This window comes from Salinivibrio sp. IB574 (assembly GCF_001996205.1).
GTDB lineage: Bacteria > Pseudomonadota > Gammaproteobacteria > Enterobacterales > Vibrionaceae > Salinivibrio > Salinivibrio proteolyticus.
The window spans coordinates 1-57,375 of the sequence record NZ_MUFN01000015.1; the positions used below are offsets into that span (position 1 = coordinate 1).

Annotated in this window: 57 protein-coding genes and 3 pseudogenes (1 of these 60 only partly in view); 28 read left to right on the plus strand and 32 right to left on the minus strand. The window is 50.4% G+C overall.

The genetic code is table 11. The annotated features are described in order from the left end of the window. Positions 1-44: 44 nt before the first annotated feature. Positions 45-131 (minus strand): annotated as a pseudogene (locus BZJ17_RS17050) (hydroxyacylglutathione hydrolase); the annotation flags it as partial. A gap of 32 nt (positions 132-163) precedes the next feature. Here BZJ17_RS17050 and BZJ17_RS08850 point away from each other — a divergent pair. Then, positions 164-889 (plus strand): methyltransferase domain-containing protein, encoded by a 726-nt coding sequence (locus tag BZJ17_RS08850; RefSeq protein ID WP_069587467.1) that lies wholly within the window; start codon positions 164-166, stop codon positions 887-889. An 8-nt stretch (positions 890-897) separates the two neighbouring features. Here the strand turns inward: BZJ17_RS08850 and rnhA are convergent, their stop codons facing one another. Then, positions 898-1,362 carry a ribonuclease HI gene (gene rnhA / locus BZJ17_RS08855; protein WP_069587466.1) on the minus strand — a complete coding sequence of 155 codons (465 nt, stop codon included), beginning with the start codon at positions 1,360-1,362 and terminating at the stop codon, positions 898-900. Between the two features lie 39 nt (positions 1,363-1,401). Between rnhA and dnaQ the strand changes: the two genes are divergently transcribed. Both dnaQ and BZJ17_RS08865 read left to right on the plus strand, forming a co-directional pair. Further along, the gene (gene dnaQ / locus BZJ17_RS08860) at positions 1,402-2,136 is read left to right on the plus strand and encodes a DNA polymerase III subunit epsilon (protein ID WP_077640481.1); all 735 of its coding nucleotides are present in this window, start codon (positions 1,402-1,404) and stop codon (positions 2,134-2,136) included. A gap of 8 nt (positions 2,137-2,144) precedes the next feature. Continuing rightward, complete coding sequence (locus tag BZJ17_RS08865) at positions 2,145-3,449, plus strand: TIGR03503 family protein (protein WP_077640482.1); 1,305 nt, start codon at positions 2,145-2,147, stop codon at positions 3,447-3,449. A gap of 74 nt (positions 3,450-3,523) precedes the next feature. On the opposite strand, the gene fadE is transcribed toward BZJ17_RS08865, so the two are convergent. Then, entirely contained in the window at positions 3,524-5,968 is a 2,445-nt protein-coding gene (gene fadE, locus BZJ17_RS08870) for an acyl-CoA dehydrogenase FadE (protein ID WP_077640483.1), read from the minus strand. 315 nt (positions 5,969-6,283) lie between these two features. On the opposite strand from fadE, the gene lpcA reads away from it, so the two are divergent. Both lpcA and BZJ17_RS08880 read left to right on the plus strand, forming a co-directional pair. Further along, positions 6,284-6,862, plus strand: coding sequence for a D-sedoheptulose 7-phosphate isomerase (gene lpcA / locus BZJ17_RS08875; RefSeq protein ID WP_069587462.1), 579 nt, complete (start codon positions 6,284-6,286; stop codon positions 6,860-6,862). Between the two features lie 21 nt (positions 6,863-6,883). Then, the gene (locus BZJ17_RS08880) at positions 6,884-7,678 is read left to right on the plus strand and encodes a class II glutamine amidotransferase (protein ID WP_069587461.1); all 795 of its coding nucleotides are present in this window, start codon (positions 6,884-6,886) and stop codon (positions 7,676-7,678) included. A gap of 63 nt (positions 7,679-7,741) precedes the next feature. Here BZJ17_RS08880 and purN read toward each other — a convergent pair whose 3' ends face one another. Together purN and purM are read right to left on the minus strand one after the other, a co-directional pair. Beyond that, a complete protein-coding gene (gene purN / locus BZJ17_RS08885) occupies positions 7,742-8,395 on the minus strand; it encodes a phosphoribosylglycinamide formyltransferase (protein WP_069587460.1) in 654 nt (217 codons plus the stop codon). Then, positions 8,395-9,435, minus strand: coding sequence for a phosphoribosylformylglycinamidine cyclo-ligase (purM, locus tag BZJ17_RS08890; protein ID WP_077640484.1), 1,041 nt, complete (start codon positions 9,433-9,435; stop codon positions 8,395-8,397). Before purM ends, purN begins: the two co-directional genes overlap by 1 nt. 184 nt (positions 9,436-9,619) lie before the next feature. Here purM and upp point away from each other — a divergent pair, with 184 nt between their 5' ends. Continuing rightward, positions 9,620-10,246, plus strand: coding sequence for a uracil phosphoribosyltransferase (gene upp, locus BZJ17_RS08895; protein ID WP_077640485.1), 627 nt, complete (start codon positions 9,620-9,622; stop codon positions 10,244-10,246). 86 nt (positions 10,247-10,332) lie between these two features. Here upp and dxs read toward each other — a convergent pair whose 3' ends face one another. From dxs to xseB, 3 genes are read right to left on the minus strand one after another with little or no spacing between them, the layout of a single operon-like run. After that, positions 10,333-12,213, minus strand: a complete 1,881-nt coding sequence (gene dxs / locus BZJ17_RS08900) for a 1-deoxy-D-xylulose-5-phosphate synthase (RefSeq protein WP_077640486.1) — start codon at positions 12,211-12,213, stop codon at positions 10,333-10,335. A 27-nt stretch (positions 12,214-12,240) separates the two neighbouring features. Continuing rightward, positions 12,241-13,140, minus strand: a complete 900-nt coding sequence (gene ispA, locus BZJ17_RS08905; RefSeq protein WP_077640487.1) for a (2E,6E)-farnesyl diphosphate synthase — start codon at positions 13,138-13,140, stop codon at positions 12,241-12,243. Beyond that, a complete protein-coding gene (gene xseB / locus BZJ17_RS08910) occupies positions 13,133-13,378 on the minus strand; it encodes an exodeoxyribonuclease VII small subunit (RefSeq protein WP_069587455.1) in 246 nt (81 codons plus the stop codon). Before xseB ends, ispA begins: the two co-directional genes overlap by 8 nt. A 222-nt stretch (positions 13,379-13,600) precedes the next feature. On the opposite strand from xseB, the pseudogene pomA reads away from it, so the two are divergent. The 3 genes and pseudogenes from pomA to thiI all read left to right on the plus strand — a co-directional run. Then, positions 13,601-14,185: pseudogene (pomA, locus tag BZJ17_RS08915) on the plus strand (flagellar motor protein PomA); the annotation flags it as partial. A 1-nt stretch (position 14,186) separates the two neighbouring features. Beyond that, entirely contained in the window at positions 14,187-15,122 is a 936-nt protein-coding gene (locus BZJ17_RS08920; RefSeq protein WP_077640489.1) for a flagellar motor protein MotB, read from the plus strand. Positions 15,123-15,269: 147 nt separating this feature from the next. Beyond that, the gene (thiI, locus tag BZJ17_RS08925; protein ID WP_069587452.1) at positions 15,270-16,718 is read left to right on the plus strand and encodes a tRNA uracil 4-sulfurtransferase ThiI; all 1,449 of its coding nucleotides are present in this window, start codon (positions 15,270-15,272) and stop codon (positions 16,716-16,718) included. 54 nt (positions 16,719-16,772) lie between these two features. Here the strand turns inward: thiI and BZJ17_RS08930 are convergent, their stop codons facing one another. From BZJ17_RS08930 to BZJ17_RS08960, 7 genes are all read right to left on the minus strand, one after another. Beyond that, a complete protein-coding gene (locus tag BZJ17_RS08930) occupies positions 16,773-17,375 on the minus strand; it encodes a DJ-1 family glyoxalase III (RefSeq protein WP_077479424.1) in 603 nt (200 codons plus the stop codon). Between the two features lie 2 nt (positions 17,376-17,377). Further along, positions 17,378-18,265, minus strand: coding sequence for a 2-dehydropantoate 2-reductase (locus BZJ17_RS08935; protein ID WP_077640490.1), 888 nt, complete (start codon positions 18,263-18,265; stop codon positions 17,378-17,380). Between the two features lie 109 nt (positions 18,266-18,374). Further along, on the minus strand, positions 18,375-19,190 hold the full coding sequence (locus BZJ17_RS08940; RefSeq protein ID WP_077640491.1) for an outer membrane protein OmpK: 816 nt from the start codon (positions 19,188-19,190) through the stop codon (positions 18,375-18,377). Positions 19,191-19,405: 215 nt separating this feature from the next. Further along, positions 19,406-20,797 carry an MFS transporter gene (locus BZJ17_RS08945; protein ID WP_077640492.1) on the minus strand — a complete coding sequence of 464 codons (1,392 nt, stop codon included), beginning with the start codon at positions 20,795-20,797 and terminating at the stop codon, positions 19,406-19,408. Positions 20,798-20,818: 21 nt separating this feature from the next. Beyond that, entirely contained in the window at positions 20,819-21,379 is a 561-nt protein-coding gene (locus BZJ17_RS08950) for a peptidylprolyl isomerase (protein ID WP_077640493.1), read from the minus strand. A gap of 2 nt (positions 21,380-21,381) precedes the next feature. Next, entirely contained in the window at positions 21,382-21,951 is a 570-nt protein-coding gene (locus BZJ17_RS08955; protein WP_069587446.1) for a YajG family lipoprotein, read from the minus strand. A 19-nt stretch (positions 21,952-21,970) separates the two neighbouring features. Then, positions 21,971-23,098, minus strand: coding sequence for a methyltransferase (locus BZJ17_RS08960; RefSeq protein WP_241836784.1), 1,128 nt, complete (start codon positions 23,096-23,098; stop codon positions 21,971-21,973). A 193-nt stretch (positions 23,099-23,291) separates the two neighbouring features. Between BZJ17_RS08960 and bolA the strand changes: the two genes are divergently transcribed. The 10 genes from bolA (at position 23,292) to dinB (ending at position 32,357) form a co-directional block, all read left to right on the plus strand. Further along, a complete protein-coding gene (gene bolA / locus BZJ17_RS08965) occupies positions 23,292-23,600 on the plus strand; it encodes a transcriptional regulator BolA (protein WP_077455570.1) in 309 nt (102 codons plus the stop codon). 410 nt (positions 23,601-24,010) lie between these two features. Beyond that, entirely contained in the window at positions 24,011-25,351 is a 1,341-nt protein-coding gene (locus tag BZJ17_RS08970) for a Na(+)-translocating NADH-quinone reductase subunit A (RefSeq protein WP_069587443.1), read from the plus strand. A 3-nt stretch (positions 25,352-25,354) separates the two neighbouring features. Then, positions 25,355-26,596, plus strand: coding sequence for an NADH:ubiquinone reductase (Na(+)-transporting) subunit B (locus tag BZJ17_RS08975; RefSeq protein ID WP_077640495.1), 1,242 nt, complete (start codon positions 25,355-25,357; stop codon positions 26,594-26,596). After that, entirely contained in the window at positions 26,586-27,389 is an 804-nt protein-coding gene (locus BZJ17_RS08980) for a Na(+)-translocating NADH-quinone reductase subunit C (protein ID WP_077640496.1), read from the plus strand. The genes BZJ17_RS08975 and BZJ17_RS08980 overlap by 11 nt, the downstream gene beginning before the upstream one ends. After that, positions 27,382-28,014 (plus strand): NADH:ubiquinone reductase (Na(+)-transporting) subunit D, encoded by a 633-nt coding sequence (locus BZJ17_RS08985; protein WP_069587440.1) that lies wholly within the window; start codon positions 27,382-27,384, stop codon positions 28,012-28,014. Before BZJ17_RS08980 ends, BZJ17_RS08985 begins: the two co-directional genes overlap by 8 nt. 6 nt (positions 28,015-28,020) lie before the next feature. Next, entirely contained in the window at positions 28,021-28,617 is a 597-nt protein-coding gene (nqrE, locus tag BZJ17_RS08990; RefSeq protein WP_069587439.1) for an NADH:ubiquinone reductase (Na(+)-transporting) subunit E, read from the plus strand. Positions 28,618-28,648: 31 nt separating this feature from the next. Beyond that, positions 28,649-29,872 carry an NADH:ubiquinone reductase (Na(+)-transporting) subunit F gene (gene nqrF, locus BZJ17_RS08995; RefSeq protein ID WP_069587438.1) on the plus strand — a complete coding sequence of 408 codons (1,224 nt, stop codon included), beginning with the start codon at positions 28,649-28,651 and terminating at the stop codon, positions 29,870-29,872. 84 nt (positions 29,873-29,956) lie between these two features. Beyond that, positions 29,957-30,973 (plus strand): FAD:protein FMN transferase, encoded by a 1,017-nt coding sequence (locus BZJ17_RS09000; RefSeq protein ID WP_069587437.1) that lies wholly within the window; start codon positions 29,957-29,959, stop codon positions 30,971-30,973. A 30-nt stretch (positions 30,974-31,003) separates the two neighbouring features. Further along, on the plus strand, positions 31,004-31,225 hold the full coding sequence (gene nqrM, locus BZJ17_RS09005) for a (Na+)-NQR maturation NqrM (RefSeq protein ID WP_069587436.1): 222 nt from the start codon (positions 31,004-31,006) through the stop codon (positions 31,223-31,225). A gap of 82 nt (positions 31,226-31,307) precedes the next feature. After that, positions 31,308-32,357, plus strand: a complete 1,050-nt coding sequence (gene dinB / locus BZJ17_RS09010; RefSeq protein ID WP_077455575.1) for a DNA polymerase IV — start codon at positions 31,308-31,310, stop codon at positions 32,355-32,357. On the opposite strand, the gene BZJ17_RS09015 is transcribed toward dinB, so the two are convergent. Beyond that, positions 32,354-33,817, minus strand: coding sequence for an aminoacyl-histidine dipeptidase (locus BZJ17_RS09015; RefSeq protein ID WP_108743801.1), 1,464 nt, complete (start codon positions 33,815-33,817; stop codon positions 32,354-32,356). The genes dinB and BZJ17_RS09015 overlap by 4 nt on opposite strands. Before the next feature lie 752 nt (positions 33,818-34,569). On the opposite strand from BZJ17_RS09015, the gene BZJ17_RS09020 reads away from it, so the two are divergent. The 6 genes from BZJ17_RS09020 to BZJ17_RS09045 all read left to right on the plus strand — a co-directional run bounded on the left by BZJ17_RS09020 (position 34,570) and on the right by BZJ17_RS09045 (position 40,814). After that, positions 34,570-35,862 carry an NCS2 family permease gene (locus BZJ17_RS09020; protein WP_069587433.1) on the plus strand — a complete coding sequence of 431 codons (1,293 nt, stop codon included), beginning with the start codon at positions 34,570-34,572 and terminating at the stop codon, positions 35,860-35,862. Between the two features lie 56 nt (positions 35,863-35,918). Beyond that, a complete protein-coding gene (gene gpt / locus BZJ17_RS09025) occupies positions 35,919-36,374 on the plus strand; it encodes a xanthine phosphoribosyltransferase (RefSeq protein ID WP_069587432.1) in 456 nt (151 codons plus the stop codon). 157 nt (positions 36,375-36,531) lie between these two features. Beyond that, positions 36,532-37,785, plus strand: a complete 1,254-nt coding sequence (gene frsA, locus BZJ17_RS09030) for an esterase FrsA (RefSeq protein ID WP_077640549.1) — start codon at positions 36,532-36,534, stop codon at positions 37,783-37,785. A gap of 114 nt (positions 37,786-37,899) precedes the next feature. Then, entirely contained in the window at positions 37,900-38,301 is a 402-nt protein-coding gene (crl, locus tag BZJ17_RS09035; RefSeq protein WP_069587431.1) for a sigma factor-binding protein Crl, read from the plus strand. 85 nt (positions 38,302-38,386) lie between these two features. Next, positions 38,387-39,541 carry a glutamate 5-kinase gene (gene proB / locus BZJ17_RS09040; RefSeq protein WP_077640498.1) on the plus strand — a complete coding sequence of 385 codons (1,155 nt, stop codon included), beginning with the start codon at positions 38,387-38,389 and terminating at the stop codon, positions 39,539-39,541. A gap of 19 nt (positions 39,542-39,560) precedes the next feature. Continuing rightward, on the plus strand, positions 39,561-40,814 hold the full coding sequence (locus BZJ17_RS09045) for a glutamate-5-semialdehyde dehydrogenase (protein WP_077640499.1): 1,254 nt from the start codon (positions 39,561-39,563) through the stop codon (positions 40,812-40,814). 83 nt (positions 40,815-40,897) lie between these two features. On the opposite strand, the gene lipA is transcribed toward BZJ17_RS09045, so the two are convergent. The 12 genes and pseudogenes from lipA to leuS all read right to left on the minus strand — a co-directional run bounded on the left by lipA (position 40,898) and on the right by leuS (position 53,232). Next, on the minus strand, positions 40,898-41,863 hold the full coding sequence (gene lipA / locus BZJ17_RS09050) for a lipoyl synthase (protein ID WP_069587428.1): 966 nt from the start codon (positions 41,861-41,863) through the stop codon (positions 40,898-40,900). Beyond that, the gene (gene lipB, locus BZJ17_RS09055) at positions 41,860-42,510 is read right to left on the minus strand and encodes a lipoyl(octanoyl) transferase LipB (protein ID WP_069587427.1); all 651 of its coding nucleotides are present in this window, start codon (positions 42,508-42,510) and stop codon (positions 41,860-41,862) included. Before lipB ends, lipA begins: the two co-directional genes overlap by 4 nt. Before the next feature lie 84 nt (positions 42,511-42,594). Beyond that, a complete protein-coding gene (gene ybeD, locus BZJ17_RS09060; protein ID WP_069587426.1) occupies positions 42,595-42,864 on the minus strand; it encodes a DUF493 family protein YbeD in 270 nt (89 codons plus the stop codon). A 142-nt stretch (positions 42,865-43,006) separates the two neighbouring features. After that, on the minus strand, positions 43,007-44,179 hold the full coding sequence (locus BZJ17_RS09065) for a serine hydrolase (protein WP_077640550.1): 1,173 nt from the start codon (positions 44,177-44,179) through the stop codon (positions 43,007-43,009). Positions 44,180-44,270: 91 nt separating this feature from the next. Further along, positions 44,271-45,089, minus strand: coding sequence for a septal ring lytic transglycosylase RlpA family protein (locus BZJ17_RS09070; RefSeq protein ID WP_077640500.1), 819 nt, complete (start codon positions 45,087-45,089; stop codon positions 44,271-44,273). Positions 45,090-45,094: 5 nt separating this feature from the next. Then, positions 45,095-46,213: a rod shape-determining protein RodA gene (rodA, locus tag BZJ17_RS09075; RefSeq protein WP_069587424.1), complete on the minus strand. Its 1,119-nt coding sequence runs from the start codon at positions 46,211-46,213 to the stop codon at positions 45,095-45,097. Next, entirely contained in the window at positions 46,210-48,096 is a 1,887-nt protein-coding gene (mrdA, locus tag BZJ17_RS09080; protein WP_077640501.1) for a penicillin-binding protein 2, read from the minus strand. Before mrdA ends, rodA begins: the two co-directional genes overlap by 4 nt. 6 nt (positions 48,097-48,102) lie before the next feature. Beyond that, a complete protein-coding gene (rlmH, locus tag BZJ17_RS09085) occupies positions 48,103-48,573 on the minus strand; it encodes a 23S rRNA (pseudouridine(1915)-N(3))-methyltransferase RlmH (RefSeq protein WP_069587422.1) in 471 nt (156 codons plus the stop codon). Positions 48,574-48,576: 3 nt separating this feature from the next. Continuing rightward, positions 48,577-48,894: a ribosome silencing factor gene (gene rsfS / locus BZJ17_RS09090; RefSeq protein WP_069587421.1), complete on the minus strand. Its 318-nt coding sequence runs from the start codon at positions 48,892-48,894 to the stop codon at positions 48,577-48,579. Between the two features lie 70 nt (positions 48,895-48,964). Beyond that, positions 48,965-49,987, minus strand: a complete 1,023-nt coding sequence (gene holA / locus BZJ17_RS09095; protein ID WP_077455611.1) for a DNA polymerase III subunit delta — start codon at positions 49,985-49,987, stop codon at positions 48,965-48,967. Beyond that, the gene (lptE, locus tag BZJ17_RS09100) at positions 49,987-50,610 is read right to left on the minus strand and encodes an LPS assembly lipoprotein LptE (protein WP_069587420.1); all 624 of its coding nucleotides are present in this window, start codon (positions 50,608-50,610) and stop codon (positions 49,987-49,989) included. Before lptE ends, holA begins: the two co-directional genes overlap by 1 nt. Positions 50,611-50,625: 15 nt before the next feature. Next, positions 50,626-53,232, minus strand: a pseudogene (gene leuS, locus BZJ17_RS09105) (leucine--tRNA ligase). A gap of 107 nt (positions 53,233-53,339) precedes the next feature. On the opposite strand from leuS, the gene BZJ17_RS09110 reads away from it, so the two are divergent. Continuing rightward, complete coding sequence (locus BZJ17_RS09110) at positions 53,340-53,825, plus strand: zinc ribbon-containing protein (protein ID WP_069587418.1); 486 nt, start codon at positions 53,340-53,342, stop codon at positions 53,823-53,825. Between the two features lie 54 nt (positions 53,826-53,879). Here BZJ17_RS09110 and BZJ17_RS09115 read toward each other — a convergent pair whose 3' ends face one another. Genes BZJ17_RS09115 through BZJ17_RS09130 form a run of 4 tightly spaced genes read right to left on the minus strand, consistent with a single transcriptional unit; the run spans position 53,880 to position 56,806 of the window. Next, positions 53,880-54,287, minus strand: a complete 408-nt coding sequence (locus tag BZJ17_RS09115; RefSeq protein ID WP_069587482.1) for a DUF2069 domain-containing protein — start codon at positions 54,285-54,287, stop codon at positions 53,880-53,882. A 36-nt stretch (positions 54,288-54,323) separates the two neighbouring features. After that, positions 54,324-54,914: an NAD(P)H:quinone oxidoreductase gene (gene wrbA, locus BZJ17_RS09120; RefSeq protein ID WP_077640502.1), complete on the minus strand. Its 591-nt coding sequence runs from the start codon at positions 54,912-54,914 to the stop codon at positions 54,324-54,326. Continuing rightward, the gene (arsC, locus tag BZJ17_RS09125) at positions 54,911-55,267 is read right to left on the minus strand and encodes an arsenate reductase (glutaredoxin) (RefSeq protein ID WP_077640503.1); all 357 of its coding nucleotides are present in this window, start codon (positions 55,265-55,267) and stop codon (positions 54,911-54,913) included. The genes wrbA and arsC overlap by 4 nt, the downstream gene beginning before the upstream one ends. 24 nt (positions 55,268-55,291) lie before the next feature. After that, a complete protein-coding gene (locus BZJ17_RS09130) occupies positions 55,292-56,806 on the minus strand; it encodes a M48 family metalloprotease (protein ID WP_077640504.1) in 1,515 nt (504 codons plus the stop codon). A 132-nt stretch (positions 56,807-56,938) separates the two neighbouring features. Here BZJ17_RS09130 and BZJ17_RS09135 point away from each other — a divergent pair, with 132 nt between their 5' ends. Together BZJ17_RS09135 and BZJ17_RS09140 are read left to right on the plus strand one after the other, a co-directional pair. Then, a complete protein-coding gene (locus BZJ17_RS09135; protein WP_077640505.1) occupies positions 56,939-57,160 on the plus strand; it encodes a sulfurtransferase TusA family protein in 222 nt (73 codons plus the stop codon). A gap of 10 nt (positions 57,161-57,170) precedes the next feature. Next, positions 57,171-57,375, plus strand: the beginning of a protein-coding gene (locus BZJ17_RS09140; RefSeq protein ID WP_069587414.1) for an AI-2E family transporter. The gene runs 875 nt beyond the window's last position; 205 of the gene's 1,080 nt are visible here — the first part of the coding sequence; its start codon is at positions 57,171-57,173; its stop codon lies off the right edge, out of view.

Consider the following 57,375-nt stretch of genomic DNA (forward strand, 5'->3'; position numbering starts at 1 on the left):
GATCGACCACCGCACAACGGTTATCTTCACTAATAATGAGCCAGATCGACCACCGCACAACGGTTATCTTCACTAATAATGAGCCATATGTAATTATCGTTAAATGCAGGTATGCTTTTGACACTGAGCATTGGGTTCTCCAGCAATAGAATGAGCCTTGACCATGAAACCAGCGCGCATCGATTATCACTATGATTACCCCTATACGTGGGACCAAGTTGCGTATGGGGATTGGACACGAGCGCAGTTACAAACGCGTTTAGATGAATGTTTGCCTAACCTGTTTGGCTACCATTTATTGAAGCTCGGCGGGCTAAGCTGCGAACTGGTCAGCCAACAGTGTAACATTCAACACCAAGTCTGTGTGGATAAACGTAATCCAATGCGCAACTTAACCGCAGACCATTATGCGCTTCCTTTCATCGAAAAATCGTTTGATGCGTGCTTGCTGGCTCATCAGCTCGACTATAGCGATGATCCTCACCGGCTGCTGCGTGAGGTGGATCGCGTGATGATTGACGATGGATATCTTATTTTATCCGGCGTCAACCCGACCAGCGTGATGGGAATCAAGCGCGTATTGCGGGGACGCGGACAGCGACTGCCATGGAGTGGACGTATGTTTTCTCCACTGAGGATCCGCGATTGGCTAAGTGTGATGAATTATGAGGTGACCACTGCAACGCACTTTGGTTTGTGGCCAACGAAACAGCCCAAGGCGAGACACGCTTGGGTAGAAAGCAGCTTTGCTGAATTCACGCCCTTTGTCGGCTGCGTCTACTTTATTATCGCCCGTAAACGCAGCTATCCGTTAAAGCCCATCAAACCACGCTGGAAACTGAAAAAAGCCGTTGCGCCTTTAGGTGGGGTGGTGCCAAACGGTGGATAAAAACCTGCTTATTGCGGCTGATACCCTTCATCAACCAGAGTAGGGTGATTGGCCGCCTCTCGGGCTAATTCATCACAGCGTTCGTTTTCTGGGTGGCCAGCGTGGCCTTTTACCCAATTCCACGTCACTGTATGCTTGGCGGCCGCAGCATCGAGTTGCTGCCATAAATCAGCGTTTTTCACTGGCTTTTTATCTGCAGTTTTCCACTGACGTTTTTTCCAATTATGGATCCATTGTGTGATCCCTTGGCGCACGTATTGGCTGTCTGTGGTAAGCACGACCTCGCATGACGCGGTAAGGGCGTTCAGTCCGACGATAGCTGCCATGAGCTCCATACGGTTATTCGTTGTGAGGGTATAACCGGCGCTCAAGGTTTTTTCGTGCTGTTTATAACGCATCACCACACCGTAACCACCGGGACCTGGGTTACCGAGGCATGAACCGTCTGTGAAAATTTCTACCTGCTTGGTCATCTTTGGTACTATCGGGAATTAGAATCTGCCAAGTTTGACATAAGTATTGCCATGAAAGCGAATTACGATCGCCTTGTTGTTCTTGATACCGAAACCACAGGTATGAACCGCGAAGGTGGCCCTCATTACCAGGGACACAACATTATCGAAATCGGCGCGGTTGAAATTATCAATCGTAAGCTAACCGGTCGGCACTTTCATGCCTACATTAAACCGACACGTTCGATTGATCCTGAAGCTATTGAAGTACACGGTATCACGGATGCTTTTCTCGCCGACAAACCGACATACGCCGATGTGCATCAGGCATTTGTGTCCTTTGTAGAAGGGGCGGAGCTAATTGCCCACAATGCGCCCTTTGACGTCGGCTTCATGGACTACGAGTTTAAAAACTTGGGAGTGGCGTTAAAGACGAGCGAGATCTGTTCGATTACAGATACCCTTGCCATGGCGAAGAAAATCTTCCCGGGTAAGCGCAATAACTTAGATATTTTATGTGAGCGCTATGGTATTGATAATTCTCGCCGCACGTTGCACGGGGCATTACTTGATGCCGAGATCTTAGCCGACGTTTACTTACTGATGACGGGCGGGCAAACCAGCCTGTCTTTTAACGCGGGAACCGATACGGACAATGCGAGCCCAATGGCGCCGCGTTCGGTCAAACGTCAGAAACCGCTAAAGATTATCCCCGCGTCCGCCGATGAACTAAGTGCACACGAAGCGCGTTTAGATTTTATTGAGCAAAATGGTAGCTGTCTTTGGCGACAGTAGGAGAGCACATGAAAAAGCGGTGGTGGACTGCCTGTCTTTGTATCCCATTATTGGCGCAAGCCAGTGAGCAAGAAATACGTCTGCTGGAAAACCGCTTTCGGGTTGATCCTACCATTGAGCGTGCCGCGTTCGTGATTTACCGAGAAGATCCCAGTGTCCCTGTGGTCCTTGTGCGCCCCGACGGCACTAAGTACTACGCATGGCGACATCCAGATAAAGTTTCTTGGCACCAAGAATCGGACATGGACATCGTTTCTATCACTGACCCCATGCCCGGTCCGTGGCAAGCGATTGGCCGAGTTAGCCCTGATAACAAAGTAAAAGTACTAAGCGATCTGCGTATGCAGGTTGATGATCTTCCTCCGCGTTTATATCAGGGGGAAACGGTGAAATTCACGGCGCGATTAAAACTTGGCGATGAGCCTCTCATCCTGCGCGATTTCATCGAGCGCGTTGATTTGAATGTCACCTTTACCGAGTACGTCGAAGATCCTGAATCGCTCAACCCTGATCAGCGCCCTCAGCCTCGCTCACTCGGGCATTTTAGTGACGACGGGACGGGGTTAGATGAAAAGCCCAATGATGGTATCTTCACCGTCGCACTGCCGGTGAATGTGATGCCCGGTAAATACCGAGCGCGTGTGACGTCAGGCAATGGCATTTTTTTCCGCACCTTAGAGCAAGAAGTGCTGGTGTACCCGACGCCATTGATGGCGACGTTTAAACAAAGCCAAATTGATGATGAGCCACACAAGCTGGTTATTCAGGCCGAGGAAGCCAGTATTGAGCCGGGTAGCATATCGGTGCATGCTAAATTTATCGACACGGAAGGGAAGACCACAGTTTACCAAACATCGAACGATGATAAATCCATGACGATGACACTGGACATCCCGTATGCATCCACGCCGGGCCAGTACAAATGGAGCAGTATGCTTTATGCGACGGATTTATTGTCAGGCCGACCGCTGGTTTTTAGTTTACCTGAGCAGACGTTTGCTGTGACCGATTATGARGCGCTTGAACAAGCAGAAGCCGAGCGGTTGGCGCGTGAGCGCGAATTGCAAGCGGCAGCGGAAGAGCGGCGTCGTGAGCGAGAGAAGGAAAAAGCACGCACGACATCGTTACTGATTATCGGTGTAGGGAATCTATTGATTCTTTTGCTCGGCGCAGCGGTTTGGTTTGTGTTGAAAAAGCGCAAAGCCCGTAAGCTCGCTGAAGCGGCTCAAGAATTGGAAGCGCCGCCACCCGATGAAGGTGCGCGTGAAGAGATGGGCGATGAGTTGGACATGGATAAACCGGATAAAGAATAAAAAAGAGAAGTAAAGAATAAAAAAAGAGAAGGCAATTGCCTTCTCTTTTTGGTTGGGCAGCTTAACGCGAATCATTAAGCTGCATCATGCATCTTTCCCACTTTGGTCGATGCAGCAGGAAGCTCTGCAGGATCGAAGTCATCAACATTGATGGTTTCTAGTCGACCCACTTCGGCGTCACGGAGCAGCTGTGCTTCTTGTTCGCTGATCACGCCCGCATCCAGACCTTTCTGTGCCACTTGATCTAAGAACATAAATGGGAGTTTCTCGCCAATACCGTCACAAACTTTTTTGTGGATCGGCTCTGCAGTGAGAATGTCGTGAAGCGCTTTTTCGATATTCCCAATGGCGTTACCAGGCTCGAAGAATTGTCCACGGCCAATGCGATCACGTGTTGCACTTGGCGATTGCAAAATTACCGCAAGCTTACCGTCTAAGCGATCACTTGGTTTGCGGCGACCTTTACCTAATGGGAACACGAGGGCACGTACCAATCCTGCAATCATACGATTTGGGAAGTTGGCAAGGAACTCATCCAGCGCTTGCTCAGTTTGGTACATGGCATCTTGCATACCCCAATGAACTAATGGCAGATCGTCTTTCTGATAGCCCTCATCGGCGTAACGTTTCATGGTTGCAGAGGCAAGATAAAGCTGACTAAGCACATCACCCAGACGCGCAGACAGACGCTCTTTACGCTTCAAATTTCCCCCGAGAACCGCCATTGAAACGTCAGCCAGCAGCGCTAATGCCGCACTGTAGCGGTTCATTTGCTGGTAATAACGGCGTGTTTCATCTTTACGTGGTGTTTTCGAGAAGCGTCCATCGGTCAGGCCCAGCCACAATGTGCGAGCAAGGTTACTCATCACAAAGCCAACGTGACCAAACAGGGCGCGATCAAAGGCACTTAACGCACGTTGCGAATCGGTGTCTTCGCTGGCACGAATTTCATCCAGTACGAACGGATGGCAGCGGATCGCCCCTTGACCGAAGATGATCATCGAACGCGTCAAAATGTTCGCGCCTTCAACGGTTATGGCGATGGGAGAGCCTTGATAGTTGCGTCCCAAAAAGTTTTTAGGACCAAGGCAGATACCTTTACCGCCCACAACATCCATCGCATCAATCACACCTTGTTGACTACGATGCGTACAGTGATATTTGACGATGGCGGAGATCACCGACGGTTTTTCTCCCAGGTCAATCCCAGTCACGGTCAGGGCACTGGCGGCGTCCATTACGTAAGCATTGCCCGCGATACGCGCTAGAGGCTCTTCAATACCCTCCATTTTACCGATCGGCAATTTGAACTGACGACGAATACGCGCATAAGCACCGGTTGCCAATGCTGCTGACTTCAAGCCGCCGGTGGTGTTCGATGGCAGGGTGATACCGCGACCAATCGACAGACACTCCATCAGCATACGCCAACCTTGGCCCGCCATTTTCTGGCCGCCAATAATGAAGTCCATTGGAACGAAGACGTCATTACCCTGTGTCGGACCATTTTGGAATGGAACGTTGAGAGGGAAGTGACGACGGCCGATATCGACACCTTCTAAATCGGTCGGGATCAGTGCACAGGTAATACCAAGTTCATCTTGATCGCCAAGTAGATGGTCAGGATCGCGAAGTTTAAACGCGAGACCGAGTACGGTAGCGACAGGGGCTAGGGTGATGTAGCGTTTGTTCCAGGTGATTTTCATCCCCAGCACTTCTTTGCCTTCCCACATCCCTTTTGTGACAACTCCGTAGTCAGGGATCGAGCCCGCATCGGAGCCTGCCTCTGGGCTGGTTAAGGCAAAGCATGGAATTTCTTTACCCTCGGCAAGGCGCGGTAAGTAGTGGTCTTTTTGCTCTTCGGTACCATAGTGCTGCAATAGCTCACCCGGACCGAGAGAGTTAGGGACCCCGACCGTAGATGACAGTACGCCTGACACGCCAGACAGTTTTTGTAACACCAAAGACTGGGCGTAAGCGGAGAACTCGAGGCCACCATATTGTTTTTTGATTATCATGGCGAAGAACTTGTTGTCCTTCAGGTATTGCCATACCTCAGGTGGCAAATCTGCCAGCTCGTGGGTGACTTGATAGTCATCAACCATACGGCAGACTTCATTCACAGGGCCATCTAGGAACGCCTGCTCCTCGGCACTTAAACGTGGTGCTGGGATATCATGCAATTTGTTCCAGTCAGGCGTACCACGGAAAAGATCTGCTTCCCACCATACTGTACCTGCGTCGATGGCTTCTTTTTCTGTGGCTGACATTTCTGGCATCACAGATTTAAACGCTTTAAACGCTGGTTTACTGATCCAGTTGCGACGGAATGTCGCGATATTTAGTGGCAGTGCGATTACGGCAAAGATCAGCCAAGTGATCTGTCCAACACTCCCCAGTAAAGTCCCTACTACTAGTCCCGCAGCCAATACAGCTGTTGAAACCAGCAAATTGGCACGATGGTATGCGAGTACGCCTGCCACAATCAGCATGGCAGCGATAAATAACCCTGTCGCCATCACGTCATCTCCTTCGGTTTAGTTAGCCTCTCCTCAATTGAGGTAAGAGGTCGTACCACTTAATGTAAGCAAAAATTTAAATATTTGTAAATTGGTACGGTGTGATGTGGCTTGCAAGGTGAGAAAATCATCAATCATTCTCCGCCAAAGTTGGAAAGATAGGTTGCCATTTGAACAAACGTGACCTAGCTCGAGACCAACACGCAAGCGGCAGTCGACAGGCACAAAACGATACGGTTACACTGACCTTAAATCCGCTCTCACCCCCGGTGCACAGAGTGAGAGCCTGGCCTTTTTCAACGATGGGAACATGCCATGTACCAAGATATTATTCGCGGTGAGTTGTCGGAAGCAGCTACCGTTTTGAATGCCTTTTTAAGTGACGACAAAAACATTCAACAAATTGAAGAAGCTGCCAAGCTATTGGCCGATAGCTTCAAAGCGGGTGGCAAGGTGCTTTCGTGTGGGAACGGTGGCTCGCACTGTGATGCCATGCATTTTGCCGAGGAGTTAACGGGCCGTTATCGTGAAAACCGTCCGGGGTATCCTGCGATTGCGATTTCTGATCCAAGTCACCTTTCTTGTGTTTCCAACGACTTTGGTTATGAGTTTGTTTTTTCACGCTATGTTGAAGCCGTCGGCATGAAAGGCGACGTCCTCTTTGGTCTGTCTACCTCAGGAAACTCAGGTAACATTCTTAACGCGATCGATGCGGCGAAAGCGAAAGGCATGAAGTCCATCATGCTGACTGGGAAAGACGGCGGCAAAATGGCTGGTCTTGCGGATATCGAAATTCGTGTCCCTCATTTTGGCTATGCGGATCGTATTCAAGAAGTCCATATTAAGATTATCCATATTCTTATCCAGCTGGTGGAAAAGGAAATGGCGGCCTAATGCTCGGAGGTAGATGAAAGAATGTGTGAACTGCTTGGCATGAGTGCCAATGTGCCGACGGATATCTGTTTTAGTTTTACTGGGCTTATTCAGCGCGGCGGAAAAACAGGGCCGCACCGAGATGGCTGGGGCATTACTTTTTACGAAGGGAAAGGGTTTCGCACCTTTAAAGATCCCGCCCCAAGCTGCCAATCTAAAGTGGCTGAATTGGTAACCAGTTATCCGATCAAAAGCTGTGCGGTAGTCAGTCATATTCGTCAGGCTAATCGAGGTGGCGTCAGCCTTGAAAACACGCATCCTTTTACTCGCGAAATTTGGGGACGTTATTGGACGTTTGCCCACAATGGTCAGCTATCTGGGTTTGAAAGCTTAGAAACGGGCCACTTTAAGCCTGTGGGAGAAACCGACAGCGAAAAAGCCTTCTGTTGGCTGCTTAATGAGCTATACAAGCACTACCCACAGCAACCCGATAACATGTGTGAGGTGTTCGACTTTATCGCCTCGCGCTGCGATCGGTTACGTGCACTTGGAGTGTACAACATGCTGTTTAGCGATGGTGACTATGTGATGGCGTATTGCAGTAATAACTTGCACTGGATTACGCGGCGGGCCCCGTTTGGTAAAGCGAGCTTGATCGATCAGGAAATGACGGTTGATTTTCATGAGGAGACTACGCCCAATGATGTCGTCACTGTGATCGCGACCCAGCCGCTAACCAATAATGAAAACTGGCACAAAATGGCAGAAGGGGAGTACTGCGTCTTCCATTTTGGTGAAGTGTATTGCACCAATCAAGATCAGTATACAACGACCTGATTGCGGTCTTGCCAGCATAGAAAAGGCGCCATCAGGCGCCTTTTTTGATCAGGGCGAATCACACTAGGCTTTTAGGTCGTCATCGTCATCAGCGGCATAGCCAGCAGGGCCCAACGGCGCGCCGTCGAGCCAAGCTTGGCCAGCTTCCATGCGTAAGCGCTCTTCGACAAACCATCGAACAACCAAAGGATAAATCTGGTGCTCTTGTTGTTGCACCCGTGCTGCAACGGTATTGGCGTCGTCTTCTGAAAAAATGGGGACACGTGCTTGTAAAATCACCGGGCCACCATCCAATTCTTCTGTGACAAAATGCACTGAGGTGCCATGCTCGGTATCACCCGCATCAATCGCGCGCTGGTGGGTATGTAAGCCCGTGTATTTGGGGAGCAACGACGGATGAATATTCAGCATCCGTCCTTGGTAGTGCTCGACAAAGGCTGGGGTGAGTATACGCATAAAGCCGGCGAGAACGACCAAGTCAGGAGCCAACGCATCAATGGCGGTTGCCAACGCATGATCGTAAGCGTCGCGAGTGTCATAGCGCGAGTTTTCGAGCACGCGAGTCTCGATCCCAGCATTATCCGCGCGGGTTAGGCCGTAGGCATCTGGCTTGTTTGCAATCACGCCGACAATTTTTGCGTTTTGCGGGCACTTATCGATTAAGGCCTGAAGATTACTGCCACTTCCCGAGATCAACACCACGATGCGTTTTGTCATTACACCAACTCCACTTGCGCTTCGCCGTCAGCACTTGTTGCAATATGGCCCAACTGCCAAGCGGTTTCCCCTGACTCATTGAGCAGTGCGATCGCTTGTTCGGCATGTGCTTGTGGTAGCGCGATGACTAAGCCGACGCCACAGTTAAAGGTGCGCAGCATTTCATAGTCACTGACATTGCCTTGTGCCTGCAACCAGTTAAAGATGGCTGGCCATTGCCAGCTATTTCCATCAATAACGGCTTTTGTACCTTGAGGCAATACGCGGGGAATGTTTTCCCAGAAGCCGCCACCGGTAATATGAGAAATGGCGTGAGCAGGGTATTGCTCAAGTAAAGTGAGTACTGACTTCACGTAGATACGGGTCGGTGCCAGCAAGTGCTCAACCAAAGGTTTGCCTTCGAGTGGCATGGTTAAATCAGCCTCGCTGACTTCCAAGATCTTGCGGATCAGAGAGTAGCCGTTTGAGTGAGGACCGCTAGAAGCCAGACCAATCAGAGCATCGCCTTCACCGACCTTACTGCCATCAATTAATGCGGATTTTTCCGCGACCCCGACACAAAACCCAGCGACATCATAATCATCCCCTGAGTACATGCCCGGCATTTCAGCGGTTTCGCCACCGATCAGGGCACAACCGGCTTGTTGGCATCCATGAGCAATCCCTGTGACCACATCGGCCGCTGTCTCGACGTCTAATTTTCCGGTCGCGTAGTAGTCGAGGAAAAAGAGTGGTTCAGCCCCTTGAACAATTAGATCGTTCACACACATAGCGACCAAATCAATGCCGATCGTATCGTGCTTATTGGCATCAAGCGCTAAACGTAATTTGGTTCCTACCCCATCAGTGCCGGACACCAGCACGGGTTCTTTATACTTGGTCGGTAACTGACACAGGGCACCAAACCCGCCTAAGCCGCCCATTACTTCAGGACGGTSAGTTTGTTTGACGACGCCTTTGATACGGTCGACTAGGGCGTTACCCGCATCAATATCGACACCTGCATCCTTGTAGCTAAGAGATGATTGTTTACCGCTCACTGCAATTCCTCGCCGGAGTTGGAAGTCAAAAGTCGGCGCTATTCTATCAGTAGATAATTAGAAAGGAAAACGTTTGCGTCAGCTGTTTGGTGAGGAAATAGGCGAGATGTCAAGCCTTTGATCTACGCTAGCAAAACCCTTTCGTGTATACTACCGAGAATTTGTTTTTTGTAAGGAGTCTAAGATGAAGGTCGTGGAAGTCGGGCACCCGTTAGTGAAGCATAAAATTGGATTGATGCGTGAGCGGGATATTAGCACTAAGCGATTTCGTGAGCTTGCCACTGAAGTGGGTAGCCTACTGACATACGAAGCCACTTCAGACTTCGAAACAGAAAAAATGACCATCGAAGGTTGGGACGGCCCAGTCAGCGTTGATCAAATCAAAGGTAAAAAAGTCACCGTGGTGCCTATTTTGCGTGCAGGGCTCGGTATGATGGACGGTGTGCTGGAGCATGTACCAAGTGCCCGTATCAGTGTGGTCGGCATTTACCGTGATRAAGAAACGCTAGAGCCTGTACCGTATTTCCACAAGTTGGCGAGCAATATCGACGAGCGCATGGCGCTGGTGGTCGATCCTATGCTGGCAACGGGTGGTTCGATGATTGCCACTATCGATTTGCTCAAAGAGCAAGGTTGTCAGCACATCAAAGTATTGGTGTTAGTCTCTGCTCCAGAGGGTATTGAAGCTTTGAAAAAAGCGCATCCGGATGTCGAGCTCTATACTGCAGCTATCGATGAAAAACTGAATGACAAAGGCTACATCGTCCCTGGCCTAGGTGATGCCGGCGATAAAATCTTCGGCACCAAGTAATCGTCATCATCGCCAAGATGATGGCGTAATAACGGATCAAAAAGCCCGCTTAGTATCGCGGGCTTTTTTAGTCTAAATGTCCCGTCTTATAAAGACAGGCCTATTTTATCGAGGTAAGTACGCACTTGCTCTTCGATCCCCTCACCATCTAATTGCAGCTCAGCATGCAATTCTTGCTGAGTGCCTTGTGGAATAAAGCGATCGGGCAAGCCAATTTGCAATACCGGCTTAATGATACCTTGCGTCATTAAGCTTTCAATCACACCGGTTCCCGCCCCGCCAGCGGTGGCGTTTTCTTCAATAGTGACAAGGCAATCATGCGTTTTCGCCATTTCTGCTACTAAATCGGTATCCAGAGGTTTAGCAAAGCGCATATCTACCACGGTTGCATCAAGCGCTTCTGCTGCCGCGAGGGCGCCGGGCAACAGAGTACCAAAGTTAAGTAGCGCAATGCGCTTACCTTGGCGTTTTTGCACGCCTTTACCGATAGGGAATGCATGCATATCGCGCTCAATATCAACGCCCATGCCTCCCCCGCGTGGGTAGCGCACTGCGGCCGGGCCCTGATGAATATGACCGGTATAGAGCATTTGCCGGCATTCGTTCTCATCGCTTGGCGTCATCACCACTAGATTCGGGATGCATCTTAGGTAGCTTAAATCAAATGCCCCTTGGTGCGTTTGGCCGTCGGCGCCCACGATGCCACCGCGGTCGATCGCGAACAACACCGGTAAGTTCATAATGGCGACATCATGGATCAGCTGATCGTACGCACGCTGTAAGAAGGTGGAGTAGATAGCTACCACAGGGTTGTACTCACCAATCGCCATACCTGCCGCTAGGGTGACGGCATGTTGTTCGGCAATCGCAACATCGAAGTATTTGTCAGGGTGCGCCTTGGAAAAGCGCACCATACCAGAGCCTTCACGCATCGCCGGGGTAATGGCGAGCAGTTTGTCATCCTGCTCGGCCATATCACACAACCAGTCACCAAAGACATTAGAAAATGTCGGGCTGGCTGGCTTTGATTTCGGTAGGGTATGCACGCTTGGATCGAATTTAGGAACGGCATGATACCCAATCGGATCCTTTTCCGCAGGCGCGTAGCCTTTGCCTTTTTTCGTCATCACGTGCAAGAACTGTGGCCCTTTCAGGTTACGCATGTTCTTTAGCGTTTTAACCAGCTCTTCCACGTCATGACCATCGATAGGGCCGATATAGTTAAAGCCGAGTTCCTCGAACATGGTCCCCGGTACTACCATTCCCTTGAGGTGCTCTTCAGCACGACGGACCAGCTCTTTAATTGGTGGCGCGCCCGACAGGACTTTTTTGCCCCCTTCTCGGATGGTGGTATACAAATTACCAGAAAGAAGCTGCGCCAGATGATTGTTGAGAGCACCAACATTCTCTGAAATTGACATTTCGTTGTCGTTGAGGATCACCAGCATGTCGGGTTTCACGTCCCCAGCATGGTTCATCGCCTCAAATGCCATCCCCGCGGTGATGGCTCCGTCTCCAATCACACTAACGACTTTGCGGTTTTTCCCTTCTTTTTCGGCACAAATGGCCATCCCCAATGCGGCGCTTATTGATGTGGAGGAGTGGCCTACCGACAACACATCGTAGGGGCTTTCTTCGCGCCACGGGAAGGGATGCAATCCGCCCTTTTTGCGAATCGTCGGCATTTTTTCGCGCCGACCCGTCAAAATTTTATGTGGGTAGGCTTGGTGACCGACATCCCAAACAAGGTGATCAAAAGGGGTGTTATAGACATAATGGAGTGCGACAGTCAGCTCGACAGTGCCAAGTCCAGACGCAAAATGACCACTTGAGTGGCTAACCGTATTAAGTAAGTAGGTACGCAGCTCATCACACAGTTCAGGAAGGTGATCACGCGGAATGGTGCGTAACTCTTCCGGCGTATCAGCCAACGCGAGTGTAGGGTACTTTGATATATCCAGTGTCATAGTGGTTCGGCGCTTTTATTGGTAATGCTAGTTGTTGCGCTCGATGATATATCGGGCAAAAACTTCCAGTTGTTCGGTATTGTAGGGGATCGCATGCAGCGCGTGTAGTGCTTCTTGGTAAAGTTGCTGTGCTTTTTCTTGCGCGCCCTGTAAACCGAGTAGCGCAGGGTAGGTACTTTTATCCGCGCTCATGTCAGATCCTTGCGGTTTCCCCAATGTTTGGGTATCGCTTGTGATATCTAAAATGTCATCTTGCACTTGGAACGCGAGGCCAATGGCGTTGGCAAAGGTATCCAGCTCGTCAAGGTGCGTCACCCCTTTCTCGCCGGCGGCAAAAGCCCCCAGTCTGACCGCGCCTCGAATTAATGCCCCCGTTTTGTTACGGTGGATTTGTTTTAACGCCTCTAACCCGACGTGTTGGCCTTCGGCGGCGAGATCGAGCGCTTGACCCAGACACATTCCACTGGCGCCACTGGCGCTTGCCAGCGTTCTGATCATATCGATACGGTAAGATTCAGCGTTTGGATTGAGCGACCCTTCGGATAACACCGTAAACGCCAAGGTTTGTAAGGCATCCCCGGCGAGAATGGCGGTCGCTTCATCAAACTCGATATGGCAAGTCGGTTGACCTCGTCGCAGGCTATCATCATCCATGGCGGGCAAATCATCGTGGATCAAGGAGTACGCGTGAATGCACTCTACCGCCACAGCGGGCGTGTCCAAATCAGTGATGGGCACGCCAAACAATTGTCCGGTAGCATAGGTCAAGAAAGGACGAACGCGCTTGCCACCGAGCAGTAAGCCGTGGCGCATTGCTTTAATAAGCGGTAAATCTTGATGCGAGAGTGTGTCTAGCCAACGCGATAGCTGTTGGTTGCTGCGGTGTTGCGTCTCCCGCAGCGCGAGCTGTACAACGGAATCAGTCATTGTCGTCGTGAGAAAATTCAGTCAGTGGCGCGTCATCATCTTGAGAAAGCAGAATCTCAACGCGCTGTTCAGCATCTGCTAAGGTTTTTTGTCCTTGGCGCGCAAGCGCAATACCGCGCTCAAAGCGCTTCATTGCCGTATCAAGGGCGAGGTCGCCAGTCTCTAAAGCACCGACGATCGCATCCAACTCTTTGAGGGTGTCCTCAAAGGTCATATTTTCTGGTTTCTTCACAGCCATGATGCAATAAAATTAGAGAGGGAGGGGCAGACGTTAACCCAGTGCTGACAGGGGGTCAAATTCATCAGGCGATTTTTGTGCCCCAAACGCTGCTTTGCAAATCACGCATTCTGCTTGTTGGTATTTGCGGATTTGCGCTAAACCTATAGGATTGGTTGCCGATACAACCAAAGACAACAAAAACAAATAATAACGAACCGATGTAATCTAAGGGAGACTGACGTGGATATAGCGACGCTCATCGGCATTATAGGCTCGTTCGCATTCGTCATTATGGCCATGCTGTTGGGCGGCACCATGAACATGTACTTCGACGTGCCGTCCGTACTGATTGTTATCGGGGGCAGTCTTTTCGTGGTGTTGACCAAATACACCATGGGACAGTTTTTTGCTTGCTTTAAGATTGCAGGCAAGGCGTTCATGTTTAAGTCGGATGATCCGGAAGACTTGATTGCCAAGATTATTGAAATGGCAGATGCCGCCCGTAAAGGCGGCTTTTTGGCGTTAGAAGAGATGGAAGTCAGTAACTCGTTTATGCAAAAAGGGGTCGACTTACTGGTGGATGGACACGATGCGGATGTGGTGCGAGCCACCCTGCAAAAAGACATTAGCCTGACCGAGGAGCGTCACGACCACGGGATCAGTTTTTATGCGGCGTTAGCCGATGTTGCGCCGGCAATGGGGATGATCGGGACCTTGATTGGTCTGGTGGCGATGCTCTCCAATATGGATGACCCGAAAGCCATAGGCCCTGCGATGGCCGTGGCCTTGTTGACCACCATGTATGGCGCCATGCTCGCCAGTCTAGATGGCACAACAAGAAGAAGAGGAATGCAAATGTCCACCGCCCGGCCTGCCGCCGTGGATGGGGACGTTCGCTGACCTGATGTCACTGCTGATGTGCTTTTTCGTGCTTTTGCTGTCCTTCTCTGAGATGGACGTTTTGAAGTTTAAGCAGATAGCAGGGTCGATGAAGTTTGCCTTCGGGGTACAAAATGTTCTGGAAGTCAAAGACATTCCCAAAGGTACCAGTGTGATTGCGCAAGAGTTCCGTCCGGGGCGACCAGAGCCGACCCCTATCGAAGTGATCATGCAGCAAACCATCGACATGACCCAACGAACGCTTAATTTCCAAGAAGGCGAATCGGACCGCTCGGGCGGCTCACAACGCACTGCGTCGGATATGGAGGGAGGCACCAGTGCACAGGTTGCTTCTCAACTGGAGCAGCAACAAAGCCAGCAGCAAATGGAACAGTTGCAAAAGATGATTGTGCAGGCGTTAGAGCGTGAAATCGAAGAAGGAGCCGTTGAAGTTGAAAACTTGGGTCAACAACTGGTGATCCGTATTCGGGAAAAAGGCGCATTTCCGCAAAATTCGGCCTTTTTGCAACCCAAGTTCCGCCCCATGGTGCGCCAAATTGCGGAATTGGTAAAAGACGTGCCCGGTGAAATCAAAGTGTCAGGCCACACGGACAGTACACCTTTGGAATCGGAGCTGTACCGTTCCAACTGGGATTTATCCGCGCAGCGTGCGGTATCGGTGGCGCAAGAAATGGAAAAAGTGCCCGGGTTTAACCATTTGCGCATGAAAGTGGAAGGGTTGGCAGACACTCAGCCTCGCGCGCCCAATAACTCGCCTGATAATCGTGCGGCCAATCGCCGTGTGGAAATCGCTGTGATCCAAGGAAAACCCAGCTTTTCAGATGAAATATCGGCCGACAATGCGGCTACACCTACCCCATAAGCTAGATTCTGACCGTAATGGATTGATTAAAAACGTTTATTACGGTCAGGTTTTTCACCTTTATTTAGACGCAAAAATACCCGGTTTCGGCTGGGACGTGGTTATTGTATAATCCGCGACCTTGTTTCCAGCTGTATCGAACCGGTTATGAAGTTTATCGTTAAAATTCACCCTGAGGTGATCGTCAAAAGTGAGTCTGTTAGAAAGCGTTTTACTAAAATCCTCGAATGCAATATTCGTAATATTTTAAAGCGTCGGACAGATAATACGGCAGTATATAACCGTAGGGATCACATTGAGGTGACGTTAAAACAACCAAACGAGCGTCAGCTTGTCCTGGATGTATTAACCAACACGCCGGGCGTGCAGACGGTGCTTGAGGTTGAGCAAACGTTATTTAACGATTTACACCACATCTATGAACTCACCCTTGAGGGTGTTCGTCATCAAATCGAAGGAAAAACCTTTTGCGTGCGTGCTAAACGCCGCGGCCAGCATGACTTTACCTCGATTGATGTAGAGCGTTATGTAGGAGGTGGGTTAAACCAAGCCGTTCCGACCGCCAGCGTACAGCTGAAAAAGCCTGACGTGACCGTGATGATGGAAGTGGACCACGATAAGCTGAACTTGGTAAAGCACCGTCATACTGGCTTGGGTGGCTTCCCTCTCGGCACGCAAGAAGATGTGCTGAGCTTGATCTCGGGAGGGTTCGACTCAGGGGTGTCGAGTTACTTGCATATTAAGCGCGGTAGCAAGGTCCATTATTGCTTCTTCAATTTAGGCGGCAAAACCCATGAAACGGGTGTGCAGCAGGTATCGCACTTCCTGTGGAACAAGTTTGGCTCGTCGGCGAAAGTGAAATTTATTTCTATCGACTTTGAGCCGGTTGTCGCCAGTATCCTCGAAAACATCGATGATGGTCAGATGGGAGTCGTGCTCAAGCGGATGTTTATGCGTGCGGCAAGCATGGTTGCCGAGCGTTTCGGTATTCAAGCCCTAGTCACTGGCGAAGCCTTAGGACAAGTGTCGAGCCAAACTCTAACCAATTTACGCATGATTGATAACGTGACGGACACGTTAATCCTGCGTCCGCTGATCAACTGGGATAAAGAAGACATTATCCAGACAGCCCGCAAAATCGGCACTGAAGACTTCGCTAAAACCATGCCTGAATTCTGTGGTGTGATTTCGAAAAGCCCGACGATTAAAGCCGAGAAAGCCAAACTTGAGGCCGAGGAAGCGAAATTTGACTTCGCGTTACTGGAGCAAGTGGTTAACAATGCCTCGGTGATGGATATTCGCGATATCGAGAAACTTAGTCAGGAAAAGGCTCCCGAGGTTGAACTGGTTAACGAGGCCGAGCAAGGCGCGATTGTCATTGATATTCGTAGCAGTGATGAAGAAGAGGAAAAGCCACTGAACATCGACGGCACTGACGTTGTTCATATTCCTTTCTTTAAATTAGCGACCCGCTTTGGCGACCTAGACCAAAGCAAAACCTACTTGCTGTACTGTGAGCGTGGTGTGATGAGCCGCCTTCAAGCGCTGTATCTAAAAGATATGGGCTTTGAAAATGTCAAAGTTTATCGCGGCTAATCGCGAAAAAAGCTCGATTTAAGCAAAAAACAGGCAGCCTCGCTGCCTGTTTTTTTATTCGGCGAATTTCTTCTCGTACTGCAAGTTTGGGAGGGGGACCATAGGTTCGGCAACCTGCCAAGCCAGTGCTTTCCCTGCCAAGACATGAACAATCTCAATGGCAAACTCGAGCGCAGATCCCGGGCCTTGGCTGGTGATCAACTTGTGATCATAATCAGTCATCACACGGCGCCGACTGCGCCATTGCTCTGGGATCTGATCGCTGACACTGGGGTGGCAACTGATATGAGAGGTGGGGTAAAGCTGGTGGCGCTGCAAGACAAGCGCGGGAGCCGCGCAGATAGCCGCGACCCATGCATGGTCACTTTGCTGTTGTTTGATAATTTCTGTCACGATCGCGCTATCGCCTAAACACTGTGCCCCGTCAATACCCCCGGGTAAAATGACGCAATCAAACGGCTGGTCGGCCACACTCGCCAAAGGTGCATCGCACACTAATTGTACGCCACGAGAACAGGTTAAAGTGAGTGAACCTTCAGGATCGGCGCTGGCAACGGTGACACAAAAACCAGCCCGCTTCATCACATCAATGGCGGTGACGGTTTCCATTTCCTCGCTACCGGGTGCCACGCATACTAAGACGTTAATCGGTTTCATGATTATCCTTTTTGTACCTCACGTTGCTTCACGGCGTCATACAGCGCCTGATGAGTAGGCACCTTAATCTGATGATGTGCCGCTCGAGCCAGTAAATAGCCAGTGATCTGTTCAAGCTCTGTCTTTCTGCCATGATAGCAGTCGCGATTCATTGATGAATAGTTATTTGCGGTGGCGCGTGCCACTGTCAGTGCTTGTGTTTTTAGCTGTTCGGCATGGGTGGCGAGTCCGTCAGCTTGCATCACACGGGCAAGTTCTTGGCAAAGTAACTGGATGGTGTCTTGGTAGTCGGCAGATAACAATGCTCCGTTATTCACTTGATGAATCGCGGTGAGTGGATTGATTACACAGTTAACCGCCAGCTTATGCCATAGCTGATGGATAATCGCTTCGTGCCAGTGCACTGGCGATAAGGCATGATCCAACACCTCGGCGACAAAGGCACACTGCTGACCTGCTTGATTCGCCGCGCCGATGTAAGTCTCTCCGTGGCCGGTATGCTGATAGCTCCCTTGAGAGGGGCTAAAGACGCCGTGTGAGGTGGTGGCGAGCAGTAAAGGTTGCGACGGACTCACTAGTGCTTTGATTTGCGCATGCGGTCCCATCCCATTGTGCATTAAGACGATAATTGTATCGGGATGAAGCTGCTCGATGAGAGGTTGTAAGGCAGGCATGACGTCATAAGCCTTGGTACACACCATTAATAGATCGCAATCGGTAATGGCTTGTGGCTGGTTAGCGGGGACCGTCACGGTATGGCTGTCGAGTACCAATTGCCGACACACTTCCGTGCCTGCACGGGTGATCACCTGCACGAGATGACCGGCTTGCACTAATTGGGTTGCCCACAAAGTACCAATTGCGCCTGCACCGATAAAAGTTATGTTCATGACAAGCTCAGAGCGGTTAAAAGTGCATAGTTTATCACGAGGTAGGAGCAAGACAGAGAAACAAGTTGGGTGAGGAAAAAAGCGCCGACCGAGAGGCCGGCGCAGTCAGCTAGAATTTGTAGGTGGCGCTTAGGTAGTGGGAAATACCTGAGCTTTCCGTTGTGCCACCATCTTCAATCAAGTAGACATCGTTATAGGCTTTAAGGCCATAACCGAGGGCATAGTTGTCTGAGTGCCAATATAGGCCGTTAAACATCGCGCCGCCATGGGTCGCTTGGCTGTTGCCTTTGAAAGTGTCATCGGCACCAAACTGGTAATCGATATAGCCTTGGTATGACAAGAAGCTACCGTTGTCGAAAAAGTGGAAAGGCTTAAACCAGTTGGTCGAGAATTGGTAACCGTTCCAGTCTTTTTTGTTGATGTCATACAAACCGTAAAGGTTCATGCCTACTTTGCCAAACCAAGGCAGTTCAACATCGGCACCGACACCCCAGAACGAGTTGTTAGTGTCACTATCGCCACCACCCCAGTTAAACAAAGTCGAGAAGTATACTTCTTGTACAGGGCCAAACGACAAGTCTTGCCCGGTGATGCCGTCAATTGAGAAGCGTGGTGCTAGCTTCATAAAGGCTTTAGGTGCGCCTTTTTTATTGTTGTTGTCGCTATCGCTTTCGGCAAGATCGAAGATGTCCACATAGCCATAGAGATCAACCACGCCCTTACGACCGCCAAATTCCATCTCGAGGTAATTATGATCTTTATCGGTGTCACTACCGAACTGAGGTTTCTCGTTGATGGCATACATGGCGTTAAACTGAAGCCATTTATGATCGTTTTTATAGATATCGTCTGAGTAATCAGCCGCGTTGGCGATAGGTGCGGCGCTAGCTGCCATGACGGCAAGTGCGAGTAGGGACTTTTTCATGGTGACTGCCTCTGCTTAAGTGTGTAACCGTTGAGTTCAATGGAGGCAGTATATTGATTAAGTTCACCATAAAGAATGCAACAAATGTAGACACGAATTTTAGATGTGACTGAAGATGGCATGTATCCGATTACATGTCATTTTTGTGTGATCTTGATTAAAAGAAAATGACGTGCGGAGCGCAATTTTTTGCACTCCGCTGTGATGGGGGAACGCTAGTCCTGCCGGGGTTTTAGGCATTGTCCAGAAGGTGCGTCATGGTGCGATGATTCTTTTCTAAATTGTCTACCAATATAGAGCAGCATGACTAGACCTGGGATCACCATCAATGAGGTTATTACGAAAAATGTTGACCAGCTGTCCAGCCAGTCCACCATCATACCGCTAAAGGATGCGAGAGAGGTACGGCCAAGGTTACCCAATGATGCAAGCAGCGCGTATTGAGTAGCGGAAAAAGCGCGCCCGGTTAAGAAGGTCAAGAAAGAGACAAAGGCAATGGTGGCGAAAGCCGAGGTGAAGTTATCCACCAGTATCGCGCCTAGCAGCAGGTGCTCGTCTGGCCCCACCACAGCAAGCCAAGCAAACATCAAATTACTTGAGGCCATGGCCACACCGCCAATAAACAAGCCTTTGATTACCCCAAAGCGTAAATTAATGTAGCTGCCGATTAAGGTATACACCACGGTCAGTCCCCAACCTACGAGCTTGGAGTAATAACCAATTTGCTCATTGCTGAAGCCAACATCTTTGTAAAAGACAATCGACATCCGGCCCAAAAAGGCCTCGCCAATCTTAAAGAGAAAAACAAACAACAGAATGGCTAACGCAACTTTTACACCGTTGCGGCGGAAAAACTCGGCAAAAGGTTCAAACACAGTCACTGCTAACCAAGTGCGTGCACTGCTGTACCCTTTTCCTTGATAGTAACGGGTCGCGGCATCTTGGCGCTGCTCGCGGTCACTGGCAGGCTCCTTGACGAATAAGGTGGCCAGTAACATTAAGCCTACAAACCCTGCCATGATCACATACACCTGATTCCAACCGATGGCGTCAGCGTTGATAAAACCGATGTAACCGGGCAGAGAATATCCTGTCCACCATCCAATGACGGACATGGCAGAGGCAAGTGGGAACTTATCGGTCTCATGCTCCGCAAAATTGTCAATACGAAAGGCATCAATGGCGATATCTTGGGTGGCAGAGGCGAGTGCAATCGCAAAAATCAGCGATGAAAGCACCACAGTGGTCACCCAAGGATCAATGGCTGTCAAACCGTGTAAATTAAGCTGAGATAAGGCCAAGGTTGCGATCAGAATCAGCGCTTGGGTGAGCAATATCCAACTGCGGCGTTGTCCGAAGCGCTCATTAAGCATGGGCACTTTGAGTCTATCGATCAAAGGCGCCCAGAGAAAGTTCACCGCATACAGCACAAACACCGAGCCGAATAGACCAATCGCGGTACGAGAGAGCCCTTCATCCGCGAGCCAGCCGTTTAAGTTGGAGCCGATTAACACCCAAGGAAAGCCGCTACAGCAGCCCATTAAGAACACATAAAGGAGTCGGCGGTCGGCATAGGGCGCAAGCGCCCCCTTAAGATTAGGTAACATGATCGCAAGCCTGCCTGTCAGCTACTGAGAAGATATTCGAGAGATGCTATTTATCACAATGGGTTGTTGTGGTACGTCTTGCATCCGCTTGCTTGGGATCGTCACGGTTGATTGAGATGAAATGTTTTGCACCGTGACAAAGCCTTCAACTACTCGACCAAAAACGGTGTAGCCAAGCTTGTTGGGCGTGGCGTCTAGAAAGCCGTTATCATTGATATTAATGTAAAATTGACGCGTGGCCGAATCGGGGTCATTGGTTCTGGCCATCGCAATTGTGGCGCGCCGGTTACTTAAGCCATTGGTGGATTCGTTATCAACCGTGTCATATACCGGCAGGCGTTCAAGGTCTTTATCAAACCCGCCACCTTGTACTACGAACCCCGGGATCACGCGATGAAATATAGAGCCAGCATAGCTGCCATCATCAACATAACGGAGAAAATTAGCCACGGTTTTGGGCGCTTTTTGCTCATCAAGACTGAGCGTAAATGCGCCGAGCGTTGTATCCACCTTCACCAACACTTCCGCCTGCGCTGGCAATGCAGCCAACGCAAGCATGCACATCATGCAGAAGGTACGCATGATTAAAAGTGCTCTTTCATGTGCTTAAGCAACTGCTCGTCGTTGGCAATATCTTGCAGCACCGCCTCAAGCAAGTTGTTTAGGGCCATTTCGATATCATCAGGCGATGCGCTGCTGATCCCTTCTTGGGTTGATTTGCCAGTGTAACGCTTCACGAAGCGACCATCAGGAGATTCAGCGACCAGCTGAAGCTGGACCGATGCTTCCATATTGTGCTTAAACACTGTGTGTTTTACACGCACGAGGGCATCAAGAATATCGAGGCGCAGTGTTCCCGGGCCATTCGCCACCACACGGAAGCCTTGCGAAGAAAGTTGGCGAGAAAGGGTATCTTCTAAGACAACGCGCAGATTCTGGCTAGCATGCAGTGGCTTCACGTTAGAGCGACCACTGTCAATGACAGCCACAAACTGGGCGGTACGCAGATCACGGCTTTTCACAACTACGGGCAAGTTATTCACTTGCTGTTGGTTTGAGGTGGCGGGTTTGGGCGCGATAGTCAGTTGCGGATCACGCGGCGATGAACAGCCTGCTAGGATAAGCACGGCAGCGGCAACGAGCAGTTTTTTCATTGTGTTCAGCATCCTTTACTTAATGTTGGGCGTGTACTGCCTGAAGAATAACGAATTTTTTATTCGACGCAATGACGGAGACATTACCAAAAAGGCGTTTTAACTTAGCATGATAGCCGAGATGTCGGTTTCCGATGACTAAAAGGCGGCCATGATTGGTCAGAACACGTTTTGCGTCACAAAACATTTGCCAAGCAATATGATCGGTAATGGCTTGTTGTTGATGGAATGGTGGATTACACATCACCAAGTCCACATCATGGTGTGCAAACTCGCTCAAACAATCCCGCGCTTCACACTCAAAGCGCGTGGGCGCAATATGATGCGCTAAAAGGTTACGTTGCGCCGATGCGACAGCCATATGGCTTTCGTCAACGGCATGAATAAAGGCATTTGGATTGTTTCGAGCGGCTTGCAAGGCAAGCACACCATTACCACACCCTAGATCGACAATCCTTTTCAATCCGGGTTCACTCGGAATGTGCGGTAACATCAAATATGCCGCAATATCCAGTTTTTGCGCAGAGAATACATTGGGGAAATTCGCTAGTGTCATGGCGTAATCAGGCACATCGAACGTATGTAGCTGGTCGATTAACTCGGGTTTGTCGTCACGCGGCGTGCAAAATACTAAGCGTGCTTTTTTCTTCGCCAGTGAGGTCACTGTGTTGCCGAGCTGGTGCTCAAACTGGTTTAACGTTGAGGTGTGAATCTCTTTGGCCTTCGCCGCGGCGATAACGGGAATAGATGAATCGGTGATCGCGGCAAGTTGCTGTAATTGCCATGACAACATGCGTGTGCTTTTCGGGATCCGTAATAGCACCACATCGACGCGCTCAGGCAGCGGCTCTAGGCTGGTTAATTGGACGATGCTAGGCAGGGCATTGGCGGCTAAATTCTGGACAGTTGCTTGTTGTGCCACCACCGAATCACTGACTTGAATCGTTTCATAGCCTTGTTGTGACGCCCAGCAGCTTAGCGCGCCAAAGTGATCATTGATGATCAACACACGCGCACCGGCCGGTAATGACAACTCAGCCACGTGCTCAATCAAGTATTCGTCGGCTGCGTCGAACGCTTGCAGCGTCTCGTTTTTACGTCGGGGATAACGGTGGAGTATTAATGGCTGGCCCGAAGGCGTCGTCATTTCAGTCTTCATCGGAGTTTTTGCGTCGCGCTAGATAAAGTGGGTATATTGTCGCACTCAGCCAGAGACTGCAATTTAAAACGTGGCGTCATCTCTGGTGTTGAAAGCTCACGCCACCGAGAAAGTCGCAAAATCATCAATAGCATCTACACTGAGAGCACCTGTGCTCCCCGTGGAAAATGTGGGAAGCAAAATGAAAATACAAACACAGATCACCGAGAAGCTCGAGCAGGCTTTTTCGCCTAGCTTTCTGGATGTGCGTAATGAAAGCTTTATGCATAACGTGCCAGAAGGGTCAGAGAGCCACTTTAAAGTCGTGGTGGTATCAGAGGCATTTGATGGTCAGCGTTTAATTCAACGTCACCGCGCAGTGAATGCGACCTTATCTGATGAGTTGGCCCATCATATTCATGCGTTGGCGATCCACACTTACACGCCGCAAGAGTGGACGTCACAAGCGCAAGCTCCGGATTCACCCGCTTGTCGCGGTGGGGGCAAATAGCGCCAGCGCTGATGTTGAGTTTTCACGTTGTGGCAACAAATTCTTACATAAATATGAGCGGTTCGGTGAGTGGTAACTGCGTACGGCTTTAGTTTCACCAGCACAGGCGCGCATTCGCATTGCCTGCTAAGGTGAACAAAAAAACAGCAGTGAAACTGTGACCTTACAGCGAGTATTGTTTGTACAGGTATGGATAATTGCCACGCTCCAGTGACAATACCCATAGAATCAACGCTGGGGTTAGTGATAGAATACGGCGCTTAAAGACTAACCTAGGCTACCTTTGTGTAACGATTTGGTTAGCAGGATGTTGCGACGGTGGGCCGTCATGGCCGCCAAACAGTCGAAAGTCGTGTCTTTAACTGCGCAATAACAGAATTCTTTTTCCCGTTAATGTAGTGCAAGTGCGTATGATTACAATAAAAAAGGGTTTGGATATCCCTATTGCCGGGACTCCTACTCAGGTGATAAATGACGGCCCAGCCGTCAAGAAAGTCGCCTTGCTTGGCGAAGAGTACGTTGGAATGCGCCCCACCATGCACGCGCGTGTGGGTGATGTAGTGAAAAAAGGTCAGATTCTTTTTGAAGACAAGAAGAATCCGGGCGTGAAATTCACTGCACCAGCAGCTGGTAAAGTGGTTGAAGTTAACCGCGGTGCCAAGCGTGTTCTTCAGTCTGTCGTCATTGAAGTCGATGGAAACGAGCAAGTCACGTTTAATAAATATGAAGCCTCACAGTTGGCATCGCTAGATCGCCAAGCCATTGTTGACCAACTGGTCGAGTCTGGCATGTGGACAGCGCTTCGTACTCGTCCTTTTAGCAAGTCGCCTGCGGTTGATGCCGTGCCGGAAGCTATCTTTGTCAATGCCATGGACACCAATCCGCTTGCTGCGGATCCGAAAGTGATCATTGATGAGCAAAAAGAGGCTTTCGTTGCTGGCCTAGATGTGGTTTCTCGCCTTACCGAAAAAACGGTATTCGTTTGTAAAGCAGACGTAGAGTTACCGACAAGCAAGCAATCAAACGTTGAGCAGCACGTCTTCGCTGGTCCTCACCCAGCTGGTCTTGTCGGTACCCATATCCATCACTTGCGCTCAGCAAGTATGGAAAAAATGGTATGGCACCTAAACTACCAAGACGTCATTGCATTTGGCCATTTATTCCTGACCGGTGAACTTAACACCGATCGCGTGGTTGCCTTAGCTGGCCCTATGGTCAATAAGCCACGCTTGGTACGTACTCAACTGGGCGCTAACCTTGATGAGTTGACGGACGGTGAGTTGATGGCCGGCGAGAGCCGCATTATCTCAGGCTCTGTACTCTCGGGTACCAAAGCGACTGGTCCTCATGCGTATCTTGGCCGTTTCCACCTGCAAGTGTCTGTATTACGCGAAGGTAATGAGAAAGAGTTGTTCGGTTGGTTATCTCCCGGCAAAAACCGCTTCTCTGTGACCCGTGCGTACCTCGGCCACCTGTTCAAAGGCCAACTTTTCAATATGACCACCTCGACCAACGGTAGTGATCGTTCCATGGTGCCAATCGGTAACTATGAGCGAGTAATGCCGCTGGATATCGAGCCGACTATGCTGCTGCGTGATATCTGTGCCGGTGATACAGATAGTATGCAACAGTTAGGCGCGCTGGAGTTAGATCCTGAGGATTTGGCACTTTGTACATTTGTCTGCCCTGGCAAGTACGAATTTGGCCCAATGCTCCGCGAGAGCCTGGAAAAAATTGAGAAGGAAGGGTAACAGATGAGCCTGAAAAACTTTTTAGAGCAAATCGAGCCACACTTTGAGCCAGGCGGTAAACACGAGAAGTGGTTTGCCTTGTATGAAGCGGTCGCGACCATTTTGTACACGCCAGGCATGGTGACCAAAGCTGGCGCTCACGTGCGTGACAGCATCGATTTGAAACGCATCATGATCATGGTGTGGTTTGCTGTGTTCCCCGCAATGTTCTGGGGTATGTACAACACAGGTAACCAAGCCATTATGGGCCTGAACCATTTATATGAAGGCGCGCAGCTTGCGCAAATCATTGAAGGGAACTGGCACTATTGGCTGACTGAGGCGATTGCGGGGCCGCTTGCGAGTGCAGGTTGGGGCACCAAAATGGTCTTGGGTGCCACCTACTTCCTGCCTATTTATGCCACCGTGTTTATCGTGGGTGGTTTCTGGGAAGTACTGTTCTGTATTATCCGTAAGCACGAAGTGAACGAAGGTTTCTTCGTGACCTCGATTCTTTTTGCACTGATCGTTCCGCCAACGCTGCCATTGTGGCAAGCCGCTTTGGGTATCACCTTTGGTGTGGTGGTTGCAAAAGAAATCTTTGGTGGTACAGGCCGTAACTTCTTGAACCCTGCGTTGGCTGGCCGTGCATTCTTGTTCTTCGCGTATCCTGCTCAAATCTCTGGTGATTTGGTATGGACCGCTGCGGATGGTTTCTCGGGTGCGACTGCACTGAGTCAATGGTCAACCGGCGGTGAAATGGCGCTGATGCACAACGTGACCGGTCAAACCATGACTTGGATGGACGCCTTCATTGGTAATATCCCAGGTTCAATGGGTGAAGTATCGACGCTTGCCATCTTGATTGGCGGTGCGGCGCTGGTTTACATGCGCATTGCATCATGGCGAATCATCTTGGGTACCTTCCTCGGTATGGTCGCCGCGTCAACCTTGTTCAATGTGATTGGCTCTGATTCCAACCCAATGTTTAGCATGCCTGCTCATTGGCACCTTGTACTGGGTGGTTTTGCGTTCGGTATGATGTTCATGGCGACGGATCCTGTCTCTGCTGCGTTCACCAATAAAGCAAAATGGTGGTACGGCATTTTGATTGGTGCGATGGCCGTGATTATTCGCGTGGTTAACCCTGCATACCCAGAAGGGATGATGCTGGCGATCTTGTTCGCGAACCTGTTTGCACCACTGTTCGATAACCTGGTGATTCAGGGCAACATCAAACGGAGACTGGCTCGTAATGGCAAGTAGTAACGATAGTATTAAAAAGACGCTGCTCGTTGTTATCGCATTGAGCTTGGTGTGCTCGATTGTGGTGTCTGGTGCAGCAGTAGCGCTACGTCCTTTGCAACAAATTAATGCAAAGCTAGACGTACAGAAAAACATCCTTTCTGTGGCTGGTATTGATGTCACGGGTGGCAAAAGTGCGATCAATGATGCTTACAACAAGTACATTGAGACTCGTCTAGTCAGCCTAGATGACGGTGAATTTGTTAGCCCTGRGACGGTCAACGTTGAATCGGCAGCTGATTACGATCAGCGTGCGGCTGCCAATGATCCGGCCTTGTCGAAAAAGCTGAGTGGCGATGAAAACATTGCTGATATCGGTCGTCGTCCTGACGTGGCCAAGGTCTACTTGGTTAAAGATGAAGCGGGCCAAACTCAGCGTCTGATTCTGCCCGTCAATGGTTCTGGCCTTTGGAGCATGATGTACGCATTCGTAGCGGTAGAACCCGACGGTAATACAGTTGCTGACATCGTTTACTACGAGCAAGGAGAAACACCAGGGCTAGGTGGTGAAGTTGAAAACCCGAAATGGCGCGCGCAGTGGGATGGCAAAAAGCTATTCAACGAGCAGGGCGAGCCAGCGATTCGCATCGTTAAAGGCGGCGCTCCTCAAGGTAGTGAGCACGGTATCGATGCATTGTCGGGTGCGACCCTAACCAGTAATGGTGTTCAGAACCAGTTTAACTTCTGGCTAAGTGACATGGGCTTTGGTCCATTCCTAGCAAAAGTTCGCGAGGGAGGCCTGATCGATGGCTGAAGCTAAAGAACTGAAGAAAAACCTTCTGTCACCGGTACTGGACAATAACCCGATTGCCTTACAGGTCCTCGGTGTTTGTTCGGCCTTGGCGGTGACCACACAGATGCAAACAGCATTTGTCATGACGTTGGCGGTGATGTTCGTAACGGCGATGTCAAACCTGTGTGTTTCTTTGATCCGTAACCACATTCCTAACAGCGTACGTATCATCGTTCAGATGGCGATCATCGCGTCGTTAGTTATCGTGGTTGACCAAACATTGAAAGCGTTCGTGTACGACATTTCTAAGCAGCTGTCGGTATTCGTTGGTCTTATCATTACCAACTGTATCGTGATGGGTCGTGCTGAGGCGTATGCGATGAAGTCGTCGCCATTGCCATCATTTATTGACGGTATTGGTAACTCACTGGGCTACGGCTTTGTGCTGATGACAGTCGCGTTCTTCCGTGAGCTACTGGGCTCTGGCTCAGTGTTTGGTGTGTCTATTCTACCTGTGGTCAATGAAGGGGGTTGGTATCAGCCAAACGGTTTGATGCTTCTGGCCCCATCTGCATTCTTCCTCATCGGCTTTTTGATTTGGATTGTGCGTACCTTCAAACCTGAACAAGTTGAAGCGAAGGAGTAATAGCACATGGAACATTATTTGAGCCTGCTAGTGCGCTCTATCTTCATCGAGAACATGGCGCTGGCATTCTTCCTTGGTATGTGTACCTTTTTGGCCGTATCCAAGAAAGTAAAAACCGCATTTGGTCTGGGTGTGGCCGTGGTTGTGGTACTGACCATCTCAGTGCCGGTTAACAACTTGGTTTACAACTTGGTTCTGCGTGAAGACGCGCTGGTGAAAGGCGTCGATTTGAGTTTCTTGAACTTTGTTACCTTCATCGGCGTTATCGCGGCGTTGGTACAGATTCTTGAGATGGTACTCGACCGCTTCTTCCCGCCGCTTTACAACGCGCTGGGTATCTTTCTGCCGCTTATTACGGTGAACTGTGCCATCTTCGGTGGCGTATCATTCATGGTTCAGCGTGATTACAACTTCGCAGAGTCAGTGGTTTACGGCTTCGGTTCTGGGGTGGGCTGGATGCTAGCCATCGTCGCCCTAGCGGGTATCCGTGAGAAAATGAAATATTCAGACGTGCCGCCAGCACTGCGTGGTTTGGGGATCACCTTTATCACAGTTGGTTTGATGGCATTGGGCTTTATGTCTTTCTCTGGTGTGCAACTGTAAGCCGGGTAAACTGCGAGAAAAGGAATAGTCAATGGACATTATTCTTGGTGTAGTGATGTTTACTCTGATTGTACTGGCGCTGGTATTGGTGATTTTGTTCGCCAAGTCCAAGCTGGTACCAACCGGTGACGTCACAATTGATATCAATGACGATCCTGAAAAGGCGATCGTTACTCAGCCAGGCGGTAAACTGCTTGGTGCACTGGCCGGTGCTGGTGTGTTTGTTTCTTCTGCCTGTGGTGGTGGTGGTTCATGTGGCCAGTGCCGCGTAAAAATCAAAGAAGGTGGCGGTGATATTCTGCCAACCGAGCTTGACCACATCACCAAAGGTGAAGCACGTGAAGGTGAGCGTCTGTCATGTCAGGTTGCTGTAAAGCAAGACATGAAGATCGAATTGCCAGAAGAAATCTTTGGCGTGAAGAAGTGGGATTGTGAAGTTATTTCTAACGACAACAAAGCCACTTTCATCAAAGAGCTGAAGCTGCGCATTCCTGACGGTGAGTCTGTACCTTTCCGTGCAGGTGGTTATATTCAAATTGAAGCGCCACCGCACCACATTAAGTACTCAGACTTTGATATTCCTGAGGAATACCGTGAAGACTGGGAGAAGTTCAACTTGTTCCGCTATGAGTCAAAAGTGGATGAAGAAATCATCCGTGCTTACTCAATGGCGAACTACCCTGAAGAAGAAGGCATCATCATGCTGAACGTGCGTGTGGCAACGCCACCACCACGTAACCCTGATGTGCCACCAGGCCAAATGTCGTCTTACATTTGGTCACTGAAGCCGGGTGATAAGTGTACGATCTCAGGACCGTTCGGTGAGTTCTTCGCGAAAGATACCGACGCTGAAATGGTCTTTATCGGCGGTGGTGCCGGTATGGCACCAATGCGCTCGCATATCTTTGACCAACTTAAACGTCTGAACTCAGATCGTAAGATCACCTTCTGGTACGGTGCACGTTCTAAGCGTGAAATGTTTTACGTTGAAGATTTCGATATGCTTCAAGAGCAGAACGATAACTTCAAGTGGTACTGCGCACTGTCAGATCCACTACCAGAAGATAACTGGGATGGTTACACAGGCTTTATCCATAACGTGCTTTATGAGAACTACCTCAAAGATCATGAAGCGCCAGAAGACTGTGAATACTACATGTGTGGTCCACCAATGATGAACGCAGCCGTTATCGGTATGCTGAAAGACTTAGGTGTTGAAGACGAAAACATCCTTCTGGATGACTTCGGCGGCTAAGATCACAACGTGTGACTTACCTTTTAATGGCTGGCCTTTGGGTCAGCCATTTTACGTATCAACCTCGCGTCGAAGGACACCCATATGAAGAAGTTTTGGTTAGGCTGTGTGGCAACGCTGACACTGCTCGTGGCTTTGGTCGGTTGTGAGCGTTCACCTGAGCTGGTCCATCTTAATGGCAGTACAATGGGTACGTATTACTCCATTAAGTACATTGCAACGGAAAACACGCCCGAGAAGGCTGTTATCCAAAAAGAAATCGATAAGCGTTTGGAGCTGGTGAATGACCAGATGTCGACGTATCGAGACGATTCGGAGCTGAGCCGTTTCAATCAACATCGTGCTGACTCTCCGGTTGAGGTATCTGACGCGACGGCGAAAGTGGTGAAAGAAGCGATGCGTCTTAACGCGTTCACCGACGGCGCGTTAGATGTCACGGTTGGACCGTTAGTGAATCTTTGGAGCTTTGGCCCTGAAAAACGACCAGAGAATATTCCGACCGACGAAGAAATCGCACAGCGAATGGCGATGACGGGGTTAGAGAGCCTGTCTTTATCGGGCAATCAGTTGACCAAAACCAATCCTGACCTTTATGTCGACTTGTCAACGATCGCCAAAGGATACGGCGTAGATGTGGTCGCTGAGTATTTGGCGTCACTTGGTCTCGATAACTATTTGGTTGAGATTGGTGGTGAGTTACAATTAAAAGGTGTGAACCAAGACGGTGTACCTTGGCGCATCGCGATTGAAAAGCCTAGTGCCGGCACACAGTCGGTGCAAGAGATTATTGAGCCTGGGGATATGGCGGTTGCCACGTCAGGGGATTATCGCAATTACTTTGAGCATGATGGGGTACGCTATTCGCACATCATTGATCCAGCAACAGGACGACCGATTCATCATCGCTTAGTGTCTGTCACTGTGTTGGACCCGTCTTGTATGACGGCGGATGGTTTGGCAACAGGCTTCATGGTACTTGGACCAGAGAAAGCCGTTGCATTGGCAAATCAAGCCAATATTCCTGCCTTTATGGTAGTGAAAACGGATGACGGTTTTAAAGAAATCGCATCTGAGGCGTTTAAGCCTTATTTAAAGCGTTAAATACGCAATAACGATAGTAGGTGAGCAATTATGTCAGTATTTCTTATCACCTTTGCTGTTTTTGTACTTGTGATTGCAGGGATGGCGATCGGCTACATCGTACAGCAAAAAACCATCAGTGGGAGCTGTGGTGGCCTAGGCGCAATCGGTATTGAAAAAGAATGCGACTGCCCAGAGCCGTGCGATGCACGTAAAAAGCGAGAAGCGCGTGCAGAGAAAACCCGTGAGTGGAAGAAAAACCAAATTATCTAGCCGAGACCTGACGCGATCAGGTGTACAGTAGATAGCCACCAGTGAGTCACTCTGTCTTATCTGGTGGCCATGCAGGATTGTCATGAAGAAAATCATCCATATCGACATGGATTGTTTCTATGCGGCAGTGGAGATGCGTGATAACCCTGCCTTACAACAGGTGCCTCTTGCGATTGGCGGGTCACCTGATGGGCGAGGGGTGATTGCAACCTGCAATTATCCCGCGCGTCGCTTTGGGATCCGTTCCGCGATGGCGACGGCTCAAGCACTTAAACTATGTCCCGGTCTGACGGTTATGCGTGGCAATATGGCCAAGTACCGCGCCGTTTCTCAGCAGCTTCATGCTATTTTTCATCGTTATACCGATATTATTGAGCCCCTCTCTCTTGATGAGGCTTACTTAGATGTTACAGATTGCGACAGTCATCAAGGCTCGGCAACCCGCATTGCAGAAGCGATTCGTCACACCATTCGCGACGAGCTATCATTAACCGCGTCGGCAGGCGTCGCGCCAATCAAGTTTCTCGCCAAAGTCGCCTCAGATATCAACAAACCGGATGGCTTATGCGTGATCACCCCTGACGAGGTCGACACCTTTGTGGCTGAGCTCCCTTTGCAATGCATTCCGGGCGTAGGACGTGTCACCTTAACCAAGCTTCATGAACTGAATTTGTTTACCTGTAGAGATGTGCAGTGTAGCGATCATGGTGAACTGATCCAGCGGTTTGGTAAATTTGGGCAGGTACTATGGCAGCGAGCACACGGTATTGATCGACGTCCAGTGCAAGTGGAGCGGATACGTAAATCCGTTGGCGTAGAGCGCACTTTATCGCAAGATCTTGCAGCGCTGAATGATTGTTTACAGTGGTTAGACACTTTATACGAAGAGCTCCAACGGCGACTCGAAAAAGCCGATGCGAATGGGCGGATTTGTCGCCAAGGGGTCAAACTCAAATTCAACGACTTTCAAACCACGACGGTTGCACACCGCTGTGAGCGGTTAGATCGAGGGCTATTTGATACCTTGTTGCATGAAGCGTTTTATCGAGGCGAGGGTAGAGCGGTGCGGCTGATTGGTTTGTCGGTAGGGCTGGGGGACGACAATGACCCCCAGCTAAGTTTACTCGCTTAAGCGCGCTTTTCAGGAATCGCTTTTAAGATAGCGCGCATTTGTTGCCAATAGTGACCCACACTTTCAATATTCACTTTCTCATCAGGTGAGTGAGGGAACTTAATCGTTGGACCAAACGAGATCATATCCATATCCGGATAAGGTTTTTTAAATAGACCGCATTCTAATCCCGCGTGGATCACCATGATATCAGGCTTACGCTGATAGATAGCTTCATAGGTATCGCGGAAAATATGCATGATTTCAGAGTCTGGATCAGGCTTCCACCCCGGGTATGCGCCGGAAAACTCGACGGTCACGTTCGCTAAACCGGCCAGTGAGCGCAGCATGCCTTGCACCATTTCTCGCCCTGAATCGATCAATGAGCGGATCAAAAACAATCCCGTAATAGTATGCTCATCGGTTTGGATAACGCCTAAGTTCAGTGAGGTTTCTACCACACCCGGAACATCATCGCTCATCCGTATAACACCGTTTGGCGCCGCGTTTAAGGCCGCGAGTAGCCGAGATTGTACGGCACGGGTCAATGGGTCGGCTTGATTGTCAGACGCATCGAGTACAACAGTGACGTTCTCCTCCAAGCGTCCCAACTCATCGTGAAGCAACTGCGCGTAGTTATCTATCGCCGCGGCTAATGCGTCTTTTTGCTCGACTGGCACGGCAATATCTGCAAAGGCTTCGCGCGGGATGGCGTTACGCAATGTGCCGCCTCGCAATGCAATCAGACTGACATCAACCTCACTGAGGTGATGGCTGAGCATGCGTGCAAGTAGCTTGTTGGCATTGGCGCGACCCGTGTGAATATCCACCCCAGAGTGGCCGCCTTTAAGGCCTTTTATACCGACAGTAAAACGCGCAAAATTGTCGCCGATGGGATGACGCTCGACCGGAAAGTGCATGCTAGCATCGACGCCGCCCGCACAGCCCATGTAGATTTCCCCTTCTTGTTCGGAGTCTGTGTTCAGTAACACTTCCCCTTCAAGCCAGCCTGCTTCTAGGCCAAATGCACCGTCCATCCCAGCTTCTTCGTTGGTGGTGAGCAACACTTCGAGCGGACCATGTTCAATGTCATCAGCCGCTAAGACGGCAAGGCAGGAGGCCATTCCAATACCGTTATCGGCGCCTAATGTCGTGCCATCCGCCGTGACCCACTCGCCATCGATATAAGGGCGAATCGGATCGGTGGTAAAGTCGTGCTCGGTGTGCTCGTTTTTCTGCGGCACCATATCAAGGTGGGCTTGTAGTACTACACCTTTGCGGTTTTCCATTCCCGGCGTCGCCGGTTTGCGGATAAAAATATTGCCAGTGGGATCTTGGCGAACCTCTAAGCCTCGGCCTTTCGCCCAATCGACAATGAATGCTGCCAATTGTGCTTCGTGGTAAGAGGGATGTGGAATAGCACAAATCTGGTCAAAAAAAGCCCAAACAGGCTGGGGTGATAATTGGCTGATCTCAGACACGGTAGACTCCATTTTATTTTATTGTTGGCCTTTTAAACAGTAGGCCTTACTGAAATAGATGGACTTTACCAAGCATACCACTGTCGACTAGGTGGTGACAGTCGCAGGATCAAGGGAAGGAAAAACAGAGTGCATGCCGGATATCTAGGCGTGGCAGGCGTAATAAAACTACCAAATATGAACTTTTTGTGACTCTAGTCACTCTATTGCTTGTAATATAATTACGTGTGGGTTATTATCTAGACACTGATAACACAGGTTATCGATTGTTCATGGAGTGAACCCGAGTATTCGCCTCCAAGGAACCGAGACAAAATGTGAACAACATTAGGTTTAAACTTGAGAGAGGTAAAAACGATGGAAGGTATGGTATCTAACTACTACTGGAACCAACAGTCAGTGTATACCAAAGGATTTACGTATCCGGCGCCGTTCGGGTACCGCAAGTAAGTTTTACGATTCCCCCGCTCTTACAGAGACATTTCTGATCCAGAAGCAAACGCTTTAGTTCTGGCGCCACAACAATGTTGTGGCGTTTTTTTTATGGGTGGTATGTCAGGTGCCTGATAAGCCAGTCATGATAGACAATCTTGTTGGCAACCATCACGAGAGCCATGACATTCCGATCAATTCATGCGGTTTCGTGCTGGAAATTTCCTTCATCGATCGGTAAGATTTGCGCCAATTTTTGACACGCAAACGTTTTCCTTTTGCATCTTATGATGCGCCACCTTTTATTCGGGATACCAACGATGTTAGAGCGTTTATTTAAACTCAGCGATCATGGCACGGATCTTCGCACCGAAGTTATTGCCGGTGTGACCACCTTCCTCACCATGGCCTACATCATTTTCGTGAACCCATCTATTTTGGCTGAAGCAGGAATGGATAAGGGCGCCGTATTTGTTGCCACCTGTTTGGCTGCTGCCGTCGGCTGTTTTGTGATGGGAATTGTCGCCAACTATCCGGTCGCTCAAGCGCCAGGTATGGGCCTTAACGCTTTCTTCACCTACACAGTGGTGCTGCAAATGGGCCACTCGTGGCAGGTTGCGCTGGCTGCGGTGTTTATTTCGGGCTTGTGTTTTATTCTACTCAGTGTGTTGAAGATTCGTGAGTGGATTATCAACTCGATTCCTATGTCACTGCGCACCGGTATCTCGGCGGGTATCGGTTTGTTTTTAGCGCTCATCGCACTGCAAAATGCGGGGATCGTTGTGGATCACCCGGCAACCCTTGTCGCACTGGGTGATGTGACGGCATTTGCGCCAGCGATGGCAGCACTCGGCTTTTTCCTCACAATTGGTTTGGTGCATCGTGGCCTAAAAGGGGCGGTCATGATTGCGATTTTAGTGGTCACCGTGATTGGTATTGTCGCGGGGGATGTCCCTTACCATGGCGTGATGTCTGCGCCGCCAAGCCTCGCGCCGACCTTTATGCAGCTTGATTTTGCCGGAGCCCTTGAAGTTGGTCTGGTGTCTATTGTGTTCGCATTTTTGTTTGTTGACCTCTTTGATACTGCAGGAACCTTAGTGGGTGTGGCACAGCGCGCGGAACTTTTGGACAAAGATGGTAAACTGCCGCGTTTAAATCGTGCATTACTGGCAGACAGTACCGCGACATCGGTCGGGGCGCTTTTAGGCACGTCGAATACAACCTCATATATTGAAAGTGTGTCAGGGGTAGCAGCGGGTGGCCGTACAGGACTCACTGCTGTCGTTGTGGGGATCTTATTCTTGCTTGCGCTATTTTTTGCGCCGCTCGCAGGTATGGTCCCAGCGTATGCAACAGCTGGCGCTCTCTTTTATGTTGCGATTTTGATGATGTCAGGTCTTGTAGGGATTAACTGGCGAGATTTGACTGAAGCCGCACCGGTGGTCGTGGTGTGCTTGCTGATGCCGCTCACTTACTCGATTGCGAGCGGGATTGGCCTTGGCTTTATTGCGTTTTGTGCCGTAAAAACCTTTGCGGGCAAAGGGCGTGAGGTCCCTGTCAGTATCTGGATCTTGGCTGGATTGTTCTTACTCAAGTTCGTTTTCTTGGTGTAAAACAGCCGCCCACATTGACGTTATAACAAGGCGAGAAACGCCACGAGGTTTTCATCATGAGTAACAAGTTCATCATCACCTGGGACAACATGCAGATGTACACACGCCAATTGGCGGAGAGGCTGCTACCCGCTGACCAGTGGCAGGGAATTATTGCTGTGAGTCGCGGTGGCTTAGTGCCTGCCGCCATTCTGGCCCGTGAGCTAGGCATTCGCTATGTCGATACGGTGTGTATCTCGAGCTACGATCATGATCATCAGCGCGATATGCGTGTCGTGAAACAAGCACCGGGGGATGGTGAAGGCTTTATTGTGGTGGACGACTTGGTTGATACAGGCGGAACTGCAGAAATGGTGCGCCAACTCTATCCTAAAGCACGCTTTGTGACTGTAAGCGCCAAACCGGCGGGTAAGCATCTTGTTGACGATTATATCGTCGATATTGCGCAAGACACATGGATTGAGCAGCCGTGGGATATGGCGGTGAGCTATGTGGATCCGATTGCCAAATAATAGCCAGCAAGGTTATTGATAATCTGCTGTCAACAAAACGTCGCACACAGTTGCGGCGTTTTTTCGTTTCTAGGGACGCGATTGACTGAAAATCATGGCCTTGCTGTGAGTATGGTTTACACTAGGAGCGTCATAAACTGAACGCTCGGGAGTGAACGTGTCGGAAAGCGAATCTCAAAATTTGTCGGTCAAGCTGTTTGCCAAACACAGACATGCCAAAGAAACGTCGACATTGTTTGGCGCTATCCAGCAAATCGATCAAGCGAGTTATTCGGCGTTTGATGGAGATAGTGAGCGCAGCTGGTATCGAATGCGGCGTCGTGGACAATGGACGTGGCAAGGAGTGGATCCGGTAGAGATGGAAGCCATTTTTGCCCGTATTGCTCATTCGGATAATTCACGCTCCGTCGACAGTCTGCTGGATACGGTAGAAGGCTACCGCTCGGGAAATTGGAACTACGAGTGGACAGCAGTGGGCATGCAGCACCAAAAGCGCGCCCAAGCGCTGGCAGACAAAGGGGAGCATCAAGCAGCGAGTCAGCAATGGCTGCAAGCCTGTACCTATTTCGGTATCGCGGCGTATCCTCACCTCAAAGGCGATACGCTCGCTTTGCAATCGGAAACGCTGGCCTACAAAGCCTTTGAGCATGCCATGGATAAGCTTCCCTTCACGGTTAAAACCGTAGAAACAACGCTCGATGGCAAATCGCTAAAAGGTTACCTGTATCTGCCAAGAACCGATGCGACTCTGCCGGTGGTTATTCTCAGTGGCAGCTTAGACAGTTTGCAAACCGATTTATGGCGGGTATTCGTCGATTACTTTGCTCCCGCAGATATCGCGGTATTGACCTTAGATATGCCCTCAGTGGGGCACAGCAGTCATTGGCATCTCAATGAAGATACCAGCCGCTTACATCGTGCCATGTTAGATAAACTGGCGGAGGTACCTTGGGTAGATCACCACCGCGTGGGCACTATGGGGATCCGGTTTGGCGCCAATCCGGCGGTTCGGTTAGCCTTTCTTGAACCACATAGAGTCAAAGCGAGTGCGGCGCTGGGAGGCATCGTGCATTCGCTATTAACCAATGCACAAATGATGAAGAAAATGCCACCCATGTACCTCGATACACTAGGGTCGCGGCTCGGTCGCCATATTCCTATCGACACGCTTCGGACACGCTTGCAGGCGTGGTCACTCAAAAACCAAGGCTTACTCACCGGACGGCGCACCGATGTGCCCATTTTAGCCTTGAGCTTAAAAGATGATCCGGTTTGTCCTGAATCCGACAATAAACTGATTGCGACCTATAGTCGTGGTGGTAAAGCGGTGACATTGCCGAATACGCCTTTGCATGACGGCTATCATCGTGCGTTGTGTGAGACCGTCTCTTGGTTTGCCAATATTTTGTAACTAAGATGGCGAAGGTGTGATCGAGTACGGAAAGCGGGGGATTGGCGTTCACCTGACCGATAACGTCATGATATACCTTGAGCTTAGGTAGATAGAGTGCCACTGGAGGACACCATGACCCAAACGCTTCCGCTTTCTCATGGACGGTTAAAAACACGTTTTACTGCGCTGGGCCCGTATTTTCGTGATGGGCAATCTGATGAACAAAGCTATTTTTTCGATAGTCTGTCTGTCTGCGTCGATGCGAAAAAGGAGCCCGACGCGCGCGAATTCTGGGGCTGGTGGCTAGTGCTTACCCCAGAAGACGATGGGTTCCGTTATCACTACGGTTATGGCCTCTATGACGAGCACGGGGAATGGTTAGCAAAAGCCGTCCCTGCCAAACAGCGCGCTGAGGTTGAGAAAACCCTTGATAGTTTCTACACCAAATTATGCCAATTGGTGGTCGATGAACTATCGCTTTCCCTTTCCCCAAGTCAAAAACTGACCGAGCCTGAACTCGCCCTTTCTAACTAAAACGTGATTTGCCTGATTTCAGTCCTTGTTAAATGGGCATGGGATTGATAAAAGAGACATCTATCTTTTAGTCAATCAGGCAATCATGACAGTTCAAGACGCGCTTCGAGACGGTGACATTGCAGCCACCGTCTCTTCTCAAACCATCGTTGTAAAATTAGGCACCAGTGTGCTGACTGGCGGTTCGCAACGCCTTGACCAAGCCCACATGGTTGAGTTGGTTCGTCAGTGCGCGCGCCTGCGCCAACAAGGCCATCAAGTGATCATTGTCTCTTCGGGAGCGATCGCTGCTGGGCGAGAGCACCTTGATTATCCGGTATTGGCTGACACGGTCGCCAATAAGCAGATGCTCGCAGCCGTCGGGCAGTGCCGTTTAATTCAAACCTGGGAGCATCTTTTCAGTCTTTATGGCTTTCAAGTCGGACAGATGCTGCTGACCCGCGCTGATTTGGATCACCGCGAGCGTTTTCTCAATGCGCGAGACATGCTCCATGCTTTACTCGACAACGGCATCATTCCCATTGTGAATGAAAATGATGCGGTGGCGACATCTGAGATCAAAGTCGGTGATAACGACAACCTCTCAGCGCTGGTGGCAATTTTAGCTAACGCAGACAAATTAGTGCTGCTTACCGATCAACCCGGACTCTTTACGGCGGATCCGAGAACGCAACCCGATGCCGAGCTTATTCGGGAAGTCCATACGATTGATGAAACCTTACGCAAATTAGCGGGAGGCAGTGTTACAGGTCTTGGCACCGGTGGCATGGCAACGAAACTGCAGGCTGCAGATATTGGGCGACGTGCGGGCATAGAAGTCACGATTGCCGCTGGCAGCAAGCCTGAAGTGATCCAAAACGTGGTCGCCGGTAACAGCGCAGGCACTCGATTCTTGCCGCTAGAAAGCCCATTAGAGAGCCGTAAACGCTGGATTTTAGCCGGACCACCTCCTGCGGGAGATATTACTATTGATACCGGTGCGGTGACGGCAGTGACGCAAAAAGGTAGCAGCTTGCTGAGTAAAGGCATCGTACGCGTCAAAGGCGACTTTGCGCGTGGCGAAGTTGCACGCATTTACTCTGTAGAGGGGCAATGCCTTGCGCGCGGTATTTGCCGTTATTCCGCGGCCGATCTTCGCCGTATTGCAGGTGCACATAGCCAACAAATCGCAGATATTTTAGGCTATGAGTATGGACCGGTAGCCATACACCGAGACGACCTTGTCGTTATTGGCGATTAATAAAAGAGATGCACACAACATGAGTTTACAAATGATGGGGAAAGCGGCCAAAGAGGCGGCTTACCAACTCGCTACAACTTCCACCACGAAAAAAAATCGCGCGCTGACCTTCATTGCGGACGAACTAGAGGCGCAACAAGCGAGTATTTTAGCGGCTAACCAAACAGACTTAGAAGCCGCACGCGCGGCGGGTATGAGCGAAGCGTTGATCGACCGCTTAGCACTCACGCCCGCACGTTTATCGGCGATTGCTGCAGATGTGCGTAATGTGGTGTCGTTGCCCGATCCGGTTGGGCAAGAGTTTGACCATAAAGTGCTCGAAAATGGCCTTTCTTTATCGAAGCGGCGTGAGCCTCTGGGTGTTGTCGGTGTGATTTATGAAGCGCGCCCTAACGTCACCATCGATATTGCCGCACTGTGCCTAAAAACGGGCAATGCCAGTATTTTACGTGGTGGTAAAGAAACTTTTGCGACCAACCAAGTATTGGTCACTGTGATTCAATCTGCACTGAGGAAGGCTGAACTACCGCAATCAGCGGTGCAATACATCGACAAGCCTGACCGAGAATTGGTCGCAGAGCTGCTGACCATGGACGAGTACGTGGATATGATTATTCCCCGCGGCGGTGCTAGTTTGCATAAAATGTGTAAGCAAAACAGCACGATTCCGGTGATTATTGGTGGTTTTGGGATCAGCCACTTATATGTGGATCAAAGTGCCGATCTTGAACGTGCTCCGGATGTGATCATTAATGCGAAGACAGACCGTCCATCCGCTTGTAACGCTTTGGATACGTTATTGGTGCACAAGCAAGTCGCGGCACAGTTGTTTACACGCCTGATCCCAGCGCTTAACGCACAGAAACTGAAGGTTGTCGCAGCGAATAGTGCCTTGCCCTACCTTGACGGTGTCGCACAGCTTCGTGAAGCCGCTGAGGGAGACTTTGATACTGAATGGTTGGGTCCAACGCTCGGTGTTGCTGTGGTTGACGATGTGCACGACGCGCTCGGTCATATGCGCGAACACAATGCGAGCCATTCAGATACGATTCTGACCAATGATATTGATGCTGCCGAAGCCTTTATCAATGGTGCGGGCTCGGCTGCTGTCTATGTCAATGCTTCAACCCGTTTTACTGACGGTGCCCAGTTTGGTTTAGGCGCGGAAGTGGCCGTTTCAACGCAAAAGCTGCATGCGCGCGGCCCGATGGGACTCGAAGAGCTTACCACGTACAAGTGGGTCGGAAAAGCAGATTACCTGACGCGTCAATAACCTAAGCATACAAACGCAAGTTATTTGCAAAATGTAAAAAAAGCCGCGCTAGCGCGGCTTTTTTGTATTCTCAGCATAGAGACTTATTTAATCTCGACACCTTTGGCTTGCAAATCAGCATGGTATGAAGAGCGGACAAAGGGACCACATGCAGCATGGGTAAAGCCAAGATCCAGCGCGATAGCTTTGAGCTCATCAAACTCTTCGGGCGGCACATAACGTTCAACCGGAAGGTGATGGCGGCTTGGCGCAAGGTATTGACCTAATGTCAGCATGGTGACACCGTGGGCACGTAGGTCTTTCAGAACCTCAATGATCTCTTCCTTGGTTTCGCCCAAGCCCATCATGAGTCCAGACTTAGTAGGAACATCTGGGTGCATGTCTTTGAACTTTTTCAGCAGATCCAGTGACCACTGATAGTTGGCACCGGGGCGCGCTTTACGATACAAGCGAGGCGCTGTTTCTAAGTTATGGTTAAACACATCCGGTGGATTGTCACGCAGGATATCTAGGGCGCGATCCATTCGGCCTCGGAAGTCAGGTACCAAGGTTTCGATTTTGATCTCTGGGTTGAGCGCACGGATCTCACGGGTACAGTCGGCAAAATGCTGTGCCCCGCCATCGCGAAGGTCATCGCGGTCAACTGAGGTGATCACGACATAACGAAGCTTCATGTCTTTAATAGTTTGCGCCAGATGCTTGGGTTCGTCCGCATCAGGGGCAACCGGACGGCCATGGGCGACGTCGCAAAATGGGCAACGACGGGTACAAATCGCACCCAAAATCATGAAAGTGGCGGTACCGTGGCTAAAGCACTCTGCCAAGTTTGGACAGGAGGCCTCTTCACACACAGAGTGGAGGTTGTTTTTGCGCATCGCATCTTTAATTTCTTTGATGCGAGAGGTTTCGGCAGGGAGCTTGATCTTCATCCAATCAGGCTTGCGCAGCACTTCTTTTTGCTCGGTCGGCATATTTTTGACCGGGATAAGCGCCATCTTTTCGGCATCGCGGTACTTAACGCCGCGTTCCATCTGAATCGGTTTGCTCATAAATCGCTGCTTTCCGTTGTAACCTCAACCTGAGTATATCCCAGTTGTTGAGTTAAAGTGTCTACTAGCACAGGTTGGACGTCTGTTAGGGTTGCGCCTTCAACCTGATCACTCAGTTGCGTCATCGCCATCCCCGCATACCCACAGGGGTTAATGCGTTGAAATGGAGATAAATCCATATTGATGTTGAGTGCCAGTCCATGGAATGAGCACCCGCGACGAATACGGAGCCCAAGGGAACAGATTTTTGCGCTATCCACATACACACCGGGCGCATCGGGACGCGCGTAGGCGGTTACGCCATAATGGGCGAGGGTAGCGACAACGAGATTTTCAATATGGCTAACCAGTTCTCGAACGCCGACTTTTTTACGTTTTAAATCAATTAAAAAGTAAACGACTAACTGGCCGGGACCGTGATAGGTCACTTGTCCCCCTCGATCTGATTGTACGACGGGGATGTCTCCAGGGACCAAAACGTGTTCCGGTTTACCCGCTTGACCTTGGGTGAAGACGGGATCATGTTCGACCAACCAGACTTCGTCACAAGTATGTGCATCACGGCTATCCGTGAAGTCACGCATCTGTTGCCAGGTTTGCGGATAAGGTCGGCGGCCCAGATATCTAACAACTAGTTGGTGCTGCAAACCGATTACCCATATTGTTATCTGTGGGGGTATTATAGAGGTTGGCGGCGTGATTAAAAGCCGCCAGCCGTGTGGGTATTCTGATTAAAGAACCATACGAACGATTTCGATCTCGCCAAGTTCTTTATACAAGGTTTCTACTTGCTCAATAGAGGTGGCAGTAATGGTCACCGATACCGAGTGATAGTTACCTTTTGCGCTAGGTTTCACCTTTGGGCTGTAGTCGCCTGGCGCATGTTGCTGGATCACACCTAGAACAAGGTCCGGCAGTTCAGGCTTAGCATGGCCCATAACCTTGTAAGTAAACTGACAAGGAAACTCCAGCAAGTCTTTTAGTTTTGGTTGCTCTTGCATGTTAACTCCCAATGGGCAGGCCGAGAACGGCATACCTATGTGCGATGGATCACGATTAACGCGAAATACTAATCTGCTCTGGGACAGAAAACAAGCCGCCCACCAAGTTGGTGGGCGGGAATGGGACTAAATGGAAAGCGGCTTAGCCCAGTAAGTTTTGAAACATCATAACAATGTAATCAATTAACCGGCTGAATAATCCACCTTTTTCGACGTCGTTCAACGCAACCAGAGGGTATTCGGCAACATCTTCGCCATCCACTTGATAGAACAGCTTGCCTACGACATCCCCTTTGCTGATCGGTGCTTCAAGGGTTTTTTCCAGCACGAAGCTCGCTTTTAGATCTTGTGCTTTGCCGCGAGGAAGTGTGACGTAGGTATCTTCGGTCACCCCGAGTGACACTTCATCGGTATCCCCCATCCACACTTTTTCAGTCACAAAGGTTTCATTTGCTTTGTGTGGGGCGACGGTTTCGAAGAAACGGAAGCCATAGTTCAATAGCTTTTTACTTTCAGCTTTACGTGCGTTAGCACTTTTGGTGCCCATCACGACAGCAATCAAACGCATCTCGCCTTCAGTGGCTGAGCTCACCAAGTTATAGCCGGCACCATCGGTATGGCCCGTCTTAATACCGTCAACGTTAAGGCTCTTGTCCCACAATAGGCCATTGCGGTTGTATTGGGTAATCCCGTTGTAGGTAAACGCTTTCTCTTTGTAAATGCGGTATTCCGCTGGCACATCACGGATCAGCGCCTGCGCCAGCAACGCCATGTCATAAGGGGTAGTGTAAAGATCTTTAGAATCGAGGCCATGCACATTCGAGAAATGCGTGCTGTCCATGCCCAGTGTTTCACCCCAACGGTTCATCAGATCCACAAACGCATCTTCAGAGCCCGCGACATGCTCCGCCATCGCGACACAGGCATCGTTGCCTGATTGAATGATAATGCCTCGGTTAAGGTCGGCTGCTTTCACCGTGGTCCCGACTTCGATGAACATCTTGGATGAACCCGGGAAGTTTTTCGCCCACGCATTTTCGCTGATCACCACGTCATCATCCATGGAGATGTTACCGCGCTCAACCTCTTGGCCAATCACATAACTGGTCATCATCTTGGTGAGGCTGGCCGGGTTAAGGCGTTTGTAGGCATTATTTTCGGCAAGGACTTCACCGGAGTGGTAGTCCATAAGCACGTAGCCCTTGGCGGCAATTTGTGGAGCATCGGGTACAACAGCGGGCGCAGCTTGGGCCGTCACTGATACGAAAAGCGCAGCAGATAGCAATGTACGCATGCRGGAAACGGATTTTTTCATCATTTTTAGTACTTTTGTCGGTTATCGATGTCGATACTGTAAGCTCACTATACCAAATTGGGCACAGAGAGACAGGCTCGATTCCTTTAACTCACTGATTGTTTGTTTTAGCACTTGTGACAGATGTGTCTTCATTAACAAGTGCTTCGGTGACGATAAAAGCGCCCGGCAGTTGATGCTGTTTAGCGACTTGCATCGCTTGCTGAGCTTGGCCACGGTCGTAAAACGGACCAAAACGCACACGATACACTTGGTCGCGGCGAGCAATGTGGGTAGGTAGACCGTGTGCTTTCGCTAATTGTTCCGCATTTTGGTTGGCTTTTAAGCCATCGGACAATGCAAGCAACTGGACATAGTACGCATGATGGCGGGCCGAATGCCACTCATCTTGCGCGGGTTTCTCTGGGGAGATTAAACGAAGTGCGACTGGTGCGGTACCTGTTTGCAAAACACCGAGCTTTTTTGCAGCCGCATAGCTGAGATCAATCAGGCGCTCGTTATGGAAAGGGCCGCGATCGTTGACGCGTACAATCGCTTTTTTACCGTTATTTTGATTGGTGACTTCGACGTAGCTCGGCAAAGGCAAGGTTTTGTGCGCCGCAGACATGGAATACATGTCATACACTTCGCCATTAGAGGTTTTATGGCCGTGGAATTTTTGGCCGTACCAAGAGGCAATACCCGCCTCTTGGTAACCGTGAGGCTCACGGAGTATTTCGTAGCGTTGACCATTTAAGGTGTAGTCTTTGTTGCCAGCTAAGCTATAAGGCTCATACCTTGGCTGGGCATCATCAGTGTGCACCTGCTCAGGAAGACGCTCGGGTGCTTGGTCGTCAGCCATTTGATACCGGCCCTGTTGCGCACTGCACGCGCTCAGGAGCATGGCGAAAAGAATTACAATCGCTCGCATGTTTATTAAGCCCTAGATAGCATTTTTCGATGAGTATGAATGGACATGAGAATGCCAAAACCAGCCATCAAGGTCACCATAGAGGTACCGCCATAGCTGATCAGAGGTAAGGGTACCCCAACCACAGGCAAAATGCCGCTGACCATACCAATATTGACAAAAACATAAACAAAAAAGCTGAGTACGATACTACCGGCCATCATACGGCCGAATGCAGTTTGGGCACGGCTAGCCAACATGAGCCCACGACCGATCAAAAACAGGTATAAGGCGAGCAGGGCGCAAACACCAATTAATCCCCATTCTTCGGCAATGACCGCAAAGATAAAGTCGGTATGGCGCTCAGGGAGAAATTCGAGCTGCGATTGTGTGCCATGCAACCAGCCTTTTCCGGCCAGCCCGCCGGAACCAATTGCAATTTTAGACTGAATAATATGATAGCCCGCCCCCAATGGGTCAGACTCTGGATTAAAGAGCGTGAGCACGCGGGTGCGCTGATAGTCGTGCATTAAGAAAAACCACAGCACAGGAATAAACCCTGCGATAGCAACGACAGCGGCGGTAATCAGCTTCCAACTGATCCCAGCGAGAAAGAGTACGAAGACGCCTGACGCGGCAATAAGAATAGAGGTGCCTAAGTCGGGTTGCTTCGCGATCATAATGGTGGGCATAAACAACAAAAAGAGCGCGATCAGCAAGGTCGTAAACTTCGGCGGGAGCGGATCCTTGCCGATAAAACGGGCCAGCATGAGCGGCACCGCCAGTTTGATTATCTCGGAAGGCTGAAAGGTGACCACGCCAAGGTCAAGCCAACGCTGGGCTCCTTTTGCCGTCTCCCCCACCAATAAGACCGCCGCCAGTAGGGCCACGCCAATCACATATAAATACGGTGACCAAAACTCATAATGACGCGGGGGCACTTGCGCCAGCGCAAACATCACCGACAGGGCTAGCAGCATCCGAACTGCTTGACGCTCCATCATCGCCATACTTTGGCCACTGGCGCTATACATAACCACAAGACCAAAGCCCATCAGTAATAGAATGCCAATGAGCAAGGGCAAGTCGAGGTGCAAGCGTTCGAATAATGAGCGCTTACTGCTTACTTGGGCTAAGGAACTCATTGTTTTGCCTCTTTATTCTCTGCAGCGTCTTTTTCAATCAAAATATGATCAAAAATACGACGGGCAATGGGTGCACCGTTGCTTGACCCGCCTCCGGCGTTTTCTAATACCATAGAAACTGCCACCTTGGGATGTTCAAAGGGAGCAAATCCCATAAACAGCGCATGATCGCGTAAGTGCTCTGCAATCTCGTCGGCGTTGTACTCTTCATCTTCGCCCAGGCCGAACACTTGCGCGGTACCGGACTTCCCGCCAGAGACATACTTTGCGGTGCGGAACGAGCGTCTTGCGGTGCCTTTACGACCGTGATTAACCAATCGCATCCCTTCAAGGGCGACGTCCCAATATTTATCGCTCACCCCTTTTATCGGTGGGTAAGGTTCAGGCGTCGGTTTATGCATGCCTTGTTCATCGCGCGATAGCATCAATAATTTAGGCGCTCTGACTTCGCCGCGGTTCAATACCACGGTCAGTGCCTTGACCATTTGCATTGGGGTTGCGGTCCAATAGCCCTGACCAATGCCGACAGGAATGGTGTCACCTTTGTACCAAGGTTGGCGGTGGCGGCTCATTTTCCACTCTCGGTTAGGCATATTGGCGCTGCTTTCTTCTTGGATATCTATACCTGTGTATTGACCAAAACCAAATTTCTCCATCCAAGACGAAAGTTTATCAATACCCATGTCATAGGCGATTTGGTAAAAGAAGGTATCCACCGACTCTTCAATCGATTGGACAATATTTACACGGCCATGTCCCCATGGACGCCAGTCACGGAAAGGGCGAGTGTTAGAGTTGGGGATCCGCCAATAACCGGGGTCGTTGCGGGTCGTCTTGGTGGTAATAACCCCTTCTTCCAGTGCGGCGACGGCAATAAAGGGCTTTACCGTCGACGCCGGTGGATAGATGCCTAATGTTGCACGGTTAACCAATGGCCGATCTTTGTCATTGAGCAGGGCACTGTATTGGGTGCTGGAAATCCCGTGAACAAAAAGGTTCGGGTCATAGCTGGGGGTCGATACCATGGCTAAAACGCCAGATGTTTTCGGATCGAGCACAACTACAGCGCCACGGCGATCACCTAGGATGCCACGAATATAAAGCTGTAAATCAATATCGAGATTGAGGATCAAATCCTTACCCGGCACGGGTGGCACATATTTTAGGGTGCGGATGATTCGGCCTCGGCTATTCACCTCGACTTCTTGATAGCCCGCTTTACCATGCAACACGGGCTCGTAATATTTTTCTATGCCGAGTTTGCCGATGTCACGCGTCGCTCGATAGTTATTAAGCACATCTTTTTGACGCAGTTTGGCAATATCACGGTCGTTGATTTTTGCAACGTAACCGAGCACATGGGTCAGCGCATCGCCGTAAGGGTAGTGGCGTTTTAGATACGCCTTGATTTCCACCCCAGAAAACTGGTGCTGGTGGGCGGAAAAGATGGCGACCTCTTTATCGGTTAACTGGGTCTTTAGCGGTACCGCGTTAAAGCGACGCGAACGTCTGCGTTCTTTTTGGAAGTTGTCGATATCACTGTCAGACAGAGACAGTAATGACTGTAAGCGCGCCAAGGTGGCGGGCATATCATCGACTTGCTCAGGGGTGATTTCGAGATGATATACCGGACGGTTTTCTGCGAGCAATTTGCCGTTGCGATCATAGATAAGACCGCGGTTGGGCGCGACAGGCACCACTTTAATGCGGTTATCATTTGATCGCGTTTGATAATCTTGGTGCTCAACCACCTGAATGTGGTAGAGGTTGGTCAGCAAGATCCCGACTAAGGCAATAATCCCGACGAAGCAGACAATCGCTCGGCGGACAAACAGCGCCGCTTCGGCGCTATGGTCGCGAATTTGACTTCGTTGGCGCTTCATCCGTGATTATTCTCGATGGTAAGGGTGGTTAGTCGTTAAGCTCCACGCGCGATAAAGGCTCTCAGCCATGACAATACGTACCAGCGGATGGGGCAGTGTCAGTGGCGATAAAGACCAACTTTGTTCCGCAGCAGCCTTACATTCTGGTGCCAATCCCTCTGGCCCGCCAATTAAGATCGCTACGTCACGAGCGTCAAGCTTCCATTTCTCTAACTGTTCAGCCAATTGCGGGGTATCCCATGGTTTACCGGGAATGTCGAGTGTCACGATACGGCTGCCGCGGTTGACCGCGGCTAACATAGCTTCGCCTTCTTTTTGCAGAATGCGGGCAATGTCGGCGTTTTTGCCCCGTTTTCCCGCGGGGATCTCAATCAGCTCTAACGGCATATCTTTGGGAAAACGGCGCTGGTACTCGGCGAAGCCTTGCTCAACCCATTTCGGCATTTTATTGCCGACGGCAATCAACTGAATCTTCATCAATTAGTTCCAGAGCTTTTCCAGTTGATAGAGCTGGCGCTGTTCTTCTTGCATTACATGCACCATCACATCGCCCAAATCGACCACGACCCACTCGCTGTCGTCTTGGCCTTCCATGCCCATCGCGCCGATATTGATAGCTTGGGCTTCGTCACGCACATGCTCTGCAATTGAAGCAACATGGCGACGGGAGTTACCGGTGCACAGCACCATAAAATCGGTAATGGAAGATTTGTCACGGACATCCAGTGTCACAATGTCACTGGCTTTCATATCATCGACCTTATCGGCCACAAACTGTTGTAACTCGGTAGCTTGCAAAAGAGACCTCTATGGTTACCGTTTGGATTACTGGCAAGCGAGTATATCACTCACTTGCCATTTGGACACATTAGCGCGGCTGAGGTTCAGGCGTTTGGCACATGAGTGCGCAAAAATAGTGCAATTCAGGCCAAGGATCGCGGCTGTAATCGGTTTTTAGACCGATTTCGAGCTGAGCCAGTTGCCGCAAAAGCTGAGTCAGACGCGGTCGCGTTAAGCGATTCAGCGCGGCAATCATCATTGGTCGGCGTGTTTGCCAGATCCGCAGTTGGTCGAATATTTTGTTTAATGGTCGCCCTTGTTGGCCTTGCTCATGAATCACATAAAGCTGCTTGAGCTCTTTTTGGATCAATCGTAGCAATAAGGTAGGCTCGTTTCCTTCTGCATAGAGCTGCTCCAAAATACGCTGCGCGCGCTGCGCTTTTCCTTCTAATAACGCATCGGTAAGTTGGAAAGGCGTAAAATGATGATGGCGCGACAGGGCGCTTTCAATGCGAGGGAGCGTTAAGGCGCCGTCAGGATAGAGCAACTGCAGTATGTGCAGGCTTTGCACCAACGCCAGTAAGTTGCCTTCATGCCATTGCGCTAATAACTGCAATGCCGGTTGATCCGGTTTAAGCCCCAGCCCTTGACAGCGCTGCTCGATAAAACGCGGCAGCTGGCGGGCATCGGGTGTGTTACACACCACATAGAGCCCATGCTGAGACAAGGCGGTGAACCACTTGGCAGACTCTTGCTTTTTATTTAAACGCTCGCCTTGCACCAGCAATAAAATATCAGGATTAAGCCATTGCGCGATGTCAGCCAATTGCTTGGCTTGTGTGGTGTTAAGGCCGTTTTCTGGGCAGGTGATTTCGATAATCTGGCGTGAAGAAAACAAACTCAGCGCTTGGCAACAATCAATCACCTCCTGCCAATTGAGCTGAGCATCAATGATAAAGCGATGATGCTCTTCAAACCCTTGCTCTCGAGCGGAGCGACAAATTGCATCGCGTGATTCGAGTTTAAGCAGAGGATCAGAGCCAAACACGAGATAGGTTTGGCGCAGTGGCTGCTTGAGCTGCTGCGCCAATTGTTCTGGATAGGTTCTCATCATTGCGCGGTATCAGTCTCAGTCTGACGCGTTTCAATAATGATTTCTGGCTTGGTTGGACGCTCACCTTGTTCAAGCTGTTCCAACGCTGCTTGTTCAGCCTCACGGCGCTCAAACTCGGCAATATCACCTTTAAGCTGAGAGAGTTGACGCATGATTTGGCGTGTTGCTTCGGTCCGCATCTCCGCAACCAGCTTGTCTTGCTCGACCGATTTAGCCAATGCAGTCAGCGGGTTATCGAGGAAATTACGACTTAGCGTGGTTGAAAAAGTATAACTGCCTTTTTGCGGCACAGTCACCCGGTAGCGAGCGACGTAGCGGAACTCTTTCTCTGCGACACGGCTGTTTTGGTAAAGCGATAGGGTTTGTTCGCTATTGCTTTCGCCAAGCAGGTGAATATTGGTCACTGTATTGGCTGGTGCAACCAATTCAACCTTATGTTGATTGAGTTGATTGCGTAGCTGGCGTGTGAGCTCACCGTAAGGGTCGACGCTGGTTAACGACACTTGCGTGACCTCGTCCGGTAAGTTGTAGCTGTCACGTAAGGCAAACCCGCAAGAGGCGGTGGTCAAAGCGACCACCGCAACAAGCAGGAAGCGAAACACAGGTTTAAACAGGGTCACGCTACTGCTCCTTGTTTAGTTAGCAACAATGTTAACCAGTTTACCTGGTACATAGATGACTTTGCGCACGGTTTTCCCGTCAGTAAACTTAACCACATTTTCATCAGCCATCGCTTGTGCTTCGACCGCATCTTTTTCGGCGTCAGCGGCAACGGTGATTTTGGCACGCAGTTTTCCGTTAACTTGGACGATGATGAGCTTTTCATCTTCAACCATGGCGTCTTGGTCAGCCTGTGGCCATTGGGCGTCATCAATGTGCTGTTCACCCAGCGCTTCCCACAGCGTAAAGCTGATGTGTGGGGTGATTGGGTAGAGCATCACAACAATCGCTTTCAGCGCTTCATCCAGCACGGCTCGGTCTTGCTCGCTCTCTTGTGGTGCTTTCACCAAACGGTTCATCAGCTCCATAATCGCAGCAATCGCAGTGTTGAACGTCTGACGACGACCCATGTCGTCACTCACCTTAGCAATGGTTTTGTGAACGTCACGGCGCAGTGCTTTCTGCTCATTGTTCAGGGCGCTAGCATCGAGTGCTGCGACGGCACCTTTTGCGCTGTGCTCGTAAACCAATTTCCATACGCGACGCAAGAAGCGGTGAGAGCCTTCGACGCCTGACTCTTGCCACTCAAGGGTCATTTCTGCTGGCGCGGCAAACATCATGAACAAGCGTACGGTGTCGGCACCATATTTTTCGACCATCAATTGCGGGTCGATACCATTGTTCTTCGACTTTGACATCTTGGTCATGCCTGTGTGCACGACTTCGCGTCCCTCATTGTCGATAGCTTTGATGATCTTGCCTTTGCTGTCGCGTTCGACGGTCACATCGGTTGGCGAGACCCAAACACGCACGCCTTTATCGTCGTTGTAGTAGAAGGCGTCGGCAAGCACCATGCCTTGGCAAAGTAGCTGCTTAAACGGCTCGTCACTGTCGACCATGTTGTCGTCACGGAGCAGTTTATGGAAGAAGCGTGAGTAAAGCAGGTGTCAATTCCGCCAATGTACTGGTCCACCGGGCATACACGCATGTTCAATTCCGCCAATGTACTGGTCCACCGGCAGCCAGTAGTTCGCGGCTGCTGGGTCGAGCATTTGGTCTGCTTGTGGCGAACAATAACGTGCGTAATACCAAGATGACTCCATGAAGGTATCAAAGGTGTCGGTTTCACGCAGCGCAGGCTTGCCTTGATACTGGGTTTGCGCCCATTGCTTATCGGCTTTGATCGGGCTTTGCACGCCGTCCATAACCACGTCTTCTGGCAAGATGACAGGCAGCTCTTCGCTAGGGACAGGCACCACTTCACCGTCTTCTGTGTTCAGCATTGGGATAGGTGCACCCCAGTAGCGCTGACGAGAAACGCCCCAGTCACGCAGACGGAAGTTAACGGTTTTCTTGCCTTTACCCAGCGATTCAAGCTTGGCGGCAATCGCATTAAAAGCGGCATCAAAGTCTAGGCCGTCAAATTCGCCAGAGTTAAACAGTTTGCCTTTCTCGGTATGCGCTTGTTCGGACAGATCTGGCGCTTGGCCATTTTCGTCAAGGATCACCGGTTCAATATCGAGGCCGTATTTGCTGGCGAACTCAAAGTCGCGCTGGTCGTGTGCTGGCACGGCCATGACGGCGCCTGTACCGTAGTCCATCAAGACAAAGTTGGCGACAAAGATAGGCACACGACGACCGTTTAGAGGGTGTGTCGCGTACAAGCCGGTTGCCATGCCTTTTTTCTCCATGGTTGCAAGCTCGGCTTCAGCAACCTTGGTGTTACGGCACTCTTGTACAAATTCAGCCAACGCTGGATTCTGTTTGGCAGCAGCATCCGCGAGTGGGTGACCAGCGGCAATGCCCACATAGGTGACGCCCATCAGGGTATCAGGACGCGTGGTGTACACATCCAATGCAGGGTGATCGCCTTCTACTTCAAAGGTCAGTTCAACCCCTTCAGAGCGGCCAATCCAGTTGCGTTGCATGGTTTTAACCATTTCTGGCCAACCATCCAATTTATCGATGTCTTGCAACAGCTCTTCTGCATAGTCGGTGATTTTAATAAACCACTGCGGGATTTCTTTTTGCTCAACCGGTGTGTCACAACGCCAGCAGCACCCTTCGTGCACCTGCTCATTGGCCAAAACGGTTTGGTCATTCGGACACCAGTTTACCGACGAGGTTTTCTTGTATACCAACCCTTTGTTGTAAAGTTTGGTGAAGAACTCTTGTTCCCAGCGGTAGTAATCGGGACTACAGGTGGCGACTTCACGGTTCCAATCGTAACCAAAGCCCAGCATTTTCAGCTGGCCTTTCATGTAATCAATGTTTTCGTAGGTCCAAGGTGCCGGTGCGGTTTTGTTTTTAATCGCCGCGCCCTCAGCGGGTAGGCCAAAGGCGTCCCAACCGATAGGCTGCATCACGTTTTTACCTTGCAGGCGCTGGTAGCGTGAAATGACGTCACCGATGGTGTAGTTGCGCACATGTCCCATGTGCAAACGACCACTGGGGTACGGGAACATAGAAAGACAATAAAATTTTTCTTTGTTAGGGTCTTCATGAACCACAAAGGTTTTATTTTCGTCCCAATGGGCTTGAACTTTTTGTTCAATATCTTGCGGGCTATATTGTTCTTGCATCGATGGCTTCCGAGATTCTGTGAGAAAGGTAAAACCTGAAAGAGAAATATCGTCATAGAATAACGAAAGGCAAAGACCGCAACAACACTTGAATCAGGAGCAGGACGATGAATAAAGAGAAAGATCCCCAACAAAGCATCATCGAGCGCGTTAAAGAGGCGCTGGAAAACAGTCCTGAATCCCTTGCGCGCTGGGTGGAGTTGTCGGAGCAATACCTTAAGGCCGCAGCGGATTTAACCAAAGATGAATGGGCATTGATTGAGGCGTACTTCAAACGTGATGTCAGAGCGTTTGGCGCGCAATATGACAAATCACAGGCCGATGAGATAGACAGTGAAGTTTTTAACGACCTGATTGCGGACACCATTTGGGAACAACTGGCGGAGATCACCGACCGAACGCAGCTGGAATGGCGTGAAGTGTTTGATGATTTGCAGCATCAAGGGGTGTACGAAGCCGGGGAGATTGTGGGGTTAGGTATATTGCAATGTGAACAATGCCAGCACCAGACTCGCCATAATCGCGTGGATGTGATTCATCCTTGTGTGAAATGCGGGCATCGCTTTTTTACCCGTCGCGCTTACCCAGCCTAAATCAAAAGCGGGCCGGCAACCCCGGCCCTTGCGTTATCCATGCATCAGGCGGGCTTATTCTTCACCTTTGGCACTTTCAAAGCGTGCTTTTTCTTCTTTCTCAACCTGAGATAGTCGAGGCAATTTAAGTCCTTGCGCTTTTCCCATCCAGCGGGCAAACACAATATTGCTCCAAAATGCACAGCTGACCAGCACAAGCTCGGCGACTGCCAGCCAGCGTTCGCCCTCATCGACATATATCAGGGTCAGGGCATGCAAAAAGTAAAACATTAAAATAAAGTTGGCCCAGGCGTGAGTGAACGCTTTGCCCTTAATCAATCCAGGTAGTGGCAACAGCAAAGGCACCAGCCAACCGATCGTGACCGCCCACGCGTTTAAGTGCGGGTGAGGAGATAGGTAGGCGTGCCAAAGCGCTACCCAAGCGATTAGGCCAAGGTTGCTGGCAAGCGAGAGTTTACGCATCAATGCAAGACGAGGGTCAGTCACTGTGATGTCCTTTTAAGAGCTAGTGGGGTTGAGCGTGCGCGCGAGTGAAGCGAGCCGTTGGCCGAGCGCATTGGCTATTTTTTTCTCATCGGCGAGCAAAGGCGTTTGAGCGTCGCTCACACTCGAGGCTCCATAGGGCGAACCACCGCCTTGAGTGGTGTGCAGTGCGCTTTCACTGTGCGGTACGCCAACAAGAATCATACCGTGATGTAGCAGGGGCACCGTCATGGTGAGCAGGGTGGTTTCTTGTCCACCATGAAGCATAGAGCCGGCCCCAAACACAGCGGCAGGTTTATCGATTAAGGCCCCAGAGAGCCACTCGGCACTGGTACTGTCGATAAAATGCTTGAGTGGTGCGGCCATATTGCCGAAACGCACCGGGCTACCCAAGGCTAGCCCGTCACAGTCGAGCAAGTCTTGGCGAGTCACAAAAGGATCGCTGGCTGAATGGGCCGATATTTTTCCGTCTGTGTAACTCGGCAATTCTGGCACCGTACGTAACACTGCCTCCACGCCCTGAGATTCAATGCCTCGCGCAAGCTGTTGCGCCAGTTTGCGCGTATTGCCTGAGCGGCTGTAGTAAAGCACCAGTACCTTTGTCATGCCAAAAGATCCAGGACATTTTCTGGTGGACGACCAATAACGGCACGCTCAGCTTTAACGGCGATCGGGCGCTCAATGAGTTTAGGGTTGTTGACCATCGCGTCGAGCAGTTGTGCTTCCGTCACGCTCGCATCACCCAGCTGCGCGGTTTTATAGTCTGCTTCCTTGGTACGCATCATGTCGCGGAATGAGGGGATGCCGAGCTTATCTTTCAAGGCGGTCAGCGTGTCGGCTGACGGAGGCGTTTCCAGATACTTAACGATGTTTGGTTGCACGCCATTGGATTCGAGCAGTGCAAGTGTTTCACGGCTTTTGGAACAACGCGGGTTGTGATAAAGCGTAATAGTGGTCACGACAGATATCCTTATTTGAATGAATTAACGATCTTTTAGGGCGTTAAAGCGCGCTTGCTGATGACGAAGCTGATCAAGCCGCGCATCATAGCGTGCTTGTGCAAAGCTTCCCAACTCGACAAGTTGGCTGGCTTGTGTGTAATTACGAATGGCTTTTGACCATTGACCACGCAACGCGTAGCGCTCGCCTTGGGCGGCAAGCTCGCCATCCCGATGCGTACCGGTACTCTCGTACGCTTGTTGTAACAAAAACCAGCCGTTACTGTCATCGGGATATTGATGGGTATAACGCTCGAGCGCAGGAATGGCTTCCTGACCCCGTTGGGCTTTGACGTACGTATAAGCACGGTTCAGGAGTAGGACGCGGTTGTCGGGCTGATTGGCGAGTGCATCATTCAGCCGTGAAAGCGCTTTCTCAAAGTGCTTCTCGCCAATATCAAGATCTGTCATCGCATCGATGAAAAAGCGATTGTTTGGTTGCGCTTGAATAAGGGGGGTTAGCAAAGCGCGTGCTTCATCGAAGCGACGCGCATCAATGTGCAAGAGTGCCACGCCATAGTTGAGGCTTTGTTTTTCCGCCGGTGATGCTTTTTTCAGCTTACGCTCGAACCAATCCATTGCCGATTCGGCGGCGATGCCGCTATAGCGGGCAACGATGCGAGCGCGTGCCAGTTGGTAGTCGGGCGACAGAGGCACACGCTTTTGAGGGTATTGCCGCGCTCGAGCCCGAGAGTCGGTGATACGTGATTCGGGTAACGGGTGAGTGCTGAAATACTCCGGCATCTTACTGGCGTAGCGATATTCATCGGCCAGTCGAGTGAAAAAGCGAGGCATTGCGCTGACATCGAAGTCGGCGCGAGCTAAGGTGTCGATGCCGATCCGATCGGCTTCTTCTTCGTTCCGGCGCGTGTAATTGATACGGCTTTGAATGGTGCCTGCTGTGGCTGCATGGGCAGCGGCAATACCGGCCTCTGGTGCGGCAATGGCGAGCATCAGCGACCCCACCAGTGCGGCCACTGTCAGTGGGGATTTCTTGGCTTGGTCTTCCATGCTGCGGGCTAAGTGACGCTGGGTCACATGGGCGATTTCATGCGCCATGACGGACGCAAGTTCACTCTCAGTATTGGCATGTAAAAACAAGCCAGAATGCATAGCGACATAACCGCCGAAGAACGCGAATGCATTAATCGCTTGGTTATCAATGAGAATAAACTGAAAAGGGGTGCGCACATCATTGGCATTGGCGACAAGACGATGGCCGAGCGCATTCACATACTCAGAAAGCAATGGGTCGCTGATAATGGGTTTACTGGCGCGCAGCATCCGCATATAGGCATCACCAAATTCCTTCTCTTGCGCAATGGTCAGTGTCCCCGCAGCGGCGGTGCCGATATCCGGTAAATCGAATCCATATTGCTCGGTGCTGGCGGTAGCGGGGGCGGTAGCCAAAAGGCCCGCTAACAGATAGGCCAACAAGCGGCGACCCGACCGTTTAGACGGCAGAAAAGAGTGTGAATGGCGCAAAGCACGTAGCGGCATGATAGCGTGAACCTTTCGTTAGCAAACGGAATGTAACCTAGGATACAGACCAATAAAATGCGTGTGGGTTTCGTTGGCGTTCTGTCTAATGTCCATTACAATGCAGGCGATAATACCTACCGGTGAGACAGAATGGAATGTCAAACGCTTGATTTACGTGAGCATGTCTGCCCGATGGCATTACTGCTTGCCAAACGTGCTGCCGCACAGTTAGGGCAGGGTGAGCAGCTTATTATTTTGCTGGGGGATGCCGGCGCGCAACAAGACATTCCGCGCTATTTTGAACAGCAAACCTTTATCATCGAGTGGCTGGATAGGCCACAACAGGCGCGCTTGAAAGTAACCAAAGAATAACGGATCGATTATGTTTGATATGTTAAACCGCTGGTATCGGCGGCGCTTCTCCGACCCACATGCAGTGAGCTTGGTTGCCATCTTGCTGGTTGGCTTTATCACTATCTATTTCTTTGGCAATTTACTGGCGCCGTTACTGGCTGCCATTGTGATTGCTTACTTACTGGATTGGCCCGTTAATCGCTTAACCCGCATTGGTTTGCCGCGCACCTTGT

What these genes read in the sequence shown, in the direction of transcription:
- fadE (WP_077640483.1), bottom strand. Translation starts at nt 5,968, where the DNA reads ATGGCGACAGGGTTATTTATCGCTGCCATGCTGATTGTGGCAGGCGTA.
- BZJ17_RS08930 (WP_077479424.1), bottom strand. Translation starts at nt 17,375, where the DNA reads ATGAAACCGATTAACGTCTTAGTATGCGTGGCACCCGGTAGCGAGGAA.
- BZJ17_RS08950 (WP_077640493.1), bottom strand. Translation starts at nt 21,379, where the DNA reads ATGCGTACCTTCTGCATGATGTGCATGCTTGCGTTGGCTGCATTGCCA.
- BZJ17_RS09115 (WP_069587482.1), bottom strand. Translation starts at nt 54,287, where the DNA reads ATGCGTAAACTCTCGCTTGCCAGCAACCTTGGCCTAATCGCTTGGGTA.
- dxs (WP_077640486.1), bottom strand. Translation starts at nt 12,213, where the DNA reads ATGACACTGGATATATCAAAGTACCCTACACTCGCGTTGGCTGATACG.
- BZJ17_RS09045 (WP_077640499.1), top strand. Translation starts at nt 39,561, where the DNA reads ATGAGTTTACAAATGATGGGGAAAGCGGCCAAAGAGGCGGCTTACCAA.
- proB (WP_077640498.1), top strand. Translation starts at nt 38,387, where the DNA reads ATGACAGTTCAAGACGCGCTTCGAGACGGTGACATTGCAGCCACCGTC.
- ybeD (WP_069587426.1), bottom strand. Translation starts at nt 42,864, where the DNA reads ATGCAAGAGCAACCAAAACTAAAAGACTTGCTGGAGTTTCCTTGTCAG.
- lpcA (WP_069587462.1), top strand. Translation starts at nt 6,284, where the DNA reads ATGTACCAAGATATTATTCGCGGTGAGTTGTCGGAAGCAGCTACCGTT.
- crl (WP_069587431.1), top strand. Translation starts at nt 37,900, where the DNA reads ATGACCCAAACGCTTCCGCTTTCTCATGGACGGTTAAAAACACGTTTT.
- BZJ17_RS08960 (WP_241836784.1), bottom strand. Translation starts at nt 23,098, where the DNA reads ATGACGACGCCTTCGGGCCAGCCATTAATACTCCACCGTTATCCCCGA.
- holA (WP_077455611.1), bottom strand. Translation starts at nt 49,987, where the DNA reads ATGAGAACCTATCCAGAACAATTGGCGCAGCAGCTCAAGCAGCCACTG.
- mrdA (WP_077640501.1), bottom strand. Translation starts at nt 48,096, where the DNA reads ATGAAGCGCCAACGAAGTCAAATTCGCGACCATAGCGCCGAAGCGGCG.
- BZJ17_RS08940 (WP_077640491.1), bottom strand. Translation starts at nt 19,190, where the DNA reads ATGAAAAAGTCCCTACTCGCACTTGCCGTCATGGCAGCTAGCGCCGCA.
- nqrM (WP_069587436.1), top strand. Translation starts at nt 31,004, where the DNA reads ATGTCAGTATTTCTTATCACCTTTGCTGTTTTTGTACTTGTGATTGCA.
- BZJ17_RS08955 (WP_069587446.1), bottom strand. Translation starts at nt 21,951, where the DNA reads ATGAAAAAACTGCTCGTTGCCGCTGCCGTGCTTATCCTAGCAGGCTGT.
- ispA (WP_077640487.1), bottom strand. Translation starts at nt 13,140, where the DNA reads ATGACTGATTCCGTTGTACAGCTCGCGCTGCGGGAGACGCAACACCGC.
- BZJ17_RS09070 (WP_077640500.1), bottom strand. Translation starts at nt 45,089, where the DNA reads ATGCGAGCGATTGTAATTCTTTTCGCCATGCTCCTGAGCGCGTGCAGT.
- BZJ17_RS08945 (WP_077640492.1), bottom strand. Translation starts at nt 20,797, where the DNA reads ATGTTACCTAATCTTAAGGGGGCGCTTGCGCCCTATGCCGACCGCCGA.
- BZJ17_RS08920 (WP_077640489.1), top strand. Translation starts at nt 14,187, where the DNA reads ATGGCACAACAAGAAGAAGAGGAATGCAAATGTCCACCGCCCGGCCTG.
- bolA (WP_077455570.1), top strand. Translation starts at nt 23,292, where the DNA reads ATGAAAATACAAACACAGATCACCGAGAAGCTCGAGCAGGCTTTTTCG.
- BZJ17_RS09130 (WP_077640504.1), bottom strand. Translation starts at nt 56,806, where the DNA reads ATGCCGCTACGTGCTTTGCGCCATTCACACTCTTTTCTGCCGTCTAAA.
- purN (WP_069587460.1), bottom strand. Translation starts at nt 8,395, where the DNA reads ATGACAAAACGCATCGTGGTGTTGATCTCGGGAAGTGGCAGTAATCTT.
- rnhA (WP_069587466.1), bottom strand. Translation starts at nt 1,362, where the DNA reads ATGACCAAGCAGGTAGAAATTTTCACAGACGGTTCATGCCTCGGTAAC.
- BZJ17_RS09020 (WP_069587433.1), top strand. Translation starts at nt 34,570, where the DNA reads ATGTTAGAGCGTTTATTTAAACTCAGCGATCATGGCACGGATCTTCGC.
- BZJ17_RS08850 (WP_069587467.1), top strand. Translation starts at nt 164, where the DNA reads ATGAAACCAGCGCGCATCGATTATCACTATGATTACCCCTATACGTGG.
- gpt (WP_069587432.1), top strand. Translation starts at nt 35,919, where the DNA reads ATGAGTAACAAGTTCATCATCACCTGGGACAACATGCAGATGTACACA.
- nqrF (WP_069587438.1), top strand. Translation starts at nt 28,649, where the DNA reads ATGGACATTATTCTTGGTGTAGTGATGTTTACTCTGATTGTACTGGCG.
- xseB (WP_069587455.1), bottom strand. Translation starts at nt 13,378, where the DNA reads ATGGCTGTGAAGAAACCAGAAAATATGACCTTTGAGGACACCCTCAAA.
- rlmH (WP_069587422.1), bottom strand. Translation starts at nt 48,573, where the DNA reads ATGAAGATTCAGTTGATTGCCGTCGGCAATAAAATGCCGAAATGGGTT.
- BZJ17_RS08880 (WP_069587461.1), top strand. Translation starts at nt 6,884, where the DNA reads ATGTGTGAACTGCTTGGCATGAGTGCCAATGTGCCGACGGATATCTGT.
- BZJ17_RS08975 (WP_077640495.1), top strand. Translation starts at nt 25,355, where the DNA reads ATGAGCCTGAAAAACTTTTTAGAGCAAATCGAGCCACACTTTGAGCCA.
- nqrE (WP_069587439.1), top strand. Translation starts at nt 28,021, where the DNA reads ATGGAACATTATTTGAGCCTGCTAGTGCGCTCTATCTTCATCGAGAAC.
- lipA (WP_069587428.1), bottom strand. Translation starts at nt 41,863, where the DNA reads ATGAGCAAACCGATTCAGATGGAACGCGGCGTTAAGTACCGCGATGCC.
- BZJ17_RS08985 (WP_069587440.1), top strand. Translation starts at nt 27,382, where the DNA reads ATGGCTGAAGCTAAAGAACTGAAGAAAAACCTTCTGTCACCGGTACTG.
- dinB (WP_077455575.1), top strand. Translation starts at nt 31,308, where the DNA reads ATGAAGAAAATCATCCATATCGACATGGATTGTTTCTATGCGGCAGTG.
- BZJ17_RS09000 (WP_069587437.1), top strand. Translation starts at nt 29,957, where the DNA reads ATGAAGAAGTTTTGGTTAGGCTGTGTGGCAACGCTGACACTGCTCGTG.
- BZJ17_RS08970 (WP_069587443.1), top strand. Translation starts at nt 24,011, where the DNA reads ATGATTACAATAAAAAAGGGTTTGGATATCCCTATTGCCGGGACTCCT.
- thiI (WP_069587452.1), top strand. Translation starts at nt 15,270, where the DNA reads ATGAAGTTTATCGTTAAAATTCACCCTGAGGTGATCGTCAAAAGTGAG.
- BZJ17_RS09135 (WP_077640505.1), top strand. Translation starts at nt 56,939, where the DNA reads ATGGAATGTCAAACGCTTGATTTACGTGAGCATGTCTGCCCGATGGCA.
- wrbA (WP_077640502.1), bottom strand. Translation starts at nt 54,914, where the DNA reads ATGACAAAGGTACTGGTGCTTTACTACAGCCGCTCAGGCAATACGCGC.
- rodA (WP_069587424.1), bottom strand. Translation starts at nt 46,213, where the DNA reads ATGAGTTCCTTAGCCCAAGTAAGCAGTAAGCGCTCATTATTCGAACGC.
- BZJ17_RS08935 (WP_077640490.1), bottom strand. Translation starts at nt 18,265, where the DNA reads ATGAACATAACTTTTATCGGTGCAGGCGCAATTGGTACTTTGTGGGCA.
- BZJ17_RS09110 (WP_069587418.1), top strand. Translation starts at nt 53,340, where the DNA reads ATGAATAAAGAGAAAGATCCCCAACAAAGCATCATCGAGCGCGTTAAA.